The organism is Paraburkholderia sp. SIMBA_054, assembly GCF_046534875.1.
GTDB lineage: Bacteria > Pseudomonadota > Gammaproteobacteria > Burkholderiales > Burkholderiaceae > Paraburkholderia > Paraburkholderia hospita.
In genome coordinates this window covers 1-57113 of the sequence record NZ_JAWRXV010000009.1, presented here as the reverse complement: position 1 = coordinate 57113, position 57113 = coordinate 1, and the positions used below count along the sequence as shown (strand labels likewise).

The window sequence follows — 57113 nt, the reverse complement described above, 5'->3', positions numbered from 1 at the left end:
TCGTCATATGCTCTCCAATTTTGTTTTTGAATCGCGCTCGTTCTGTCAGAAATCTCTGGCGCGTTTAAGCATTTAACGACAGACAGAATCAAATCATTAGTAAACCGAAATAAAAGTGTCAACAAGTGTGTCAAGGCGTTCGCGTGTGCGTGCACGTGCCCGCATCGAGCATAAAAAAACGCGCGCGTCAGACAGCACGCGCGCGTTTTTCACGGAAGACACCGGCAGCCGGTGCGGATCGTCATCCGATCCGGCCGCCTGTGGCGTCGTCGATAGGCAGCTTAGAAGCGGTGACGCAGGCCGACAGCCACAGCCGTCTGGTTTTGCGTCGACGACGGCGTCAGCGTGTTGATCGCTGCGACGTTCGCGCCGAAGTTGCCGAGTTCGCCCGAAGCGTGCTGGTACACGCCTTCCAGGTACACGTCGGTGCGCTTGCTCAGCGAGTAGTCGCCTTGCAGCGAAACCGTGTGCCACTTCGGCGAGCCGTCGCCGTTCGAACCCGAAACCTTGCCGTCCGTGAACGTGTACGCAGCTGCCAGGCTCAGCGCCGGCGTCAGCGCGTAGCGGCCGTTGACTTCATAGTTGTCCAGGTGCAGGTTCGTGCCCGAGATACCGTTGATGAACGTGCCGCCGACATTCGCGCTCTGCAGGTTGTCCAGTTGCGAGTGCGTGTACACGAGGCCGACGGTCGCCGGGCCGTACGTGTAGTTCGCGCCGACGCCGTACGTGCGTTGCGTTTGCGCGGCCAGTTGCGCTGCGCCGCCCGCACCTGCCGAGATCGCGCCGTTCGTGTTGTTGCTGCCCGAGTTGTTCAGTTGCAGGTAAGCGGCTGCGACGTTCAGCGGACCGTTCTTGTACGAAGCGCCTGCGCTCCATGCCCGGTTGTCGGCGAAGCCGTTAGCTTCGTTCGAGAAGCCATACAGGCCGCCGAACTGCAGGCCTGCGTAGTTCGGGCTCGCGTACTTGACCGAGTTCTTGATCGAGAACGAGTTGTCGAGGTTGTCGTTGTCGAACGGGTGGCCGGCCAGGTTGTTGCCGAAGCCCGAGCCCGCTGCCGACAGCGGCGCGAGGTAGTCGACCATGGAGTCATACTGACGGCCGAGGGTCACCGTGCCGTACTGGTTGCTTTGCAGACCGACGTACGCCTGACGGTTGAACAGCGTGTTGTTTTCCTTGAGGCTGCCGTTGTTCAGGTTGAAGCCGCTTTCCAACGTGAAGATGGCGTGCAGGCCGTTACCGAGGTCTTCGCTGCCGCGCAGGCCGAAGTACGTGTCCGAAACCGAGCCGCTGCCTTGTTGCCAGTTGCTGTGGCCAGCCTGGTTGTTCGTGTAGATGAGGCCTGCGTCCAGCGTGCCGTACAGGGTAACGCTGCTTTGCGCGTGCGCCGTTGCTGCGAAGGCGCCGAGAATGCCCGCGACGATAAGGGTTTTTTTCATGCTTTATTACTCCGAGACTTTGCGTGGAGACCGTAATACGGAACACGCACTGCAATGCGTGCCGTCGATCCGGAGCGAAGTGTATTACCGATACTCCCGGGCTTACTTTCGTCTGGCGCAACAATGCTTTCCGAAAAACGGAATAGACGGATTAACGTCGCTAAGTATTTTGGTTTTAAAGGATTTTTTGAATTCGACGTGTGCCGGATGAGGTGCTGTCAATTGTCGCATTGTTGCAGTAGCGCGACGGTGACAGCCAGAAGTCAGCCGGGTTAACCCGTTGAAAACCGTTTCCGTGGGCTTTTGCAAGCCTTGATTAGTGCGATTTTTGGAAAGGTACTCTTCCATCCAGTGGTCTCGTCGGCACCGGATGCTACTTATACAATTCGGCTTACCCCTTGACCAAGGGTTGTCTTTTTCATCTGTTTTTATGCGGCCTTCGGGCCGCTTTTTTTTGCCTTTAGTCAAATAGAAATCGTTCGGTTGAATAATGGTCAATGGATTATTTCGTAAATCGATATCTAGTTAGATTGAACCTTTTCATATTCGCACGATAAGGCATCTTTTGTTGTCCATTGGTTATAGGCGTGCGTCTACCCGATTTTGCGGCGGCGCGCCTGGGTAAAATGGGGGTTTCGCGCCGCAGACTCGATGCGGCGCCCGACGAACCCGAACCCTCTCTGCAATGACCGATACGCCTCTCACCGAACCCGACGCCGGCAACGCGTCCGAAGCCCTGCATGAAGACCGTCTGTGGCGCGACAACGGCTGGACCGCACGCGTCAAAAAGAACGAAGACGACGACGGCTGGGCTGTCGAGATGATCAAGGACGGCGAGGCCGAGCCTGCGCTGGTCGGGCCGTGGACGATGGGCCGCGACAAGAAGAATCCGAAGCCGCTGGACACCAACGCATTCAACACGCTCGTGAAGACGGCTTCGGAAGTCTTGCGCCGGCATGAACAGCAACTGCACGCGCAGTTGCACAAGCGGATGGCGGTGGAGTCCGGCGACGCCACTATCGAAGTCACGCTCGATATCGTCCCCGACGAGGACGATCCCTATGCATTGCTCACCGCGTTCGATTCCTTCGGCGAGCAACTCGCGCAAGTGAAGGTCGGGCCGAACTTCAAGCTCAGCAGGGCGAGCGCAGCGTCGTGGGTCGAGAACGAGTTTCGTCGGCCGGGCTGACCCGGCTTATACCTATACAGTTAGCGGCTCAGGCGGACGCGGGTTTGTCCAGCTCTGCCTTGATGCGCCCGGCCAGCACGCGCAGCTCGTCGAGATCGGCGCGCTCGGCCGCGTGAATCTTCAACGGAATGCCGTCGTGACGCGGAATCACGTGAAAGTGCACATGCGGCACGGTCTGGCCGGACGCCGCGCCGTTCAGTTGCGCGATCATCATTCCCGGCGGGTTGAGCGCGGCTTTCACGGCAATCGCGACCTTGCGCGCGGTGCGAATCGCAGCGGCCGCCGCGTCTTCCGACAATTCGAACAGTTCGGCGGCGGGCTCTTTCGGCAGAACCAGTACGTGGCCTTCGGCCTGCGGCATGATGTCCATCATCGCAACGGTGTGCTCGTCCTCATAGATGCGGATAGACGGCAATTCGTCGCGCAGGATGCGGGCAAACGGGTTCTGCTGATCGTAGGGCATGTGAGGCTCCGGTGGTCAGGCGCATTGGCCTTGCGTCGAAGGCCGTGCATGAATGGTCCGGGGATTTTAGCCGACGCGCTTTCATGCGATGTGCCGGGCACGCGCGAGTGTCGGTGCATCGATCGGCAACGCGGGTCGAACTTCCTTTCGTGACAAGCACTTGCGTGTGGTGTGCTCAGCTTGTCCACATCCTTGTGAACAAAATCTGTGGACAAGCGGGATGCTGTTCGCCGGGCTCGCGCGTTTGCCTGATACATGCAACGCGTTTAAACCCAGTCGCATCAAGCACTTGCCGATCTCGTGCGCAGGATACTCACAGGCTTGTGAACAAAATCTGTGGACAACCTCGGGCCATGTCCGCGCGTCGAAGAAGCGTGGGCAGGCGACGCGGCGTAGATGCATCGAGTGCAATCTGAGTTGCGTCAATGACTTGCGTCGGTCTTGCTCAGGTTACTCACAGGCTTGTCACCAAAAACTGTGGACAAGAACACAGGCTTGCGCGCTTCGAAAGCTATCGATAAGCGAATGAATGCGCTCTCGCATGCACGACACACATTCCGAGCCACATCAATGACTTGGCGCGGTCGTGCGCAGGATACTCACAGGCTTACCCACGAAAAGTGTTGATAACTATCGTGCGCGCGTCGCCCTTAACGAATGCGCTCAACTGCGCTTGCAGAAAATCGCTGTCACATGCGGCGCGACACGATGAACGATGGCGGTGCTCCCCGCAGCGGTGACGGCCGTCTGAACCTTTTCGTCGCTGCCCCAGACGACTGCGCCATACGCCGACTTCGCGAGCGGCTCGCCGCTGCCGGCGCGAAAGATGGGATCGTCCTGTTCATAGCCGACCACAGCGAAGACGCTGAAGCCATACGCATCCAGACTCGCGCCGCGCACCGGGCGGAACGCATTGATCGAATTGCTTTCGACGCGCATCGGTTTCGGATCGATCAGTTGTTGCGCGGCGAGATCGGCGATGAACTTGTGCGCCGATTGGTCGCACGCAAGCGCGGAATCGAGCGATGCGGCGCGTGCGGCGAGCGGCAGCGCCGAAAGCAGCATGGCGATGAGGGCAGGGTGGACAAAAAGCTGTTTCATGTTTTTGAAGAACATCCGCTGGAGCGCGGACGGACAGAGAAGCGAAAAAAGCGCGGAGTACCGCGACGATCGACGACAAACGGGCCGCGAAAAGGGTTCGAAAGACCCGGTAACATTGGCGCGACCGGCGTGCACTCTACCTGCGTTCGGAAAAACGTGCTGTCAGGGCGAGCACGAGTAGGTCTTTGAAAAGCAACAGAATTGTGCGCGACTAAGGCAAGAAAACGCGATCCCGTATATATTTCCGGGTTATGACTTCGCAATCACACCCTCCCCGGGACGTTCCGCCGCCCAGAATGTGGGACGCCCGGCTTGCCCGGCGGCTCATCATGCCGCTCGTGGATACACCCGTTACGCCCAATCACCTGACGACCGTGCGCCTGTTGATCGGTCTCGCAGGCGGCCTGGCGTTGGCGCGCGGCGGATTCGCGTGGACCAACGTCGGCGCGTTTCTGATCGTGCTGTCCAACTTCGTCGATCACACCGACGGTGAGCTCGCACGCGTCAGCGGCAAGACGAGCCGCATCGGTCATTTTTACGACCTCGCATGCGACGCGCTCGTGACGGTGCTGCTGTTCGGCGGCATGGGCTACGGCATGACGTCGGCGCAGGTCGGCAATCTGATCGGGCTGGCCGTGCCGCCGTTCCTGCTTGGTACTATCGCGGGCATCGCGGTCGCGCTGATTTTCTTCCTGCGCATGCGCATCGAGGAAATGGCGGGCAAGATGGGCACGAAGCAGGCGTCCGTCGGCGGCTTCGAAACCGAGGATGTGCTTTATCTGCTGCCGCTCGTCACGCTGACGGGCGGCGTCGCACCGTTTCTCGTGGCTGCGTCGATCGGCGCGCCGTTATTTGCTGTGTACGTGGTGATCGATTACCGGCGCGTCTTGCGCCGCGCTCGCCCGGCGCAAAAAGACAGTCAAGCGTTGGTGAGTTGATGAGTGTGCCCGCAGAAGAAAACGTGATTGCAACGAACCCGATGGAACCCGCTGCCGGCCTTGCGCCGGCTTCTGCCGTTTCTGGGGCTGCTGCTTCGAGCGGTGTGCCCGATGCGGATCGCGCTGTCGCGAGCCGCGTCCGCACGTTCGACAATGCGCAACTGCGCAAGGACTTCGACGACCAGAGCGCGTTTCTGTACCTCGAAGATTTCCTCGCACCCGAAGTCACGGCGCAACTGATTGCTGCCGCGCGCGGGCTGCTGCCCGAAGTGAACCGCAACTATCTGCCGGGCCACAAGCAGGGTGGCAGCGTCAGCCGCCATACGATCGATCGCCTGGCGCCGTTCATCGCGCAGCTGTATCGCTCGAAAGAGCTGATCGGCTTCCTCGAGCAACTGACGGGCGACAAGCTGCTGCTGTCGCCGGCTGACGATCCGCACGCGTACGCGCTCTACTACTACACGAAGCCGGGCGATCATATCGGCTGGCACTACGACACGTCTTACTACGACGGTCGCCGCTATACGCTGCTGCTCGGTGTGATCGACGAATCGTCGTGCCGTCTCGACTACGAACTGCACACGCGCGACCCCAACAAGGCGGACCTGCCGGGCTCGGTGCAGATTCCGCCGGGCGGTCTCGTGTTCTTCGACGGCGACAAGCTGCGTCACCGCATCACCCCCGCGCTCGACAACGAAATGCGCGTCTCGCTGACGTTCGAGTACGTCACCGATCCGAACATGCGCCCGTGGCGCCGCGTCATTTCGAATCTGAAGGACGCGATCGCGTACTTCGGTTTCCGTCAGGTGTTCAGCCAGTTCTCGCGCCGTAACGCCAAAGGAGAAGGCGCGTGACGCGTGCCGCCGTGATCCTGCTGACGATCGGCGGCGGGCTGTTCGTCGCGTTGCTCGCATGGCAGGGCTTCGGCTCGGTCGTCTCGACGCTGATGGCAGCCGGCTGGGGTCTCGCCGTCGTCGCTGCGTTCCATTTGCTGCCGCTCGTGCTCGATGCGGGCGCGATCTCCGTGATGCTCGACAGGCGCCGCAAGGAAGTCACCGAACTCGATGCGGTGTTCGCGCGCTGGATCGGCGAATCGGTGAACAGCCTGTTGCCGGCTGGCCAGATCGGCGGACCTGTGATGATGGTGCGCCAGTTGTCGCAACGCGGGCTGCGCATGCGCGACGCCGCGGCCGCGATCACCGTCAGCACCACTTTGCAGGCGCTTGCGCAGATCGTTTTCGCGATGCTCGGCCTGCTGCTGTTCGGCGCGTCGGCTGCGCATGGCGCGATGCATGACTTGCAGACGGCGGCGCTGATCGCCACGGGCGTGCTGGCGGCGATGATCATCGGCTTCTATATTGCGCAGCGGCGCGGCCTGTTCGGCAAGGCGCTGCGCGTCATGTCGAAGGTATTCGGCAAGCGCGACTGGTCGGCGTTGACCACGCGCGCCGATGCCGTCGATGTCGCCGTGCGCGAACTATACGACCAGCGCGGCAAGGTTGCGGCGAGTTTCGCACTGAGCCTTGCGGGCTGGATCATCGGTACGGTGGAAGTGTGGCTGGCGCTGCGCTTCCTCGGTCATCCCGTTGGTTGGGTCGATGCGTTGCTGCTCGAAAGTCTCGGCCAGGCAATACGCGGCGCGGCTTTCGCGATTCCCGGCTCGCTTGGCATCCAGGAAGGCGGCTATCTGCTGCTCGCGCCGCTGGTCGGCCTGCCGCCCGAGGCGGCGCTGGCGTTGTCGCTGGTGAAGCGCGCGCGCGAGTTGCTGCTGGGTCTGCCGGGCCTGCTTTATCTGCATTTCAGCGAACGTAGCTGGCAGCGGCGGCGCGATTCGCGTCTGCCTGCTGTCGATTGATTTTTTTAGAAAGGACCGCGAATGCGCGCCATCATTCTTGCTGCAGGTCTTGGCCTGCGTCTCCAGCAACCTGTTGGAGAACAGTTTCCCAAATGCCTGCTGCGTTTCGACGGCGTGACCTTGCTCGAGCGTCATTTGCAGATGCTCGATGCGGCGGGCGTCACGGACGTCGTGCTGGCGCTTGGCTTTCAGCCGGAACTGGTCGAAGCCGAACTGGAGCGGATCGAATGGCCGCACAAGGTCGAGATCAGGCTGAACCCGCGTTTTGACCTTGGCAGTGTGTTGACGGTGCATACCGTTGCGGATGCGATGACGAGCGGCGGCGACGTGCTGCTGATGGATGCTGATGTGCTGTATGACGAGCGCATTCTGAGCGCTCTGGTTGCGGGCGAGCATGCTAATCGCTTGTTGATCGATCGTGATTTCGAGGCTGGCGATGAGCCCGTCAAGTTGTGTCTGAAGGATGGCGTGCCGGTTGAGTTGCGCAAGCAACTGGCTGTTGGGCTTGAGTACGACACGATTGGTGAGTCGGTTGGGTTCTTCCGTCTGCGTGAAGAGACGGCAAAGCGATTTGCCGAGATCGTTGCTGGGTATGTTGATAGCGGGCGCGCGAATATGCCTCATGAAGAGGCGGTTCGGGATTTGCTGCTTGAGCGGAGTCATGTGTTTGATACCGCCGATGTCACCGGCGCGCCGTGGATCGAGATCGATTTTCCGAATGATGTTAAGCGGGCGGCGGCCGAAATTCTTCCTATGCTGCAGCCGATGGTGGGGGCTGGGCGGTAAGGGTTTGGGTTTTTTGATGTCTGCGACGCTGGGTGGTTTGCTTGTGGTTTCGCTGGCATCCGCGGTTTGTTAGCGTGCTTCAAGCGTCGCCCCTGTGCGGGGCGGCACCTACTTTTCTTCGCCGCCGCAAAGAAAAGTAGGCAAAAGAAAGCGGCTAACACCGCCAATCTTTCTTCTTGCCTGAGGGCCCCCAAAGGGTCTTACGCTTCAAACGGCAGCGATTTTGTTAGCGTGCGTTGCCAACGCTTCGAACGAACGCCTCACCCACTTCAAACACCCCTAGTAGGGCCAGCGGCAGCGAATGGTTTGCGCCGCCCAGGTGGCAAACTGTGTGTAGGTTGTCGCGTCGTACACGTTAGCGCTCTTACAGGGTGGGACGCGTGCGCGATCGGTCCGGAGTGAGGCATGTGGAGCACCTAGGGCCTACACACAGTTTGCCACCTGGGCGGCGGAGGAATATCCGGCACGGCATGCTGTAACGCGGGGGTGTGAAGCGGGTGATGAGCATTGCAAGAGCGCTGGCAACTAACATGAGTCACGTGATTGCCGTGTGAAGGGAGGGACCGGTTGGGGTCCCTCAGGCAGGAAGAAGAATTGGCGGTGTTAGCCGCTTTCTTTTGCCTACTTTTCTTTGCGGCGGCAAAGAAAAGTAGGTGCCGCCCCGCACAGGGGCGACGCGTGAACGGCAAACACCGTAACGCGGATGCCCGCGAAACCACAAGCAAACCAACCCCGCCCGCGCAGCGTGAAAAACCCAACCCTCAACAGCGTCGCAGACAAAAACCAAACCAAACCAAAACCATGCCTCTGGCAATAGGCACCTTCATCGTTCCACTGATAGTCGCCTGCGCGATGTTCATGGAAAACGTCGACTCGACGGTCCTCGTCACATCCCTACCCGTACTGGCCCGGGACTTGGGCCACGACCCAATCACCCTAAAGCTTGCTATCACGGCCTACGTGATCGGCCTCGGCGTGTTCATCCCCGTCTGCGGCTGGGTAGCCGACCGCTACGGTCCACGCTCCGTATTCCGCACTGCAATCGGCATCTTCATGGCCGGCTCCCTGATGGCCGCCGCATCGACGACGCTGCCGCTCTTCGTCGCCGCGCGCTTCGTGCAAGGCATCGGCGGCGCAATGATGGTGCCCGTCGGGCGCATCATCATTTTCCGGTCCGTGCCGAAGTCGGACTTCATCCGCGCCGTCAACTATCTGACCGTGCCCGCGCTGCTCGGGCCCGTCGTCGGGCCGCCGCTCGGCGGCTTCATCACGACCTATCTGCATTGGCGTCTGATCTTCGTCGTCAACATTCCGATCGGCCTCTTCGGCATCTGGCTCACGAACAAACACATCGCCAACATGCGCGAAGCGCATCCCGGACCGCTCGACTGGACCGGTTTCGCCCTGTCGGCGGGCGGCGCGTCGCTGTTCATGCTCGGCCTGTCGCTGGTCGGCGGCGAACTGGTATCGGACCGTGTATCGGTGACGATGTGCGTGCTCGGCGCCGCGCTGCTGCTCGTCTACTGGCGCTACGCGAGTCGTGTCGAACGGCCCGTGCTCGATCTCAGGCTGCTGCGTATCCCGAGTTTTCACGCGAGCGTCGTCGCTGGCTCGCTGTTTCGGATAGGGCTTGGCGCCGTTCCGTTCCTGTTGCCGCTCGCGTTGCAGGAAGGACTCGGCATGACGCCGTTCGCGGCGGGCACGATCACCTGCGCATCGGCGTTCGGCTCGATCTTCATGAAGACGATCGCGTCGTCGGTGCTCGCACGCTTCGGCTTCCGGCGCGTGCTGATGTTCAACGCAGTGCTGGCTGGCTGCGCGATCGCGAGTTATGGACTGTTCGGTCCCGGAACGCCGCACGCTGTGATCTGGTTTGTCGTGCTGTTCGGCGGCGTGTTTCCGTCGTTGCAATTCACGTCGCTGAACTCGCTCGCGTATGCGGACATTCCGAGCCGCGACGTGGGTCGCGCGACGAGCGTCGCGAGCGTGGTTCAACAGATTTCGCTGGGTCTCGGTGTGACGATCGCGGGCATCGTGCTGCAGATCTCGCACAATGTGCAAGGGCATCCGACTATCGTGTGGACCGACTTCTGGCCCGCGTTTCTGGTGGTTGGTCTGTTCTCGCTCGCGTCGATTCCCGTGACGGCGAAGCTGCCGCACAACAGCGGCGAAGAACTCGCGCGTGGCGGAAGAGGGGAAGCGTGACGCGTGTCTTCACGAACGTCACGCCTTGACACCAGGAGCTTTAAGCCGCTCGAGAACTGTGCGCACGAACTGCTGTGTGCGTTCATGCTGCGGCGGTCCACGCTCGATGATCTTGCCTTGCGAGAAGAAGCACACGCAGTCTGCAAATTCACGCGCAAAAAACCATCTGATGCGTAACGGTTAGCATCGTCAGATTGTGCTCTTCGCTGCATAGATCACGATCGAGCACGGACGTCACTTCATCGAACGGCATCACCTTAGGACGCTTTGCTAATGCGCGCGCAAAGTGATTGCACTTATCCGCGTGACCCAACATCGAAAGCAACTCCCGCGATCGATCCGTCGCTTCGTTGCGCGACAGGCCGAGTACCTGCATCGGCGCTTCGATCGTATTGGCGAGTGCCGTCATGTGCGGGAGATGCTGAATGAATCACCGGCTGCTTAGCAGCGTCGCAGTCGTATTGCAATTGGAGTAATCGAACGAAGCAATTTGCTGCGCCTGCAGCATGTCGGGTTGCTTCGCAAATGTACTCGTCGCGTGTTATAAGCCCAAAGACAGGCTTTAGGTTCCGTCACTGGATGATTGTCTTTGGAGGCACGCATTGAAACTAATAGATAAAGCGAAATTCTCCGCAACAGCACTGGCCGTCGCAGGGCTCTTCACGACTACCGCGGGCTTTCTCGAGTCCGCACCTGCTTACGCGAAGGCGCCCCCGCCGCAGCAACCCGTACTGACCGCATCGGCCGTCGCCGTCGCCGACAAGTACAGCGCTGATGCTGCCGAGCAGATCTTCAAGGAAGGCGGCAATGCCGTCGACGCCGCTGTCGCCATCGCCTTCACGCTGGCCGTCACCTACCCTGAGGCAGGCAACATCGGCGGTGGCGGCTTCATGACGCTATACGTGAACGGCAAGCCGTATTTCATCGACTATCGCGAGCGTGCGCCGCTGGCTGCGACGCGCAACATGTTTCTCGACGATCAGGGCAATGTCATCAAGGGCAAGAGCCTTTTCGGCTATTACGCAGCGGGTGTGCCAGGAACAGTGGCAGGCATGTGGGAAGCACAGCACCGTTTCGGCAAACTGAAATGGAAGCAGGTTCTGGCGCCCGCCATCAAATATGCGCGTGACGGCTTCGAAGTCGACGAGCAGCTTGCAAAGCGCCGCGAAGATGCCGAGAAGGACTTCGAAGGCAAGACGAATTTCGACACCTATTTCGGCAATCTGAAACAGGGCGTCAATTTCAAGCAGCCGGATCTCGCCGCCGTGCTCACGCGCATCGCGAATCAGGGCGCGCGCGAGTTCTATAACGGCAAGACGGCCGATCTGATCGCCGCGTCGATGAAGGGGCACGGCCTCATCACGAAGCGCGATCTGCAGGACTACCGCGCTGTGTGGCGTCAGCCCATTCAGGCGAACTGGAACGGCTATCACGTGATCACCGCGCCGCCGCCGAGCTCGGGCGGCATTGGCCTCGTGCAATTGCTGAAGATGAAGGCGGACCTGAAGAGCGACTTCACCAATGTCGATCTCAACTCGCCGCAGTACATTCACCTGATATCGGAAATCGAAAAGCGCGTCTTTGCCGATCGCGCGCAGTACCTGGGCGACCCGGACTTCTATAAGGTACCCGTCGCACAACTGACGGACGACGCCTACATCGCGAAGCGCGCGGCCGAAGTGAATCCGAACACGCCGTCGGACACGAAGAGCGTGCAGCCGGGCCTCGGCACGTCGATGCCCGAGAAAGCGGAGACCACGCATTTCTCGGTGGTCGACAAGTGGGGCAATGCCGTGTCGAATACGTACACGATCAACGGCTATTTCGGTTCCGGTGTCGTTGCGGAAGGCACGGGCATCGTGCTGAACGACGAGATGGACGACTTCGCATCGAAGCCTGGCGTGCCGAACATGTTCGGCGTGGTGGGCAGCGACGCGAACTCGATCGAGCCGAAGAAGCGCCCGTTGTCGTCGATGTCGCCGACCATTCTGACGAAGGACGGCAAGGTGTCGCTGGTGATCGGCACGCCGGGCGGATCGCGCATCTTCACGTCGATTTTCCAGGTGGTCAACAACGTGTACGACTTCAATATGCCGCTGAAGGAAGCCGTTGGCGCGATGCGTTTCCATCATCAACTGTTGCCGCCGAACACGATCTTCTGGGAGCCGTATGCGCCTATCGAAGGCGAACTCGCGAAGCAGGTCGAAGCTAAGGGTTATACGCTGAAGGCGCAGGACTTCAATGGCGACATTCAGGCGATCAAGATCAACGGCGAGCGGCCGGAGGCCGTATCCGATCCACGCGGACGCGGCGTGTCGCGTGTGATACCGTAATCTCGCGGCATGCGCTGGCGTCGCAGCCAATCACGCGGCGCCTCGTCGATTCGCTTTGCAGCGGACATCGCCGGTGGGCGGTGTCCGCTGTTTTCACTTTCTGGAGCGGGGAGTCAGCGATGAATCAGCCGGAATCACAGAGCCATACGCAAGAGCCGCGATTCGAAGGGCTCAGTGCTGTCACGCTCGCCACGCACGACATGGAGCGCGCTGTTGCGTTTTATCTGGCGCTTGGCTTTCCACTTGCCTATGGGGGGCCATTCGAGGCGTTCACGTCGTTTGCGTTCGGCGGCACCTATCTGAACGTGATTCTCGACACGAGAGGACCGGTGCTATGGTGGGGGCGTGTGATCGTTCACGTGTCCGACGTGGACGCCGTTTATCACAAGGCGCTGGCAGCGGGATACCAGCCCGAGGCCGCACCCGCCGATGCTTCATGGGGCGAACGATATTTCCATATCACCGATCCTGATGGCCACGAGATCAGCATCGCCAAGAGGCTTTGAACAGGCTTTGAAGAGGCGTCGGAAAGGTACTTTGAAGAGCCGCACCCGTTGCACAAGAGTAATATGACTGACACCGAGAAAGCTGACAATCACACGAGCCCACGCGCCGCGTACACCCTTTTCCGCGCTACGGAAAAAACAGGAGCCACTGTGATGAAGGAATCCGAACAGGAACTTGACGCCGAGTCGCTCGCCGCACGGCAGCGCCGCTTCGAAGAGGACCTCGTCGATGCGTACGACGAGGAACTCGAAATGGAAGTCGACGACCGCATCCTCGACGGCGGCGAAGGCTTTACGCCCGAAGCGCGCGAATTGCGCAAGCAATATTTCCGCGAGCTGTTCCGTCTGCAAGGCGAGCTCGTCAAGCTGCAGGACTGGATCGTCAAGACAGGGCATCGCCTTGTCGTGATCTTCGAAGGCCGCGACGCGGCTGGCAAGGGCGGTGCGATCAAGCGCATCACGCAACGGCTGAATCCGCGCGTATGCCGGGTCGCGGCACTGCCCGCGCCGAACAACCGCGAACGCACGCAATGGTACTTCCAGCGTTATGTCAGCCACCTGCCTGCAGGCGGCGAAATGGTGCTGTTCGATCGCAGCTGGTACAACCGCGCGGGCGTCGAGCGCGTGATGGGCTTCTGCACCGACGACGAATACGACGAGTTCTTCCGCTCGGTGCCCGAGTTCGAGAAGATGCTCGTGCGCAGCGGCGTTCAGATTATCAAGTACTGGTTCTCGATCACCGACGAAGAGCAGGAAATCCGCTTCCAGGCGCGTATCCACGATCCGCTCAAGCAATGGAAGCTCAGCCCGATGGACCTCGAAAGCCGTCGCCGCTGGGAGCGTTATACGCAGGCGAAGGAAGTGATGTTGCAGCGCTCGCATATCGCCGAGGCGCCGTGGTGGGTCGTGCAGGCCGTCGACAAGAAGCGCGCGCGGCTGAACTGCATTCATCATCTGCTGAGCCAGGTGCCGTATCACGAGATCGAACATCCGTCCATCGTGTTGCCGGAACGCGTCTTTCACGAGGACTACAGCCGTCATCCTGTGCCGGACAAGATGATCGTACCCGACGTGTTTTGATCCCTGTTTGAAGGGCTGAAATGAAAGGCGCGGCATAAAAATGCCGCGCTTTTTCTTTTGCCGTTTTGCCGCCACCTGATCGAATCAGCGCGGCGGCGAGGTACGAGTCGTCAGAACAGGTGACGGAACAACCAGTACAGTCCCCCGGACAGCGCGATCGATGCGGGCAGCGTCAGCACCCACGCCAGCACCAGGCTGCGCACGGTGCCCCATTGCAGGCCTGAGCCATTGGCGGCCATCGTGCCTGCCACACCCGAGGACAGCACGTGCGTCGTCGACACGGGCAGGCCGTACATGTCGGCGGCGCCAATCGTGACCATCGCGACGAGTTCGGCCGATGCGCCCTGTCCATAGGTCAGATGCTGCTTGCCGATCTTCTCGCCGACTGTCACGACGATGCGCTTCCAGCCCACCATCGTGCCGAGACCCAGCGCGATTGCCACGGCGACTTTCACCCACGTCGGAATGAACTTGGTCGCGTGGTCCATCTGCTTCCTGAAGTTGTCGATGGCCTTGGCGTCGTCCGCTGCAAACGCGGGCTGCTTCGCCTTTTCCATCAGACGGATCGCTTCCGACGCGACGTACATGTTGTTGCGCACGTTATCGACCTTGTCTTGCGGCACGTTCGCCATCGTGCCCGACGAGCTGACCTGCTGACCAATCTGCTCCATCAGCTTTTGCAGCGCGGGCACTGTGGCGGGCGTGAGCTGCCGCGTGCGGACATAGTTCTCCACTTCGCTGCGCGGCGCGACGACGGGCGGCACGCCTTGCGTCGCATACTTGCCGAGCGCGGCCGAAGCCTGTTGCGAAACGGCGAGGAAGGTTTGCGTTTCGTTGGCCGTGACAGCCTTGTTCAGTGCATAGGCGGTCGGCACGGTGCCGATCAGGATCAGCATGATGAGGCCCATGCCTTTCTGGCCGTCGTTGGAACCATGCGCGAACGACACGCCCGTGCAGGTCAGAATCAGCAGCCCGCGAATCCAGAACGGCGGCGGTGCTTTGCCTTTCGGCTCCGCGTACAGCGCGGGCACGCGCACGAGCGCCTTGAGGACCAGCAGCAGAAGGCCCGCGAGCAGGAAGCCGATCAGCGGCGAGAACAGCAGCGACTTGCCGACGCCGGCGGCTTGCCCCCAATCGACGCCGCTCGTGCCGTCCGCGCCATGCAGCAGCTGGTTCATCAGGCCGACGCCGATGATCGAGCCGATCAGCGTATGCGAGCTCGACGACGGCAGGCCGAACCACCATGTACCCAGATTCCAGATGATCGCGGCGATTAGCAGCGCGAACACCATCGCAAAGCCTGCGCTGCTGCCCACTTGCAGAATCAGTTCGACGGGCAGCAACTGAAGAATGCCGAATGCGACTGCGCCGCTCGAGGTCAGCACGCCGAGGAAATTCCATGTGCCGGACCACACGACCGCGACGTTAGGCGAGAGCGAGTGCGTATAGATCACGGTCGCGACGGCGTTTGCCGTGTCGTGAAAGCCATTGACGAACTCGAAGCCGAGCGCGATCAGAAGGGCCACGCCGAGCAGCAGATAAGCGACGATCGAACCGGTGCGAACGGATTCGAGGTCGCCGACCAACTGAAACGCGCAATAGATCGCGCCAGCGACCAGCGCAATCACGAAGACGGCGAGTCCTAAGTTGCGGTTTTTGGCACTCGCGGTGCCTGTCTGCGGATATGAGAGTTCCGGCATGGCCTGGGCCTCGGGGGATGGTCGGGGGGGATCCCCGATCCTGCAAGCCCAGCATGTCGATACGATGACAAACGCGTGACGGATATGCCCCTTAACATTTGTGCGCCGCGTCACGCGGGCTTAGATGCCGCGAGTTGCCCGTTACATGGGATGCGTCAGAAGAAGGCCCCCGCGGCCCAGACGCTAAAATGAGTGCATGGCGCCAGAGCGCCGATCCGGAATCGAGACCTCCTTGAAAAGAAAAATGCCAGCGCTCAATGCGCTCAAAGCCTTCGAAGTCGCCGGGCGCACGGGCAGCTTCACGCGCGCGGCGGAATTGCTCAACGTCACCCAAAGCGCGGTGAGCCGCCAGGTGCGGCAACTCGAAGAGCAACTCGGCGAAACGCTATTGCAGCGCAGGCATCATCATCTGGATCTCACGGCATCGGGCCGCGTGCTGCTGCAGGCGTTGCAGCATTCGTTCGACAAGATCGAATGGACCGTGCGCTCGATTCAGGAAAAGACGCATCTGAATCGCTTGCGGGTCAATGCGCCGCCGACTTTCGCGAGCCGCTGGTTTCTGCCGCGCCTCGGGCGCTTGCACACCGAGCACCCCGAACTGGAATTGAGCCTGTCGACGCGGCTAGAGGACAATCTTGCCGAGTCGAGCGTGCTCGATTGCGCGATCCGCTTCGGCAATGGCGAATGGGAAGGATTCGATAATCTGCTGCTGATGAATGAGCGGCATATCGCCGTGTGCTCGCCCGCGTTGCTCGCGCGCCAGGCGGGTAATGAGGTCATCGATCTCAATCAATTCACTTTGCTGCATGTTTTAGCGGGCGACAACCAGCGTTATCTGACCTGGCAGCATTGGCTGAAGGCGGCGGGCATCGAAGGTGTGGATACGTCGGGCGGTTTCGAATTCGATCTGCTCGATCACGCGATACGCGCTGCCGTCGACGGCCTCGGCATCACGATCGCCGATCGTCATATGATTGCGCACGAGCTCGCCAATGGACAGCTCGTGCAGGTGCTGAACGTGCATGTCGATGGACACCAGTCATATTGGCTCGTGACGCGTCCCGAACAGGGCGACCTGCCGCATGTGACTGTGTTTCGCGACTGGCTGCAACAGGAAGTGTGGCTGACGCAGCGCAGCGTCGAAACATCGGCGGCTGCGCGGGTGCCTTTGATCAGCGGCCATTGATTCTCCTGTCGCTTGCGCCGCTTTTGACTCACTTAAGCTGATTCATTTGCTTCACATCATTCTCTTCAAGCAAGCCGAAGCGCTAGCGTCATTGACGTTCACTACTGTGCGACGCAAACGTTAAACGTCCATCGCGGCTTGTGCGCAAACACCGAAAAACCACAGAAGCGCTTCCACCGCGTAAATGGACTAATTGCCCACTGCGGATACTGGTATCATTTTTTTATACCAATCCACGATGTTGCGTCCGCATCGAAATGCGCAACGTCTGTATCAAAGCTTGGTGCAAACAGGGACCCTGCGGCACGCGGCGCACGAACGCGCGCGGCCTCATTCTCGCAGTCACTTGCTCGGGGATCGATAAAGTTGGCAACGAAAAGCAGGGCCGGGCAAGGGAAGAGCTTTGTCGAGCGCATTTACCGCTTGCGCATTGCCGGGCTGGGGCTTGGCTTCTTCTGCGTCGCTTCCGTTTTCGCGCTACAGCATCGCGGCTTCGTGCTCTGGTCGCTGCTGGTGTTTCATGGTTTCGTCTGGCCACATGTCGCGCGGCGCGCTGCGCTTGCCTGTGAAGTGCCGTTTCGCGGCGAACGCCTGAACCTGATGGCCGATTCGATGCTCGGCGGCTTCTGGGTCGTGGCGATGCAGTTCAACGTGCTGCCTAGCGTGCTGATTCTCGCGATGCTCAGCATGGACAACATCGCCGCGGGCGGCCTGCGGCTCTTTGCACGCGGCGTGGTCGCGCATGTGCTCGGCGTGCTGGCGGGGCTCGTCACGGTCGGCTTCGTGTTTTCGCCGATGTCGCAAATGCCCACCATTCTCGCGTGTCTGCCGTTCCTCATTATTTATCCGCTTGCGTTGGGCTTTACGAGCTACCGGCTGTCGCTCAAGCTCGCCCAGCGCACGCGCGAACTCGAGCACCTGAGCCGCACGGACGGGCTGACCCGCCTTTGGAACCGCCGGCACTGGGAAGGACTGCTCGCCGGGGAATTCGAGCGTTGCCGCGCGAACCGCTACGCGTCGTGCCTGCTGCTGATCGACCTCGATCACTTCAAGCGGATCAACGACACGCTGGGTCATCCTGCTGGCGACTCGGTGTTACAGGCGTTCGCCGATCTTTTGCGCAGCCATTTCCGCGCGGCCGACAGCATTGGCCGTTATGGCGGCGAGGAATTCGGCGTAGTCTTGCCGGGCGCGACATTGCGCGAGGCGCATACGGTCGCGAAGGTGCTGGTACAGCGCGTGAGGGAGAAGACGAAAGAAGCGTCGACGGAATGCCCGTGCACGATCAGCGTCGGCATTGCCCAGTTGACCGACGACTTGCCCGACTATCACACGTGGTTGCAGGAAGTCGACCGCAGCCTTTATCAGGCGAAGGCGACGGGGCGTGACCGGATCGTCGTCGGCGGTCTTGCGCCCGTTCACGAAGTGGCGCGCGGCTAAGCGTACCAGGCGCGCCGAAGCGCGAAGCGTCACGCTTTATAGCGCGCATACGATCCCAGCGAAAATGGAGCCGAACAGCGCCCATTTGACGACATAGTAAGTCGGCCGATGCCACGCCTTAAGGCGCTTGCCGACGCGGCGAATCGCGTACACATATTGAATGCGCGGTTCAGGAAACCGGTGCGGTCGCCTTCTTGATCGGATAGTTGACGTCCGAAGGTGAAGCGGGCATTGCCGCACCTTGTTACATACGCGACGCTTAAGATAAGCAGACGATAAATAGCCCGCGCATACCCTGATCCCCAGGTTTTACCTGAACAATCGGTCTTTAGTATCCATCTTAAAAAAGGGATCTTAGCGAGAACCGCGCCAGCTTTCTCTCAAGGGGTATGCAATTGAATGCAGTCCGCCGATACGCTAAAGCCTTAGTCTTAACGGCGCCGAAGCGCGGCTGTTCTTTAGCGTTTGGGTGCTTCGTAATGGGGCAAACAGACGCGTGAGAACGCGCGCTATTTAACTGGAGACGGCGCCTCTTGGTGCAATACCGCGCAAGGTAATGCCGCGTTCCTGCGGCAGAGCACGCGTTTTCTCGCGCCCGGGCTGCGCGGCGCTTATGTTCTGTTCAGTCAAAGGCTCGACGGAGTAGCCGCGCCGTTCCCACGCGTCCAGTCCGCCTCTTAGCGCGCGAATCCGTGTAAAGCCTTTGTCGCGCATCTGCTGCGACAGCGTTCTTGCCGTGACATCGTCGGCGCAGACGCAATAGACGACGACATCACGCGCGAGCAAAGCGGCGTCGACTGTGCCGGGCGCATGGACGTCGAGCGGCAGCGCGCCGGGAATGGGCTGCGGCGTCTGTCGTTTCATGTGCTCGGGGCGGGCGTCGAGCACGATGGGCGGCTTGTCGGGACGCATCATCGCGTCGACCTGTTCCTGCGAGATTGCCGCAAGCGAGAGCGGCCGCTGCAGACGCCAGCGCTGCACGAAGCGGAACACCAGATAACTCGCGGCGATGGCGGTCAGGACATCGATGATCGTCCAGCCGTGCGCCCGCACTTCGTGAATCAGCAGGCTCAGCTGCCGCTCGAAAATCGCGCCACCGAGCAGCCAGAACGTTGCCCACGCGAAGATACCGACGGCGTCCCACGCGAAGAAGATGACGATGCCGACGCGCGTCGTGCCCATCAGCGGCGGCGTGATGATGGCAAGTCCCGGTATGAACTTCGAGACCGAGACGATGGCCGGTCCAAAGCGCATGAAGAGGGCACGCGCCTTGCGCACTCGCGTTTCGACGGCGGCCGACAGCCGCGCGAGCGCATGGATCAGGCGGCGTCCCAGCATGCGGCCCGCAGTGAACCATATCCCGTCGCCAATCAGCGCGGCGGCGAGCGCGGCAGTCAGCACGTGCCAGAAGGACAGATGGCCATTGGCGATCGCCGTGCCCGCGAGCAGTAGTACGGGGACGGCAGGCACGGGAATGCCGAGGCGCGTGAGCAGCACGTTCAGGAAGACAATGGCTGCGCCCCATGTAGAAATTGCCGACGGATTCAAATCGACCAATTGCAATAGCTCCTTGCGCATTGCATTGCTTCGACGCGCGCTGGCTGCCGTTCATTGTTGCACGGCTGAAGGTGCCGCGTGCTTCGCAAGCGGCCGCAGAACCGATACAGCCGGTCTAAATGCCTTAACGCTCGGTGGATGCGATCAGCGTGACGGGAATGTCGGTGCATCCCATGCTGCTCGACAGTTCGAGTTCTCGCCATTCGCCGTGAACCGATTTTGGGGAAATGAGCGGATCGAGCTGCCTGTCGGTGCGCAGCACATTGAAGGGCCACGACGGGCGCAGCAGACGCTCATGCACGAGGGAGCCGAGCCAGATCGGCGTAGGCGCCGTGCCGTCGCGACGCGCAACGGCATAGCCCGTGCGCCAGAAGCGCAGCACGTCGCGTTCGTCGGTGCGCGCGCGCTGACGGCTGAAAACGAGCGTCGAAGGTTCGCCGTCGTTGAGCTTGGGCAGCACGGGCAGATCCATCACGGGCACATCGGGCGATACGAGCGAGAACAGGCTGCGCGCATTGAAACGCGTGCCTTCGAGCCAACCTCTGCTGCGCAATTGCGCGACGATCTGTTGCCGGTCGGCCGTCCATTGCACGGTAATCGGCTCGCGCCGGTCGCCCTTCATATCGGAGCGATAGCAGGGAAACTGCTTCCACAGCGAATCCGTCCATTGCGCCTGCGTGACGACCACGGGCGGCCGCTGGCGTACCTGCGGCTCCGCGTCCGGCTGATGTCCCAAGGCGATCTGCAGGCCGACGCTCGCGCACAGCACGACCAGCAGAACGGCGGGCATGTACTCGCGCGAAGGCGGCGCTTCCGGATGCCGCCATACGGCCGTCAGCGCGACGACAGCGACCCACATGGCCGCGAATGCTGCGCCGCCCACGGCATCGGAGAATGCGAAGCGCCCGGAAGACAGGCCCGCGAATGCGACGGTGATCACGATCAGGCTCGCGAGCGCAGTGACGGCGATACCCGTCACCAGGCCGACGCGGCGCGCCACGACGAACGCGAGAAAGCCATACACCGTGACGCTCGCGGCGACGTGATTGCTGGGAAAGGCATAGAGGTCGGATGGCGCGGCGGCGGGCGGCGCGTGCGGCACGATCGCCTGGATCGCGAAGATCAGCACCTGCGAGAAGATCACTGCGATGAGCCAATAGATAAGCATGCGCCAGCGTTTCTCGAAGGCGATCATGATGGTCGACGCAATGACCAGCGCGGCGAGCGTCGGAATGCTGCCGAGCGTCGAGGCGCGCGCAAGCGCTTCGCCGATCCACGGCGCCTGTGCGGATTGCAGGAAGCGATAGAACGACATGTCGACCTGAACGAGCGGATCGCCCGACACGACGTCCTGCATGACGCCAAAGAAAATCCCCGCGCACACCAGCACGAAAACCGAAATGCCGACCAGCAGGCCGATAGCTGCGCGCTCGGGATCGACGATCCGATAGACCATCTTTCCATACGGCGCTTCGTGATCGCGCGCCCACTTCACGAGACCGCTGCGCGACGCACCGGCCCATGCGCGTGCGTGCGAGACGACTACGCGCATCACCCAGAAGCACAGCCATACGATTGCCGCGACGATCGCCAGTGCCGCGACGAGACGGAAGGACACCGCGCCCGCCAACTGGATCGATGCGCCGAATACGACGCCGGGAAGAATATGCGCGGGCGCCCACAGCAACGCGGACAGCACGTTCATTGCGTAGAAACGTATGGGCGGCATTTCGAGCATGCCCGCGACGACCGGGACGATCGCGCGCAGCGGCGCGGCGAAGCGCGCAAACACGACGCTCTTCGCGCCATGCTTGTCGAAATACTTCTGGCCGCTTTCGAGCAGCCCCGGATGCGTGCTGAACGGCCAGAGCCTGCTGATTTTGTCTTTATAACGACGGCCGAACCAGTAGCTCATGCCGTCGCCCGCCACGGCGCCCACAATCGCGCTCGCAAAGAGCCAGCCTAGATTTAACGTGCCCGTGCCGACCAGCGCGCCTGCGATGAACATTGCCGTGCTGCCCGGCACGAAGGTGCCGATGATCGCAACGGCTTCGAGAAACGCAGCAAGAAAAACCACGACCAGCGTCCACGCAGTGTGGCCTCCAAGCAGGTGCAGCAGCTGGACGTACGCGTGCTCCATCAATATCTCCAAATGTCGAAGCGGCCATCAAAGAGCACGGCGACGCGCATGCGAGCCCAAAGGAAAGGGACGCTGAAAGTTTATCAGTGTCCTCCTGTTGGGCGCAGGCGTGCGGCCATGCAGCAATTGGCAGTCGAAGGAATTAACGTTTGAGAGCGGGCCATTATTCTCGCGACATGCAATGCAATGGCAAAAAGCCGCTTCAGCAATTGCGTGTGACGAGCCTTATGCGAGGCTTAAGAGAAATGGCGTATCGATGGGCAACGGTTTTCTTACTCAAGCTTTAAAACGATAGCGCTTCTAAGCAATTCCGTGGCATAGTCCGCGTATGTAATTCAAAGGGAGGCAATAATGGCTACATTGGAAATCATCCAGGCACGTATAAAGAAACTGCAGACGCAGGCTGAAACGCTCCTGGCTAAACGCGCGCAAGGTGCGTTGGACCAGATCCGGGAACTGATGATCAAGCACGGTCTCACAACGGAAGATATCGAGCGTCGCGCAAAAGCACGGCGCGAACGCGAGCGCAAAGTGCGTCTTGGCGTCAGCAGCGGCAAGGTCGGAATCGCATCGGCGGTGAAAGGCAAATTGCCGCCCAAGTATCGCGATCCTAAGACGGGTGCAACGTGGAGCGGTCACGCTCGACCGCCGGCATGGATCAAGGATGTGAAAGACCGTAGCAAGTTTCTGATCGATGCAGCCGCGGCTGCAGCAGAACCTGCGGTGACTGCAAAGGCAGCGACTAAGAAAACGGCGGCGAAGAAAGCCGTCGCGAAGAAAGCTGTAACGGCGAAGTCGGCGGGTCGCAAGGTTGCGAAAAAGGCATCGGCAGGCGCAAAAGCTGCTGTAAAGAAAGCTGCTGTAAAGAAAGTCGCTGCGAAGAAAGCCGCCGGCAAGAAGACAGCCGCTAAGAAGGTTGCTGCGAAGTCTGCCGCGCCGACTGCCGGCAAGCGCGTAATTGCGAATAAAGCTGCCGCAAAGAAAACCAGCGCAAGCAAGGCGCCGGCGAAAAAGGCAGCTGCAAAGAAGGCACCCGTGAAAAGCGTTGCGCCCGTGGCCGAAACGCCCATAACGGTGCAGACGCCTACGCCATCGACGGGCGAGGCTTGATCCGCTTCGAAGCGGCTTTTATGTAATTCCGGTTCGGCGGCATCCTGCCGGACCGTTCCCACGCGCGGCGCTCAGGTTGCCGCGCCATTCACTCGCAGCCGGTGCAATGCCGGCTCGCGCAAAGGCGGATTTGCTGCCTCGGCGCTCGCTTCGCGCTTCCTTAAAAGACGCATTTCCACATATCCGCTGCATCCTCTGGCGATTCGTGCGCGTGCCCGTCATATCGCCCTACAAACATGAGTTTTATGAATGTTTGGCGGTCGAAATACTCGCTTGCGCGTCATAAGGCCGCAGAGAAGAATCCGGGTCATGCGCCGGCTGCATGTTTCGCATCGCTCTGACTTGCCGCCGGTAATGTGCTTCGCGCACGCGTCACCAGGTAAAACACCATGCGACTCGACCGGAATTTCGTTGGCGGCCAGTTCGTCGAACCCGCAACGGACGAACTCATCTCCGTCTATAACCCCGCTACCGAGGCGCAGATCGCCCAGGTATCGGGCGCGTCCCGCGAAGAGGCCGTAGCAGCAGTCGCTGCCGCCGCCGCCGCGCAAAAGAGCTGGCGCAAGCTGCCTGCGGTGGAGCGCGCAACGTATCTGCACAAGCTCGCCGACGCATTGACCGACTGCGCGCCCGCCATCGGCGCGGCGCTCGCGCTGGAGTCCGGCAAGAGCGTCGCCGACGCGACCAACGAAGCCATCTACGCCGGCCAGATCACGCGCTATCACGCCGAGTGGGCGCGCCGTATCGAAGGCGAAGTGATTCCCAGCGACACGCCCGACGAGAACCTCGTAATGCATCGCGAGCCGATCGGCGTCGTCGCGTGCCTGATCCCGTTCAACTACCCCGTCTATACGTTCATGCGCAAAATCGCGCCGGCGTTGATCGCGGGTAATACGGTGGTGGTGCGGCCGAGCAATAACACGCCCACTTCCGCATTCGAAATCGCCAAGGCCGTGATTCGCGCCGAATTGCCGGCGGGCGTCGTCAACATTCTCGCGATGAGCCACGCGACGGCCGAAGCCGTCTGCACGCATCCCGCTGTCGGCATGATTACGCTGACGGGCAGCGTCGGCGCCGGTCGCAAGGTGCTCGACTATTGCAAAGAGAATATTGCGAAGCCGTCGCTCGAACTGGGCGGCAAGACGCCTGCCATCATCGAGCCGGATGCAGATCTGGAAAAGGCCGCGCGTGAACTCGTCGGCTCGAAGACGACGCACTGCGGCCAGCTGTGCACGGCAATCGAGCGCGTCTACGTCCACGAGAGCGTGCACGACCAGTTCGTCGCGTTGCTGAAAAAGCACATGAGCGCAGTGAAGAGCGGCGACCGCAGCACGGATGCTTCGTTGATGGGCCCGCTCGTCAACGAAGCCTCGCGCCAGTCGATTCACGCGATGGTTCAGTGCGCGGTGGCCGATGGCGCAACGCTCGAAACGGGCGGCGCGATTCCCGAAGGCAAGGGCTTCTTCTATCCGGCCACGTTGCTGACGAACTGCCGTCAGGACATGGAGATCATCCAGGAAGAAACGTTCGGCCCGATCATGCCCGTCGTGCGCTACAGCACGCTCGACGAAGCGCTGCAGATGGCCAACGACCACCAGTTCGGTCTGTCGTCGGTGCTCTACACCGAGAACTACCGCACGACGATGAAAGTCGCGAACAACATCGAAGCGGGCGAACTCTACGTGAACCGCACGCCTGCCGACCCGTATCAGGGCTTTCACGCAGGCTGGAAACGCTCGGGTCTCGGCGGCGACGACGGCAAGCACGGCATGCTCGAATTCACGCAGACGCGTCTGGTCGTCATGAAGTACTGATCCTGTCAGGGCGCATTCCGCGTGCGAAAAGCAACGTGGGATGTGCTCTCTTTTCTTAACCATAAAAAGCACACGCTGCATTCATAACAAAGTACTGGAGACACGATGGCCACGGCGCATGCTGTGCTCCTCGCGCGTCTCTTAGGAGCATTTCAGTGGCAAGCCAACCTCTTCAAACGGACGCTTCGGCGCGCCGTTCCGCCAGCGCAACCGACCAATCCGCTAACAAGGCACAGCGCTATATGCAGCTGTTGCTGCTCGTCATTGCAGCCGGCGCGATTTATCCGATTCTCTATCTGCGCCAGGTCTATCAGCCGACGATGCTGGAAGTTTTCCACATCAGCGAAAGTCAGCTCGGCTATCTGTATTCGATGCTCGGCACGATCTTTCTGCTGAGCTACCTGCCGAGCGGCTGGCTCGCGGACCGCATCGCGCCGCGCCTGCTGATCAGCTTCTCGCTCGTCGCGACTGGCCTGCTCGGCCTGGTGTATTCGACGGCGCCGTCGTTCAATCTGCTGCTGATGATCTTTGGCGGCTGGGGCCTGTCGACGGGGCTGACGTTCTGGGCGGCCGTCATCAAGCGCGTGTCGATGATCGCGGGCGCTGACGAACAGGGCCGCTTCTTCGGCTTTCTCGACGGCGGGCGCGGGTTGATCGAAGCCATGCTCGCGACGATCGCCATCACGCTGTTCGCATGGCTCACGCAGACGAAGGGCGAACCGGCCGCTGTCGGCTTCAAGGTCGTGGTGTATATGTACGCGTTCCTGTGCATTGGCCTCGGCGTAGTGCTCGCACTGGTGAAAGATCCGTCGTCGAAAGCGGAGCAATCGAGCCGCGCGCAAGCGGCCAAACGCAGCAACGTGATCGCCGATCTGATCACGCTCGCGAAGATTCCCGAACTGTGGCTCGTCGCGGCGATCGTGTTCTGCGGCTATCAGGTGTTCTGGGCGACCTACAGCTTCTCTGCGTATCTGCATGAAGGCGAGATTGGCTTGTCGGTGGTGATGGCGGGCACGATCACGACGCTCAAGCTGTGGATGCGTCCCATCGGCGGCATTGGCGGCGGCTTTCTCGGCGACCGCTTTTCGAAAGTGACCGTGCTGATCATCGCGCTCTTTCTCGCGTCGCTTTCGCTGGTCGGCCTGATCGCCGCGCCGCAGATCAGCAGCCATGTGTTGCTGGTGTTTCTCGTGCTCTTCATCGGCGTGCTGACGTATGCGATTCGCGGCTTGTACTGGTCGCTGCTCGATCGCTGCAATGTGCCCGTCGAAACCATGGGCCTCGCGATTGGCCTGATTTCGGTACTCGGCTATTCGCCCGATGTTTTCCTGCCGCTCATCAACGGATATCTGACCCAGAACTATCCGGGGGTGCATGGCTATCAAATGTACTTCGGCTACGTGGCCGCCGTGTCCGCCGTCGGCGGTTTCGCGGGCCTCGTGCTGCGCAATATGCTTAACAGGAAGGAAGCGTAAATGAAAGTCGTCTCGCTCGAAACGCATATCGTCGCCGTGCCGCCGCCGCATATCGGCGGCATGTACTGGATCTTCGTCAAGCTGAAGACGGATTGCGGCATTGAAGGCGTCGGCGAAATCTATTCGGCCACGTTTCATCCGAATGCGATGGCGCCCATCATCGACGACGTGTTCTCGCGCTATCTGCTCGACAAGGACCCGCACCACGTCGAACGTCTGTGGCGCGAAGCGTATTCGAGCGGCTTCACGCAGCGCCCCGATCTGACGATGATGGGCGTCGTGAGCGGCCTCGAAATGGCGTGCTGGGACATCATCGGCAAGGCGGCGAACAAGCCCGTGTACGAGCTGCTCGGCGGCCGCGTGCATGAGCGCCTGCGTTCGTACACGTATCTGTATCCGAAGAACCGCCGCGGCGAATACGATTACGACGATCCCGATCTCGCGGCCGAATGCGCGGCGGAAAACGTCAAGCGCGGCTTTACGGCAGTGAAGTTCGATCCTGCTGGCCCTTATACGGCTTACTCGGGTCATCATCTGTCGCTCGAAGTGATGGACCGCTGCGAAACCTTTTGCCGCAAGGTGCGTGAAGCCGTGGGCAGCAAGGCCGATTTGCTGTTCGGTACGCATGGGCAAATGGTGCCGGCGTCGGCGATCCGTCTTGCGAAGCGCCTCGAAAAATACGACCCGCTGTGGTTCGAAGAACCTGTGCCGCCGGGACAGCATGACGCAATGGCCGAAGTTGCACGGCACACGAGCATTCCGATTTCGGCCGGCGAACGCCTCACCACGAAGTACGAGTTCCACAAGCTGCTGGAAGCGGGCGGCGCGTCGATCCTGCAACTGAACGTAGCGCGCGTCGGCGGCCTGCTCGAAGCGAAGAAAGTCGCGACGCTCGCCGAGGTGTATTACGCGCAGATCGCGCCGCACCTCTACAACGGTCCGGTCGGCGCCGCCGCGAGCATTCAGCTTGCAACGTGCACGCCGAACTTCCTGATTCAGGAAAGCATCGGCACGTGGGGCGGTTTCCATGCCGAGGTGCTGAAGTCGCCGATTCGCTGGGAAGACGGCTACATCATTCCGTCGACGGAACCGGGCCTCGGCGTCGAGCTGAACATGGAAGTCGTCAATCAGCACACGCCGTATAAGGGCGAGCGCCTGCATCTGCAGATGGCGTCGAAGCCCGCCGACGTGAAGGATCTCGCGCCCGCCAAAGGCTGAGTGCGCGAACAGGCCTAACGTATTCCACGTATTGGACGCCTGCGGGCGAATAGAACATGAATTACGACTACATCATCGTCGGAGCGGGATCTGCGGGCTGCATTCTCGCCAACCGTCTGTCGGCATCGGGCCAGTACTCGGTGCTGCTGCTCGAGGCGGGGCGCGCCGACGATTCGTTCTGGTTCAAGATTCCAGTCGGTTTCACGAAGACGTACTACAACGAAACCTACAACTGGATGTACTACAGCGAGCCGGAGAAGGAACTCGACAACCGCTCGCTGTATTGCCCGCGCGGCAAGGTGCAAGGCGGCTCCGGTTCGATCAACGCAATGATTTACGTGCGTGGCCAGGCGCAGGATTACGACGACTGGGCGGAAGCGGGCAACAAGGGCTGGTCGTATCGCGACGTGCTGCCGTATTTCCGCAAGCTCGAATCGCATCCGCTCGGCAACACCGAGTATCACGGCGCGAATGGCCCGATCGGCATTTCGCCGATGAAGGATGATGCGCACCCCATTTGTCACGTGTTCATCAAGGGCTGCGAGCAGGCGGGCTACAAGCGCACTGACGACTTCAATGGTGCGCAATTCGAAGGCGCGGGCATTTACGACGTGAACACGCGCAATGGCCAGCGTTCGTCGAGTAGCTTCGAGTACCTGCACCCGGTGCTCAATCGCAAGAACCTGACGGTCGAGCGTGAAGTGCTCGTCACGCAGGTGCTGTTCGACGCGAACCGGCGCGCGACGGGCGTCGTCGTCAAGCAGAACGGCAGTGCGCGTCATTTCACCGCGAAGCGGGAAGTGATTCTTTCGGCGGGCGCCGTCGATACGCCCAAGCTGCTGCAACTGTCGGGTGTCGGCGATAGCGCGCTGCTTGCAGAACATCGCGTTCCCCTCGTGCATCATCTGCCCGCTGTCGGCCAGAACCTGCAGGATCATCTTTGCGTGAGCTTCTACTACCGCTCGAACGTGAAGACGCTGAACGACGAAATGCGCCCGTTGCTGGGCAAGCTCAAGCTCGGCTTGCAATACCTGCTGACGCGCAAAGGCCCGCTTGCGATGAGCGTGAATCAGGCTGGTGGCTTCTTCAGAAGCAGCGAGAAAGAGGCATTGCCGAATCTGCAGCTCTATTTCAATCCGCTGTCGTACCGCATTCCGAAGAGCAACAAGGCGAGCCTCGAACCGGAACCGTATTCGGGCTTTCTGCTGTGCTTCAATCCGTGCCGCCCGAGTAGCCGCGGCTCGATCCAGATCGCGTCCGATCGCGCGGAAGTTGCCGCGAAGATTCGCATCAACGCGCTGACGACGCAAAAGGATATCGACGAAGCGATTGAAGGCTGCGAGCTGGTGCGCAAGATCATGTCGACGGCGGCGCTCAAGGACATCACTGTCGAAGAGATTTCGCCTGGCCCGCAGGTGAGCGATCGCGACGCCTTCCTGCAGTACTTCCGCGAGCAGTCGGGTTCGATCTATCACCTGTGCGGTTCATGCGCGATGGGGCCGGACGACGGCAACTCGGTCGTGGACGAGCGTCTGCGCGTGCATGGCATGTCAGGCTTGCGGATCGTCGATGCGTCGATCTTCCCGAACATCACGTCAGGCAATATCAACGCGCCGACGATGATGGTCGCGGAGAAGGGCGCAGAGATGATTCTCGAAGACGCGCTGGCAGCGGCAGGTTCGCAAGCGAAGGAATCGGCGAAGGCGTTTGCTGCGGCGCATTGATCGCCGACAAGTTGTAAGTCTGCCAGGGCGGCTGCGTGCACGGAATACTTCTCCGGCAAGCGGCCGCTTTCTTTTGTTTCGCTCAGACGTTTTCGGGGAAAACCGCGCGGCCTTGCGTCATGTCGCGCAAGGCTTCGCGTGCGGCGTCGATGGCCGTGACGGGCATGCGGATCGTCAGTTGCACGTTCATGTCGTACGCACTCGCTTCGAGCGCATAGTTTTCCTGTTCGATCCAGCGTCGCACGCGGGCTTCGTCGGGATAGCCGATTTCGACCTGCAAGGACGCAAGCGCGATCCGCTCGACGCGCGGCGCGTCCTGCAGCGCGGTGGCGATCGCGTCGGTATAGGCGCGCACGAGGCCGCCCGCGCCGAGCTTCACGCCGCCGTAATAGCGCACGACAGCGGCTAGCACACCGTCGAGATCGTGATGACGCAGCACTTCGAGTATCGGGCGTCCCGCCGTGCCCGACGGCTCGCCGTCGTCGGACATGCCCGACTGCCCGCCCGCCAGCAGCGCCCAGCAGACATGCGTGGCCGTGGGATGTGCTTCGCGCAGGCGGCGCAGTTCTTCCATTGCGGCGTCGCGGTCGGCGACGGGAATCGCGTAGGCGATGAAGCGGCTTTTGCGGATGTCGAGTTCCGCCTGCAGCGCTGAGGGGAGAGTGAAGGTCGGCAAGGCGGCAGGCGTCGGTTGGTTCGGGTGCGGTCAGGGTCCCTATCTTAGCGGATGTGCCTGAGCGGTCAGGTTGCCGCTATTTTGACGCATCCGGAAAGAGTCTCTTGTTGACTTGTGTGATGACGCGCTCGCCGCGCGAGCCGATAATGCAACGCATGGCGGATCTAGCTCTGGCTGGGGCGATGCCGGACTCCTCATCCGGCGCGATCCGTCTCCCTTATCCCGGATTCAGCGCCCGGAAACTTGCTGAATCCCTTGCTGCGTAAGACTGCTACCCGACTGCACGCACAAACTGGCGTATCAGTGAGCTTCTGGTCGGCGCGGAATATGTGTACACAAAGGGAACCTCAAATGAGTGCTGCCTCTGGCAAACGCTAACGTTCCCCATGCCGGCAAGTCGATTACGGCATGCCCTTCCCGCGACCACTTGCCTGCCTCCCGGTCAAGCCAAACAATCGCGTAGGCGGAATCTTGACAATCGAACGTGTCGAGATGAACGGTGATTCTCATCGCTGCCTCCGTGAGTGAATAGCAGTGTCATTTCAAGTTGGCCAACCGTTACTGCGTCATCACCCATTGAATCAGCTTATGAGCGTCCTCCGCGGATATGGGCCCGCCGCGTTCCGGGGGCATCGGCATGGGGGTGTCACCCCAATGCGCGCGTCCCCCTTTTCTGAGTTTGATCTCGAGCATCGCTGTTGCGTTCGGTACGTTGCGGTATCGATCTGCAATCTGACGAAACGATGGTGCAAGAAAGGGGGCATCTGACGTATGACAGAACATGCAGTGCTGCTGGTCGACCAGTTCGGTCGGTTCATTGGGCTGAGCACGGGCCGAACTCATTCCTGCGAGGAACACGATCGACGCGAAGACGAGGATTTTGGTTAGGCGAGCATGGATCACGGCAACGTCTCCTTCGATTCAACTGCGATTGGTCTTGTATGGTCACCGATGTGAGGCCGTCAGCGTCAGTCGACGACGTCCGACAAAGGCCGCCTCGGCGAATGATTCACGTAGGGGCCGCGGCCGACGCGTAGCAGCAATTGAGGCATGGCTTCGACTTTCAGCATGGTTTTGAGCTGATCGCGCAGCGTGCCGACTTCGATCGGCTGATTCAGATACGACGCAGTGAATCCTTCGGAAGCCGCGACAAGCAACATTCGTTGGAGCGCCTGCCCTGCAGCCAGCCATGCCTCCCGGTCGTCGCGTATCGTCGCAATTCCCACGAGAAGGGGCGAACCTTCGACGAGTCGTTGATGTGTGGCAGGTGTACCGGCGCCGACATCAAACACACGGACCACCGATGTGACCAGCGGCGCCGCGAGATCGAGCAGCCCAGCAACTGCCGCCCCGTATGCCGGCATGCCGTCACCGAGCCGACGCGGATGAATCCAGCTTGCGAGTTCACGGCGAAAGCGTGGGTCGGCGAACTGGATGCGGTCGGCCTCCGCGATCAAATCTGCGATGGCCTGACGGGACGATCGCTCATCTACGCAAATTGCGATCGCACCTTCTATATCACACGCGTCGGAGACCTCTTTCTTGAAGGATTCGGCAATGAGCTCGCTGGCGAAGGGCGCGCGAGTCGTCACGCGCCTTGTCACGGCACTGAAAAGATCCGCCAAGGCTGGGTCGCGGTGACCGTCGGGCGTCACCTTCAGTCGAGCGACAATGTCAGGATCAAAGTCCGATGGGAAAAGAGTGATCGAATACGCTACTCCGAAATGGCTCAGCGCTACGCGTAGATTGAGTAGTGCGGCGCCACAGCTGATGAGCATCTCGCGATCGAATGGATCAACAACCGGCAATGCACGCGTGCGATCAGCACAGAGTTGCACGGTATCCCCGTCGACGATGAATCGCCAGGGTTGCGCGTTGTGATTCGACGGCGCAAGTACCGCATACTGCAACGCGAACCGGAGTTGTCGCTCCAGTGATGTCGAAGCGCTGAATAGCTGCTCGTCGAGCTCCCACGCTGATGGTGACACTGGCGTGCTCATAGGAACCTTCCTTTATTCCATATGGAACTGTTCATCCATCGTGGCACGCGACATTGCGGAGTGCTTGAGGCAAGTCAAGCTTGTCGCGGACAGTTGAGATCGAATCGGCACGTGGTATAGATGATTGAAGTGATCCATCCGGTGGAGCGTGGAGGGAGTATGCGAGCAATGCGTGCAGCCATTCGGCGCGTTTCCATCGAAGGGGCCAATCCGTTCAGCATGAGCGCGTGAGATGCGAGGGAGCGTTGACCTGAGTCAATCACAAAGAAATGAAGCGGGCCACACTTTCATCTGGCATCTGTCATCGCCTTTGCCAGGCGGCGACAAGTCCAGACGGAGGTTGACCATGTATGAACGAATCGTCGTCGCGCTCGATGACAGCGCGTGCGCGCAGCGTGCGCTCGGAGAGGCCGTGCGGCTGGCCAAAGAGTCGGGTGGGGTAGTGGAAGTACTGTCCGTTGTGGATCGAGGCAAGTGGCCGGTAGAAGGCGATTCGGGATACGGGCTCGACCCTGAGGTGCGCATCGCCGCGAGCGTTGCCAGCCACGTCTTCGAAGCCGCGCAGAAACTCCTGCAGGAAGCAGGCGTGCGCGGGACGGTGCGGGCAATCGACGCATATGGCGAAAACGTTCCCACAGTACTGGCGCGGGCCGCCGACGAGTGTGACGCAGACGTCATCGTCATTGGCACGCATGGAAGGCGTGGCACGCGGCGGTTTTTTCTCGGCAGTGTCGCTGAGTCGCTCGTGCGTTCAACACAGAAGCCGGTGCTGATCGTGCGGCACGATTCCAATCACCTTGCGTGATCTCTGTCGGGCCACGCTTGCGCACGAGTGCAAGGGCCGCCTGACTTCAGTCTGCTTCCTACGCAAACAGACCAGCGCGGCAGATGCCCCGGGCGTGGGCCTGTCACCGCCGCGCTCCCTGTCCATTTAGTGCGACATCAGCACGGGTACGGTCATCGATTCGAGCATCGTCCGGGTGACCCTGCCGAACACCCGTTCTCGCGCTCGGGAATGCCCATACGCACCCATGACGAGCAGATCGAAGTGCCCGTCCGACGCCCGATTGAGCAGGGTTGATCCCGTCCCGGCGCCGAAATGACCGGGGGCCGCCGAGAACGAGGCATTGACGCCATGCATATCAAGCCAGGCCGCGACGTCGATTCCGATGGGGGCATCCGCATGCGGCTCAGTTCGGCGCTCGATGTCGACCGACACGTAGCGCGCAGCCTTGAGTAGTGGAAGCGCGTCCGCTACGGCGCGCGCCGCTTCGCGGCTGCCGTCCCAGGCGATCAGGATATTTTCTCCCGGCGATTTCACGGTGCCGGCATGAGGAATGACCAAGGCGGGGCGGCCCGCATCGAGGACCAGGCTGCCGACGAAATTTGGGGCTACGTACGCAGCGGCGTCCTGTGGATCGTCCTGACCGAGTATTAGCAGATCTGCGTGGCGAGCATGGAGCGTGGCCACCTTCAATGCAGGTCCGCGCGGCGCCCGCCATTCGGCACTGCGGTGGCCCGCGCGCTCCGCGGCGGCGAGAAACGCGTCGTGCGCAGTTTGCTGGCGCTGGGCCTGCTGCGCGACGAGTTGTGCGAACGGGGCGCTATCGTCCCGCCGGAACGGCGGCCTGAACAGATCACTGGAGACAACATACAATCCGATCAGGTGAGCATCCCAGCGCCGCGCGAGATCGAGCGACAGTGCAATCCGGGCGTGGCTGCGAAGGCTATCGTCGATATGGACGAGCAGGGTCTTGTAGCTCATGTCAGTGCCTTTTCATCGGAAGCGGAGGCTGTGGATCCGGCGGGCATGTCAGCCGCCTGCGCTGGAATCATCAGGACCGGGCAGGACGCGCTTCGTAACACGCGTTCGGCGACACTTCCCAGCACGAGACGCCGGAACCCACGTCGACCGTGCGTGCCCATGACGATCAGATCGGCATGCCATTCGGTGGCCATCGCGTTGATGCGATGTGCGACGTCCTCGCCGGGCGGCGAAACTTCGACCACACGCGGCGTGCCCGTTACTCTCCGCTTCTCGAGGCGGGTCTTTGCATCGGACGTAATCCGCTTGCCTTCTTCCCCGAAGGCGTCCCGGATGATGGATGGATCGAATCCGGGTGCGTCGTAGGCGATCACGGGCACGTCGATCACATACAGCGGCAAGAGCTGTGCGCCGTGTTCGGCAGCGAGCTTCAATGCTGTGTCGAGCGCGCGCGAAGCCGTGTCGCTACCGTCGAGCGCAATGAGTATCCGGTTATACATCGTGTCTCTCCCCAGGCTAATGCGAAAACAGAACGGGGACCGTCATCGACCGGAGGATCGTACGCGTGGCGCCGCCCATCACCAGTTCGCGCAGACGGGTATGCGCGTAAGCGCCCATCACGATCATGTCGCAGCCAAGAGCGGACGTCTGAGACAACAGCACGTCGCCGACAGGCGTGTTGCGTTCAATGGTGACTTCACGAACCTCCACCTTCACGTCATGACGTGCCAGCGTCAGCGCTATGTCGGCGCCAGGCATGCGTACGCTATCCGGCGCATCCTGTTCCGCGTTGACCGTTAGTACCGTGACCTTCGCCGCGTGCGAGAGGAAAGGCAGCGCATCGTGAATCGCGCGCGTCGCTTCGCGGCTTCCGTCCCATGCGATCAGCACGTGCTTGCCGCATTCTGTGAACGAGCCACTTGATGGCAACACCAGCACAGGACGCCCCGCCGCCATCACCAGATTCTCGACGAACTGTTCTGCGATGAATGAATCGGGATCCTTCAGATCGATCTGGCCCGCGACGATCAGGTCAGCCAGGCGTGCATACGGCGGTATGACATCGTTCGCGTAGCCGGTGATCGCGATCCACTGTCCGTCCACTTTGGCACGTGCGAGCGCTGCGTGAAAGACACGCTTAAGGTCGGCGCACCGCTCCTGTCGTTGCTGCTCGTGCTCGATGTAGTAACTGGCCGTGCCGCCCATGACGAAAAGCTCATGCTTGTCCGGGGTGTATGTGGACAGGACGCCCGTCAGTTTCGCGTGGAAGCGCTGCGCGAGCTGCAACGCCAGTTCGAGACGCGACTGCGCATGCGTGCCCGTATCCAGGTGAACGAGGATGCTTTGGTAGCTCATCGCCATGGCTCCAGATGGTGGAACGGAGGAGCGGGCGCATACCCGCAGTGCAATGGAGTCTATGAGGTGAGCCGCCGCGACGGTTGATTCAGATCAACGCTCCGGATGTCGGACGGCGGCTTGATGCAGGTCAATCCATACGGGTGACGCGCGATTAGATTGTGTAGGGAAGCATTTGCGAATCACCGCCTACGGAGCATTGATCATGAAGCGTGAACCCGATGCCGTTGCGCCGTTTGAACTTTGCCGTACTGAACTGGCAGCACCTTTACACGTGACCCGGGTCGCCGAAGACTGGTGTCGAGATCTCAACGCATTGGAAAGCCGGGTGATTGCGCGCGATCGCGACGCCCTGTGCCGTGTCGAAGCAGCGCTCTCACAGTCGGGCGACTGGTACGGACTGGTCAACACGATCCAGTCAGCGACACGGAACTACGCGAACGAAAGTCTCTCGATATGGGGAGATGCCTGTATGCAGACGGCGCGGCGTCAAGCGGAACTCATGGAGGCTTTCACGTCTGCTTCCAGCGCATGGCGTGCGCTCTGCTTTGCCCCGCTGCAAAAACTGCCAGGTATCGACGCGCCGATGGGAAGCTTTAGCGCGTGGCTGCGCGCATGTCAGGACGCAATCGTGCACGGCGTCGAGTCGGCGCACGATGAGTGTGTCGCTCATTCGCCTGCCGGTCAGGCCACTGGTACGGGAGGTTGACATGAAAGCTGAACGTGTGGCTTTTGTTACGGGCGGCATGGGCGGCCTTGGGGCGGCGATCAGCAGGACACTCCATGACGCGGGCATCACGGTGGCGATGTCGCACTCGATACGCAACGATCACATTTCGACGTGGTTGGTGAAGGAGCGCGATTTGGGGCGCATTTTTCACGCGTACGAAGCCGATGTCACTGATTTCGACTCGTGCGAGCGGTGCGCGAAACGTGTGCTCGATGAACTGAAGAAGGTCGATATCCTGATCAACAACGCAGGCATCACTCGCGACGCGACGTTTGCCAATATGAGCAAAGCCGATTGGGACGCTGTGTTGCGCACCGATCTGGATGGTCTATTCAACATGACCAAGCCATTTCTGCTAGGCATGGTTGAGCGCGGGTACGGCCGTATCGTCAATATCGGTTCGGTGAATGGATCCCGCGGTGCGTTCGGACAGGCCAACTATTCGGCGGCAAAGTCCGGCGTGCATGGTTTCACGAAAGCCGTGGCGCTGGAAGTTGCGAAACACGGCGTGACGGTGAACACAGTGTCGCCGGGTTACCTCGCAACGGCAATGGTTCAGGCCCTGCCGCACGACATCATGGAAACGAAGATCTTGCCGCAGATCCCCGTCGGGCGGCTCGGACGCCCCGAAGAGGTGGCCGCGCTGATTGCATTTCTCTGCTCCGATGAAGCGGCCTTCATGACGGGCGCCAATCTGGCCATCAACGGCGGAATGCACATGGAGTGAATCCGGCGTCGCCGTTATCGCCGGATCACCGCCAACTCAGATGGAGAGTGACGTGTCCGAATCTCGCAGCACGATACTTGTGGTGTATTACTCACGCAGTGGCACGACGCGTCGAATCGCGGAGATGCTGCGGCAGAACTCGGCGCCGATATCGAAGCCGTCCGTGAGCAGGGCGCAAACGTGTCGCGTGCAGGTGCGCGCGGCTATCTGCGTTCACTGATCGACGCGTTGTGTCGGCGCCAGGTGAGGATCATGCCCGCGCTGCACGATCCGTCGCGTTACGAACTGGTCGTCATGGGCTCGCCCGTATGGGCGGGTCATGCTTCGGCGCCCGCGTTGGCATGGCTCACGGAGCATGGCGGACAGATCCGGCACCTTGCGCTGTTCTGCTGTCTGGGCGGCCGCGGTGCAAAGCCGGCATTGGAGCAGATGGCGGGCTCGGCGCACAAAACCGCTGTTGCAACGTGCTGGATCACCGCGCACGACGTGCGCCAGAGAGTCGATGGCGAACGGCGTCAGGGTTTCGCCCGAAAAATCAGGCACAAGCTGGCGACTCGACTGGAGGCGGAGTGGGGCGTGTGAAGGACGGCAAGGACGGCACGCATCGAGCCGTAACGGAACCGTAACGGACAGGCGTCGTTGAGTCATTGACTGCGCCGCCTGTCCTCGCGCGCTGGCGCGCTAGTCGAGCGTCACCACGACGCGCCCGTCGACGGTTCCCTCACGCAACCCCGCAAACACCGTATTAATGTTCTCGATCCGGTCGCGATGGATATGGGCGCGCACGCTGCCTTGCGCAGCGAAATCGAGCGACTCCTGCAGATCACGTCGCGTGCCGACGATCGATCCACGCACCGTGATGCCATTGAGCACAGTCGAGAAGATCGGCAATGGGAAGTCGCCGGGAGGCAGGCCATTCAACGCAACCGTTCCACCACGTCGCAACATGCCGAGTGCCTGGGCAAAAGCGCTGCGCGACACGGCCGTGACCAGCACGCCGTGTGCTCCCCCGATTTCCTTCTGGATCGCGGCCGCGGGGTCCGTCGTGTTCGCATTGATGGTGAGTTTCGCGCCCAGTTTGCGCGCGAGCGCCAGCTTCTCGTCGGAGATGTCTACGGCGACGACATGCAGGCCCATCGCGATTGCGTACTGCACGGCGACGTGACCAAGGCCGCCGATGCCTGATATTGCCAGCCACTGCCCCGGGCGCGTGTCTGTCACGCGGATGCCTTTATAGACGGTGACGCCGGCGCAAAGAATCGGCGCGATTTCGTCGAAAGCGACGTTGTCTGGCAGGTGTCCAACGTAGTTCGGATCGGCGAGCACGTATTCGGCATATCCGCCGTTGACCGAGTAGCCGGTGTTTTGCTGGTCATGACAAAGCGTTTCCCAGCCGCTCAGGCAATGCTCGCAGTGGCCGCAGGCGGTGTATAGCCACGGCACACCCACGCGGTCGCCTTCCTTCACGTTCCTGACGCCGTTGCCGACGGCGGTGACATATCCAACGCCTTCATGACCCGGAATGAAGGGCAAGGAAGGCTTGACGGGCCAATCTCCGTCCGCGGCATGCAGATCGGTATGGCACACGCCCGACGCCTTGATGTTGACCAGAATCTGGCCCGGCCCGACTTCGGGGACGGGGACTTCCTCAATGCTCAGTGGCGCACCGAACTGATGAACGACGGCTGCCTTCATGTGACGCGTCATAAGATGCTCCTTCGAGAAATCACTGCTGCAACATGGGCGGGGGCTCGACAGTAGCGTGTGGAGCCGGGGTGCTGCGCCAGGCGCGAGCCGTACGCCTTGCCCGCGCTATACACGCAGCGAACCGCGTAGTGCGCCGAAGTCCGTGCGGGGCTGACGGTGCACGGGCGAACCGTCGCGGACCGAGAACGTCGGTTTGTCTGCATCGGCATGAACGGCTTGCGCAAGGTTGAATGGAAAGCGGCGCAAGGACGCGTTGTAGCGTCGCGCCGTGCTGTCATAGCGATCGCGCGCTACCGCGATACGTCCTGCCGACGCCGCGAGACGCGTCTGCAGCAGAGCAAAGCGGGGCGTCGCGCTCAACCGGTGCACGGATTCGCACACGACCATCAGTTGCGACATCGCCTCCGTCAATTGACGTTGAGCGACATCGAAGCGTTCGAACGATGCAGGCGCATCGACAAACTCCGGTGTTGCATGCAGCGCGGTGACAGTCGAGCGGGCGTTGGCGACGTCCGCGAGCGCTGATGAACCCGGCGGCAGGTAAGGGCGCGCGAGCGCTGTCGCTTCGTCGGCCAGTGAAAGGCGTTCGTTATACACATCGAGGACCACCGAGAACGCCGCCTGCGCGTCGTCATCGCGTACATGCGGGCGTTCGATGCCGCAGCCCGCGAGCGCGCAGAACGCGAAGAGGAGAGGAATGAGCAGAATGGACTTCGTCATCGTGCATCGCTCGTGTGAGACCAGTCCTGTCGAGCGTAGATCGGCTGGCGCACCGTCCATTGATCCCCGTCAATCCGGCCTCGAATAGGACGGGTCACTGACGGCGTCCGAGGGATTCCGACACTCTTTGATCAGGATCAGTTTTGACACGCAGCAGGCCGTTATCTTGAAGGGGTTCATGAATTCGGGGCGGAGCCGATAACGTGTCGATCCAGTATAGTCAAACTGACGGACAGTCCGGGCAGGCTGTCGCGAGCGGCTGGGTGATCGTGGTACGCGGTGCCGTCATCGATGCCGATTTCACGGGGCAAATGCTGCCCGCCGTCGACACGGCCATGTTGGTATCGATTGAAGCCGGACGTCCGGTTCTCGTCGAAGTACAGGCGCACGTCAGCGATACCGTCGTGCGGGCACTTGCGTTGCATGCGACGGCGGGTATTGCGCGCGGCATGTCTGTGCATTCTACGGGCCGTCCCATGACGGTTCCCGTCGGCACGTGCGTGCCTGGCCGGCTTCTTGATGGCTACAAGCGACCATGTGGCGGCGAGACTCGAGACGCTCGTGCGGGAGTCGCGCATCGTGCGTCAGGATGAGATTACTTCCGAGATCGTCGAACTCGCTACGACAGCAGCACGGGCGCCATTGCAGTCGAGCACGCAGGGGGCGTCATGGCACGGATGAACATCGCGTTGTGCCTCGCCCTCGTCGGTCTGGCATTGCTCGCCGCGTGTGCAACGGCGTCCAGGGAAGCGGCGTTCCGTGCTGAAGAAGTCGAGCTCTTTCGGGCCCGACAGGAAACGAGTATCGCGTGCACCACAGCGCCCGCTTGCGACGATGCATGGGCACGCACGCGAGCATTCATCCAGGCGCATTCGGCCACGCGGATCGTGCAGGCAGACGATGCCGTCATCCAGACTGCGTTTCCCCATGCGTTCGGTTTTGTCTACCTGGCTGCATCGAAAGATGCAGACGGCAATGGCGGCGCTGCCATCCGGCTCAAGGCGATGTGCCGCGGCATGTACGACAGCGACGGCAATGCGGGACCGCTGTATTCGACGTGCGCGAAATCGATCATTTCGGTGGAGGCGCGCTTCAGGGCTTGGTTGCAGCGCCCGGGTAATTGATCCCGGCCCGGCGGAAACAGATGTTTTGCGAACGCGCGTGCCACTCGGAGGCTTCGCCCGCGATGGGCACGCGGCTTTTCGCGTGCTGAGCGCACGAGAGATCGTGATCTGAGTCAAGCGTTGCGCCGAGTCATGGGATAGCCTGATAAGCAGCGGTCGGAATGATCCTGCCACGTCAATCGTCGGACGGCGACTGAAGTCAGAAAGAGAAATCTCCATCTCTCCTTGCGCAATGGTTAACAGTCTCGGATTTTTCACGATCGGCGGCACGGATTCGCATGATGGTATGCGTGCAGTTCGCGCCTGGCGTGTCATTCGCTGGTTCCTGTGCGGATGGAGCCTGCTCGCCATCCCCACCTTTTATGGCGAACTCACAGCGACTTCTCAAGGTACGCTAACGATCGCGCGGAGCGTGTATCTGAGTATGTTCGTGGTCTTCGCGCTCTGCTTGCTGTGGATGCTCCATGCGAGCAAAAAGCCGAAGACCTGGCTTGCGCACAATCGCCTCGATGTGACGATCATGATCGGCGCGGCATTCAGCGCGGGATGGGGCGCGCCGCCTTGGCAAACCGTCGAATGGGTGTTGCGATTGCTCTTCGTGAGCCTCGTCGCGATCCGCATCGTCCTGTCGCTAAAGGGCTTTTTCGCGCCCAACCGGCTCATCGGGCTGTTGATCGCAGGTGCTGGTGTGCTGGCGATGGCCGGCGCGGGATTCCTCTGGCTCGAACCGAGGGTGCACAGCTATGCAGACGGTTTGTGGCTCGCGTTTGAAAGCAGCGCGACGGTCGGTTATGGAGACATCGCGCCGACCACGCCCGCTTCGCGCGTGTTTGCCGTGTTCGTTGTGTTGCTGGGTTACGGCATGCTGTCACTGGTCTTTGCGAGCATTGCGGCTGCGTTCATCGGCAAGGAGGAAAAAGCGCTGCGCCACGAAATGCACCGCGACATCAAACATCTGAACGATGAGATAGGCCAGCTACGCGCGGAGCTTCGGGCGTTGGGCGAAAGCATGATCCCGTCATCCGATGCGGTCGCTGAAGCACGTCGTCCGGCGCCGCGCGATCAACACTGATCGCGCGGCGCCACAACGATCGTCATTTCGGACGGGCGGCTCACTCGCCGCGAAACTGTGAAACGGAGTTCGCCTGCCTGCCGGTCCGTTTTGCGCGCGGTCGCGCATCATTCGCCGCGTTGTTGTCCCTAGGCGGATTCGACACCGGGGCCGCCTTCGTCTGCGCGCCGGTCGTGACAACCGAAGCTGATGGATGCGGGATCGTCGTGCTGCCGTTTGCATTGAAGCATGCACCTGTGACCATGTCGTACAGGCGTTTGCAATACAGCATTGCCTGAGACGTGTAGGCGGGCCACATCAAGGTACCCGCCGCGGCATAGTCAAGCGGGCTTTTGGCGGACGCTGCGCGCATACACATCTCATTCCAGAGCGCCATCCCGTTCGTGAGCGCTTCGGTCTGTGCAGGAGCGAGCGCCTCCCACGCCGCTCCAGACGGCAAGTGGGATGCCGGCACATTTCCCCACCATGATGGCGATGTCGTGCTCTGCATATCGGCGCGAGCGATGTCCATGCCTGTCTCCTTGATTCCCCTGAATCGTCGGTCCCCGACGCGTATTGCCATGCGTACAGCGCCATGGCAACAACGATGCCAACAACCTCACCATCGACTTTAGACCCCGCTTCAACCTGTCCTTTGAGACACATCAAGGCTTTCGTTCCGCGCGCCCGCTTCCGGGCGGCGCACCCCGGGGGCGTACACGTCGAAGACCGTTGATTCAGGTCAACCCGGCAACCTTGCGAGGATCGAACATAGAAGCATGCCTGGCACACACGCCAGCAACGGTACGAGGCACGGCGATGAACAGCAAAATAGCAAGCGATACGGCATCGGCGGCGTTCGAACGGGTGCTGGTTGTCTCCGAAGGAGGCGCGGGCCTCATTCCTTTGACGCGGTTTGCGTTGCGATTTGCCCGTCCCAGCGCCCTGGTGCGTCTTGTCGATGTGATCTGCAATCCCGCCGCGCTCGTTCCAACACTCCTCCTGTCGTACCCGGACTGGAGCGAAGCCCATCGCGCGATGCTGCATGCGGCACAGATACGTCTCGCCCACGCCGCGAATGAAGTGGCAGCATTGGTCACGAGGCCGGAAACGGACCTGATCGACCTCGTCGAGCTGCATCGGCATGCGACCGATGCGTTGAGCGATGCCGCGCAGACGTGGCACGCAGACCTGATCGCCGTCGCCTCGCATCCACGCAGTCATCGCTGGGCGTGCAGGCTCGATCCCGAGGAACTCGTCGCGGCAACCCATTGCCCTGTACTGCATGTACCAACTGCATGGCTCGGCGGCCAGGACGCAGCCGTGGCGCGTGTACTCGTGGCTATCGACGGGTCCGCAGCTTCCATCATGGCGCTGCGTTTCGCGTCGCGCATTGTGCCCAGGGGCGCTACGTTCAACGTGATCTACGTGACGGACGGCCGTTCCGGACTGAGGGATCTGCTGCCGCACAGTTTCTTCCGTCATGACGGGGAGCGCGCGCTGGCCGACGCCGAATCGGTGATGAAGAGCATGTCGATCCCGACAGAAACCGCGATGGTCGAAACAGACCGCGAGTATGACGACGTAGCCAGCGTCATCCTGCGCGAGGCGAGACAGTGGCAGGCCGACCTCGTGGTGATGTCATCCAGCAGTCGACCAATGCTCAAGCATCCACTGCCGGGACATGTCGTGGCGCACACGCTGCGCAATGCCGAGTGTCCCGTGCTCGTCTGTCCGCCGTCGATTGAGCGCCTTACGCGCATCGACCCGGAGAGCGATAGCCAGCAGCAGGCTGCATCGGAAGGCACCATTTCGCCGCCGCCCGTGTTTCTTTGAATTGTCGTTCCTGTCTTCCTTGAGGAGGAGTTCACCATGTACAAGCGGATTATGGTTGCGCTGGACGGCAGCAAGTCGTCTGCGCGCGTGCTGGAAGAGGCCGTGAAGATGGCGAGCCTGACGCGTGGAACCGTTCACGCCGTCTATGTCGTCGACAAGACGCCGCTGTTCAGCTATGGCGGATACTACGACCCGATTGCGCTCGTCGATGCCTTGCGCAAGGATGGCCACGAGGCCCTCAAGAACGCGGAGGCAGCGTGCAAGGAGGCCGGCGTTGCATGCGAGGCGGAATTGATCGAAACCGAACGGCTGTCCGAGGACGTGGCCGAGACGCTTCGACGCTACGCCGGACGTACGGAAACAGAGTTGGCAGTGCTCGGCACGCATGGCCGCCGTGGCGTGCGCCGGGTCGTACTCGGCAGCGTGGCCGAGCGCTTCGTTCGCTTTGCCGACTGTCCCGTGTTGCTCGTACGTGGCGCCGAGTCTGAGCACGAGGCCGGAACGGAGGCCTGACACGCGCGGCTGGCGTGTTGCGCCAGCCATGCCGGGTCGTGCTCGCGTTGACGGGCGTATTCGTGTCTTTGGGTGCATTCGTCTGGACGATTCGCGACGCTGCTCGATCTCACGCTACCCGTCCGATGGGATGATAGTCATGAACATTTCATTTCCCTCATGCTCGCCGGAGTACTGCGCACCTGATCTCGCGCTGGGCTTCACCTCGCTCGTCGACGATCGTCCGGTGCGGTGCTCCATCACAGCAGAAGCGCTTGAAGATCATTTCGGCGCGCGGTCCCCGCGAGAGGAGGACCTGGTGGATGCGTTCGCTGCGCACCGCGTGGAAATCGAGCTTGCCGCGCAACGCCTGCTGAATGAGGTCGGCGGCAAACCCGTGGTGCTACATAGCGGCTATTTCCGCTTTTGCACCTGAGCAGCCTGCACCTGCGCGGTCTGCTCGATCTCGGGCTGCATGAAATCGATCACGGGTTGCCAGAAACCGGTGCAGGAAAATGTCGCGAGCGGCACGGCTGTGTCGAACGGGAACGTAAGCAGCCTTTCTTCGCAGGTCAGCAGGTCAGCTGATGCAACCTGCAGCCGGAGAGTCGAAAGGTCGGCATCGGAAGCATCGCGGGGGACGTGGCTGCGCGCTGCAATGCGTGCTGCGAGGACAGACGGCGCGGCGCGAAAGTCAAGAATGCGAGCGGGTACACCAAACCGGCTCGCCATGGCGAAAAACGCGCTGCGGTGAGCATGCCCGAGAAAGGTTGCATCGACGATTACGCTGTTGCCCGTCAGCAGAATGCGGCGAAGATGCGGGCGATTGATCTGAATCAGTCCGCTCACCCGATTGCGGGTCGAAGCTTTGTTCTTGTGGACCACGCCACGATTCATTTTCAGGAGTTGCGCGATGAAATCAGACCGGCAGTTGAAGAAAGACGTCGAGGAGGAACTCGAATGGGATCCAGCCGTTACTGCGACGGACATCGGAGTTGAGGTGACGGATCGCGTCGTCACGCTCTCCGGACATCCGCCGAGCTACGCGGAAAAACTCGCGGCGGAAAAGGCGGCGCATCGCGTGGCCGGCGTGCGGGCCGTCGTCGTGGAGATGCAGGTGCGGCTGCCCCAAAAGGACGAGCGCACCGATGAAGACATTGGCAGTGCGGTTCACGATATCGTGCACTGGACCGTCGGCCTGCCCGACGATTCGGTCAAGGTTCAGGTCGAGAAAGGTTGGGTGACGTTGACGGGCGTGGTGGACTGGGCGTACCAGAGTCACGTGGTCGCGCGCGCAATCAGTCACATGCGTGGCGTGCGTGGTGTCGCCAACCGGATCGAGGTCCGCGGCAACGTTGCGTCGGAGGACATCGCCACAAAAATCGCGCAGGCCATGCAGCGGCACGCGGAGCGGGAAGTCCGACACATCAGCATCGACGTCAAGGATGGAACGGTGACATTGACGGGCAAGGTCGGTTCTTATGCGGAACGCTCCGTAGCCAGAGGGGCCGCCTGGAGTGCGCCAGGTGTGCGCGCCGTGGTCGACGATATCGTTGTCGAATGACCTGACGCCTGTCGCAGCCGCGACTTCCGCGCGGAGGGCGGCTGCACATAGAAAATGGAGCATGGGATGACTTTGTCGGGAAACGTGCAGGAAGGTGCATGGTCTGTTAACGTGCAGACGGAGCCCGCTGAAGACGGCGGATACCGCTCAAAAATCCAGGTCAGGCATTCGTCGCCGGAAGGTGACTTCGAACATGCCTTTCGCCAGGGAAAAAAATTCAACACCGAACGCGATGCCGTGCTCGACGGCCTGCGCGAAGGGATGACGTGGATCGGGCTCAAGATGGCGCGGACCATCAAGATGTGAAGGCTGGGCGGTATATGCGCAGTTTTGAGCGGATCGCGCGGACGGGGTATTTGTGGTGCTGACGAAACCCAGCGTCGGGCACCTATGTATTCGAGCGATAGCGGCAAGGGCGGCGGCCCGAGCTTGCCACTGTCTCTCTTTCTACAGCCCATCGAGTTCAACCGATTGCTGATAGATGGGCACCTCGCAAGCCCACCCGAATGTCTCTGAGATGCGTCGCCGCATCGCATCTGCGGCCGCCGGCTCGCCATGTGTTACGAAGGTGCGCGTGGGCGGGTCCCGCAGACTCGATAGCCATTGCAGCATTTCACGGTAGTCCGCATGCGCCGACAGCGAAGTGATCGATACGACATTGGCGCGCACGCGAACGTATTCGCCATGCAGCTTGATCGAGCTTTCGTGTGCGGCGAGCGCTGCGCCACGCGTGCCCGCCGCCTGGAATCCGACGAGCGCAATGGTATTGCGCGGATCGGATGCATAGAGGCGCAGGTGATGCAGCACCCGGCCGCCCGTCGCCATTCCGCTACCCGCGATGATCACCATCGGACCGTTGTGAGATGCAATCGCCTTTGACTGTTCGACGGTTCGGGTCATGATCGCCACCTTGTCCATCGCATTCGCATCGGACAGGGTCAGTCGATGTTCGTCGAGGTGCTTCCGGTAGACATCCGTGACGCTTGTCGCCATCGGGCTGTCGAGGTACACGGGCACATTTGCCATGCGACCCTCCTCTTTCAGCTTCGAAATGTAATAGAGGATTTCCTGGGTGCGTCCGACCGCGAAGCATGGCATCACGACTACACCGCCGTTCGCAAAGGTCTTGCTGAACAGCTGCGCAAGCTCGTCTTCGGGCTCAGTGTCTGGGTGCAGGCGGTCGCCGTACGTCGATTCGACGACGAGATAGTCCGCGTGCGCCAGCGGTGTGGGAGCGCGCATGATCGGATCTTCTGGGCGTCCCACGTCCCCTGAGAACGCAAGCACCTTGTGATTGCGGCACACGACAACGCTTCCCGCGCCGAGGATGTGGCCCACGGGCAGAAACCGGAACGAGATGCCATGCCGCAACTCGACGGGGGTGTCGAAAGGGCGCGGCACGAAGAGATGCAGCGCACGTTCCGCGTCTTCCAGCGTATACAGCGGCAGCGCCGGGCGATGTTTCGAGAACCCATGCCGGTTCGCGAAATCCGCTTCTTCTTCCTGCAGCCTCGCGCTGTCGCGCAGCATGATTTCGCACAGCGCAGCGGTCCCTGGCGTGCAATACACGTGACCACGAAAGCCGTTGCGCACGAGCAATGGCAGATAGCCGCTGTGATCGATATGTGCGTGGGTCAGTATCACGGCGTCGATCGAGTCCGCCGGGACAGGCAGCGGCACCCAGTTGCGCATCCGCAGATTCTTGACGCCCTGAAAAAGCCCGCAATCGACGAGAATCCGCACGCCGGGTTCTTCCAGCAGATACTTCGAGCCGGTCACGGTTTCGCTCGCACCGAGAAAGGTCAGGTTCATCGCTCCTCCACGGACAGATACATGTTCACAAGCTCAATTGCATCCGATATGGCTGTGATGCCATTGATCCAGGTCATCAACGGGTCGCGCAAGTGGCTCAATTGAAAACGCTGGCGCGTGCGAGTGCCGGCTTGACTTGCGTCAATCGCGGGCCCGTCGCGGGTGTTAGCTTGGTGTAACCGATAGATGTGCTGGAGACGGCAATGGTCAGGTTGCTCGCGCTCGGATGTGGATTCATTGCGCTGGTCGGCGTGGTTGCGCTTGCCGTGATGTACTACATCATCTGGAAAAACGCCGACTGATCGGCCACTGCGCGCACTTTTCAGGCAGTCGCTGCCGGAGGCAGTCAGCACGAATGATGTGCGCCTGCTGGCGAGAGGCACCGTGCCGCGTGATCTGCGGTATGCGAATCCATACGGGTGGGCCGTCGCGGGTTTTGCGCTGGTCGCGCTTTGCGTGCTGCTGATGGTGCCCGCGATAGCGCGTGTCTTTGGTCTGCACGCGGTTCTGGCATGGCCGGACTGATCGCAGCCGAAGGGATATGGGTGAGGCGACTGACGTGAAGTATCTGTTGTTCCTGTTCGCCGCGGTGTTCGTGTTGAACCTGATTCCCGCGTTTGCGCCGCCGACCTGGCTCGCGATGTCCTGGATCGGGTTCCAGCGTCCCGAAGCCAATCCCTTCCTGATCGCGCTCGTCGCGGCCTGCGCGGCGACTTGTGCGCGTCTGGTGCTCGCGCGCAGCGCGGGACGGTTGGTGCGCAGCAGATGGCTGCGCGAGCCGGACCGCGAGAATATCGACATACTGAAGTCACGTCTAAGCCGGCACAGGGCCGCGACGGCGGGCGCCATTCTGCTGTACGCGTTCAGTCCACTACCGTCGAATTACCTCTTCATCGCGTATGGGCTGATGCGCGCGAATCTCTGGCTAATAGGCGTGCCTTTCTTCGTCGGGCGTGTGGCGAGTTATGCGGCATGGGCCAGTCTCGCGCAGTGGGTGCACGGTTTTATTGATCCAGAGTCTGAGTTCGAGGGCACGTTTTTCAGCCTTTATTTCATAGCCTCACAACTCGCTACGATCGGACTGGTTGTGCTCTTCGTCCGCCTGGACTGGAGCTTGCTGCTTCACAAGCGCAGATTGCGGCTGCGGCCTTCCCGTTGGCGAAGGGAAGGCGTAGAGGAGCGCGCGAGCAAAGACCGGCCGTCAGCGCGAAAGAAGGCGCCGTAGAAACGGCGCCAGCCGTCATGTTCCGGCTAAGCCGACGTTGCTTCGCCGCTACGCGCAAGCAGAACCGGCGTATCCACGAGCCGCGCGGTGCGGGCGGCCACGCTGCCGAGAAGCCACCGCGCGATACCGCGTCTGCCATGCGTGCCGAGAACGAGCAGGTCGCCATTCCACTCCGCTGTGTCCCGTACGATCGCGTGCGGAACATCGTCGTGGGTGGTAAGCGTCTTGATCAAGGCAGTCTCCGCGGTGCGGCCCTGATCGGCGCAGATGCGGGCCGCGCGCTCGAGGGCAGTGCAACCCTGCTCCAGATACGCACTTTCCAACGTCTCGGCGGCACGGCCATCGAACAGGTGGACTGCCCGGTCCACGACGTAGACCGTGCGCAGCAGGGTATCTGGGGTAGCTATCTGGAGACCCGTCTGCAAACCGGCGAGTGAGCAGGCGCTGCCATCCAGTGCAAAGACCATACGCGCGGGTGGCCGGTCCGTAGGAACACGGCAATCCTCTGGCACGAGCAGCAAAGAGCAGGTCGCGCGCCGCGCCACCGGCTCCGATACGGTGCCTTCGATCCAGCGCAACAGTCCATGATGATGCCGCATGCCCATCACGAGCAGGTCCGCATTCCATTGCGATGCGGTAGCGAGCAATGCATCGGCCGTATCGCCGCTATGCACGGAGAGATCGACCAGTCCAAACTCCAACTCTATCCCGGCGAACATCGCTTCGATTTTCGCAAGGGCGGCGCGAGCATCGCCGACGATCTCATCTCTCGCCGCGGCAAGAAAGCCTTGAGTCGTCGCGCCGAGCGGAAACAGCGTGTGCGGGTTCTGGGCAACCGTCACCAGCCTGATTTGTGCACGGCCGGCGAACAATGCTTTTGCATATTCGGCTGCGCGCAGTGTCGCCTCCGAATCATCCACGGCCAGCATGACGCGCTGAAACGCGCTCTGGGGGGCCGAACCAGCATTCGATGTTTGCGCCATGGTGCTTCTCCGTTCAGGCTGCACTTGATGTATAGATTCTCCATTTGGCAAAACGTGCCCGATTGATCCTGGTCAAGTTCTCGTGCACCACACCGCGCCCGTACTTTCGTCAGACGAGTTCGCCGCCACGCGGTGAGATTGATATCGATCTATTCCACCCGACTTGCGCACGCTACGCTGAAAGCTTGGAGTATTCGGCCTGACGCAGCTCACGCTCGGCGTCGACCGCGATTCGGCCGAACTTTTGGCTAGAGAAGTCAGCTGGTATGGAGGGCGGGGCAAGGGGTTTTGCCCAGATCAACTCAGTCCGAAACGTCTGATGAACAACGTTTTCATCAAATGTGTGAGCATCGTATAACCGAGAAGAATCAACATCAGAGCCGGCCAATACGCCCACGGCAAGGGGGTAAACCCGAGTACGCGGCCAATCGATGTGAACGGCAGTACGACGCCTGCCGCGGCAACGAGCAGGGTCGTTGCGAGCAGCGCTGGACTGGCGCTGCTTTCGATAAACGGCACCTTGGCAGTGCGGATGATGTGAATGATGAGTGTCTGCGTAATCACCGATTCGACAAACCAGCCGGTCTGAAACAGAGCCGGGTTGTCCCACGCGTCGAAGATGCGCAGCATCATGAAATAGGTGGCGTAGTCGAACAGCGAACTCACCGGACCCATCAATAGCATGAACTTCATGATATTTCCGAGATCCCAACGTCGCGGCGCGCTCAGATACTCCGGGTCGACGTTGTCGGTTGGTATGGCCGTCTGCGAGAAGTCGTAGAGCAGATTGTTCGTGAGTACCTGAATGGGTGCCATCGGAAGGAATGGCAACAAGATGCTGGCGCCGAGTACGCTGAACATATTGCCGAAGTTCGAACTCGCACCCATCTTGATGTATTTGGTGATATTGCCGAATACCTTCCGTCCTTCCAGAACCCCTTCACCGAGTACTGCAAGGCTCTTCTCGAGCAGGATGATGTCTGCCGACTCCTTTGCGATGTCGACGGCGCTGTCGACCGACACGCCCACATCGGACGCCTTGAGCGCGGGACCGTCGTTGATGCCATCACCGAGGAAGCCCACAACGTGCCCCTTGCTGTGGAGTGCGTCGACGATCGCTGCCTTCTGCGAAGGCGATACCTTTGCAAAAACAGACACCTGTTCTGCCAGTTCGGCCAGTTCAGCGGGGGCGAGCGATTCGATCTCTCTGCCGAGCACGATCCTGTCGACAGTGATGCCGACCTCATGACAGATCTTGCGAGTTACACGGTCGTTGTCCCCGGTGAGTATCTTGACCTGCACGCCGCTGGCCTTCAATGCCGCGAGCGCCGCCGCGGCGGTCTCCTTCGGTGGATCGAGAAACGCAATGAAGCCAAGCAGCGTCAACCCGGACTCATCGGCGACGGAATAAGTGGTCTGATCGGGCGGCATTTCCTTATATGCGACTGCCACCACGCGAAAGCCATCGGCGTTGAGCGCGTCGGTAATGTCCTTCGTAGCGGCGTAGTGGCTTTCATCGAGCACGCCCGTTTCGCCATCTATTGCGAAGCGTGTGCAAACAGAGAACATCTCTTCGACCGCGCCCTTCGCGATCACGATATGAGCGCCATCGTCCCGCGCGAGGACGACGGACATTCGCCTGCGCTCGAAATCGAAGGGCATCTCGTCGATCTTGATGTAGTTCTCGTGTGCCTTTAGCTGCTCATGAAGTTCGACGTGCTTCAACACGGCCACATCGAGCAGATTTTTTAGACCCGATTGATGTGCGCTATTCAGATAGGCATATTCGAGCACACGATCCGATTCATTGCCATGAATGTCGAGATGCCGTTTGAGGATGATCTTGTCCTGAGTGAGCGTTCCCGTCTTGTCGGTGCATAACACATCCAGCGCGCCGAAATTCTGAATCGCGTTCAGGCGCTTCACGATTACCTTCTTGCGAGACATGTCCATTGCGCCTTTGGCGAGATTGACTGTCACGATCATCGGTAGCATTTCGGGCGTGAGTCCCACGGCGACTGCGACGGCGAAAAGCAGCGCGTCAAACCAGTTTCCTTTCGTCACACCATTTATGACGAGAACGAGGGGAGCCATGACCAGAATGAAGCGGATCATCAGCCACGTGAACCGCGTGACACCTTTGTCGAAACTGGTTTGCACGCGCTGCTCCGCCACTACGTCGGCAATATGGCCGAATATTGTTGTCTTGCCGGTCGATATGACGACTCCACAACCCACGCCACTGATGATCGCAGTGCCCATGAAACAGACATTCGACAACTCAAACTCGGAATCCACAGGTGTCGGGCAAGGCTGTGCAGACTTTTCAAACGGCATCGACTCTCCTGTCAACGCCGACTGGTTCACGAACAGGTCGCGTGCGGAGATCAGTCGCAGATCAGCGGGTACCATGTCCCCCGCTGACAGCAAAACGACGTCACCGGGAACAATCTGCTCGATGGGTATTTCGGTTTGAGTCGATCCGTGTTCTTTCGTTTGCCGCATCACCGTTGCAGTCGTGCGCACCATCTTGCGGAGCGCGTCTGCGGCCTTATTCGACCGATGTTCCTGGATGAAACTGAGTGACGTGCTGAGAACAACCATAACGCCAATCATGATCGCAGCACGCGGATCGCCGAGCGCGTAAGACGCGATCGCGAGCGCGAGAAGCAGCAGGTTCAGCGGATTGATGGTCCTTGCCGTGAGTTCGCCGATGAGTGTGTGGTGTGCTTCATGAAGCACACGATTGGGACCTGAGAGGCGAAAACGACGGTTGGCTTCCTCGTCTTCGAGACCGGCCTTCAGGCTGTGCAGTCGATCCAACGCTTCCTCTGGGGAAAGACGCGCGAGTTCGACGAGCGCACCCGTGCCTGCATGCGCCTGGTGAGCCACGCTTCGCGACGTACATCGCAAGCGTGCCAACAACGATAGGGCTTCTCGGGTGCTGTGTTTGCTGGCTGTTTGCATCTGGGCACGTTGTCCCTGAATGAGCATCGACCGTTTCAATCGGAAAAGATCACGTTCACCGTTTTTCGAGCTCGTGACCGGTACGGTCAAAGCTTGAGGTCGACATATCAGGATCCGGTTGACTTACGTCAATCGTGGCGCTGTATTGCCATCTCACTATCAACGTCACATCGGCGCGAGACACCCGGCGCAGCGTAGTCAGACAGCGTCGATGCCCGCAGAGAAGCGCGATTCTTCGTGTAAACCCGGGCGCAAGAAATCGTTTGCCGTAAGAACCGGGTAAGCGGGGTCTCTTAATGTACTACTGAGCGCATTAGAAGAACGACGCATCGAACCCCATGCGCGAATGCATTGCACCACATCCCTATCAGGACACGAGGTGCGTATAGATGCCCCTCGTCACGACCACGGCCGGAAGAGGGCGCTTGTCAGTCGGCGAAAGCTGCCCATGCAGGAGACGAAGATGGATCTGAAACTCGCAGAGAAGATCAAATCGAGCGCGGCATACCGTGAACTGGTGCGAAAACGCTCAAGACTTGGGTGGATGCTGACCGCCCTCGTGTTGGTCGTCTATTACGGCTATGTTCTGTTGATCGCCTTCGACAAACAGTTTCTTGCTGCAAAGATGGGCGCGGGCGTGATGACGTGGGGAATGCCGATCGGACTGTTCGTCATCGTGTTCACGGTGGTCGTCACGGGGTTCTACGTGCGTCGCGCCAACAGCACATACGACCAACTTACCGAGCAGATCAAGCGGGAGGCCGCATGAACGCACGACGTCTTCTCGCACTCACGGCTCTTTCTGTCATCTCATCGCGTTGTTTCGCCGCTGGCGCAGACATGGGGCAGACGGTCAAACAGGCGACCAACTGGACCGCAATCACGATGTTCGTCGTATTCGTGGTCGCGACACTCTTCATCACCAAATGGGCGGCAAAAAGGACGCGCTCCGCTGCCGAGTTTTACACAGCGGGTGGTGGCATCACCGGCTTTCAGAACGGACTTGCGATCGCCGGCGACTTCATGTCGGCTGCTTCGTTCCTGGGCATATCGGCGGCCGTCTATGCAAACGGCTATGACGGTCTGATCTATTCGATCGGCTTTCTGGTGGGCTGGCCGATCATCACTTTCCTGATGGCCGAAAGGCTGCGCAATCTCGGCAGGTTCACGTTCGCCGACGTGGCGGCATATCGCTTCAAGCAGGCCCCGGTCCGCGCGTTTGCCGCTTCGGGCACGCTCGTTGTCGTGGCGTTTTATCTGATCGCGCAGATGGTGGGTGCAGGCCAGTTGATCAAATTGCTGTTTGGTCTCGAGTACTGGGTCGCCGTGGTGATCGTGGGCGCGCTCATGATGGTTTACGTTCTCTTCGGTGGCATGACGGCAACCACCTGGGTGCAAATCATCAAGGCATGCTTGCTCCTTGCGGGTGCTTCCTTCATGGCGTTCATGGTGCTGTGGCAGTTTCATTTCAGCCCCGAAGCGCTGTTCGCGAAGGCCGTCGAGGTGCACGAGAAGAAGGCGTCCATCATGGGCCCCGGCAATTTCATCAAGGATCCGATATCGGCGATTTCGTTCGGAATCGCGCTGATGTTCGGCACAGCGGGGCTGCCGCATATCCTGATGCGCTTCTTTACCGTGCCGAATGCGAAAGAAGCGCGCAAGTCCGTGTTCTGGGCGACGACATGGATCGGCTACTTCTATATTCTGACCTTCATCATTGGCTTCGGCGCGATCGTGCTGGTGAGCACGAATCCCGTCTTCAAGGACGCTGCGGGCAAACTGCTGGGCGGGACAAACATGGCTGCTGTGCATCTCGCGAGTGCTGTGGGCGGCAACGTGTTTCTTGGTTTTATTTCGGCTGTTGCGTTTGCGACGATCCTTGCCGTCGTCGCGGGTCTCACCCTCGCCGGCGCATCCGCTGTGTCGCACGATCTGTATGCGACCGTCTTCAAGCACGGTAAGGCATCGAGTGTGAACGAGCTGTTTGTTTCGCGTGTCACGACGGTCGTGCTGGGTATTGTCGCTGTCGTGCTTGGGATCGTCTTCGAGAAGCAGAACATCGCTTTCATGGTTTCACTGGCTTTCGCCGTTGCGGCGTCGGCCAACTTCCCTGTGCTGTTCATGTCCGTCCTTTGGCGCGGCTGTACGACGCGAGGCGCGACGATAGGCGGCTTTCTCGGGCTGATTTCGGCCGTGTTGCTGACGGTCCTCTCGAAAGCAGTATGGGTGGACGTGTTCCATTTTGCGAGCGCGCCTTTTCCTTACGCGTCGCCAGCACTCTTTTCGATGGCGATGGGCTTCGGCGGCATCTGGCTCTTCTCGGTGACGGACAAGTCCGCTCGCGGGCGCATTGATCAGGCCGGATTCGAGGCGCAGTCGATACGCTCGGAGACCGGCATAGGAGCGGTGGAGGGCGCGAGTCACTAAACCGTAACTTGCGAGCGTTTTTGAGGTGAGGTGGATGCGTGGTTATCAGATGTGAAACGACTCTCGCGAAACTCTGATCAAGTGAGCTGTCCTCCGCGTCGTCGAAAGCTACACTATTCGCGACCTTCGCAGGCGGCAGCGCCACGCATCCCCTTGGAGTGCACGGGTCGCCGGCGTTGCCGTATCCGGTGGGGCGGATAGTGAGTGCGTTTGCCTAGCCGGAATGGCACCGGAGAATCTACGGAATTTTGCTCGAAAGCTAGATGCGGAAACTGTGCCTCCGCAGTTGGTGGCGAGATCTGAAACCATTGAATCGGATCGAGGACGCTTGCGTACCCGAAGATGGTTCAAGGCTCTTCTGCGCCCTTGAACTCGACATGGTGCCGATGCCCATCGGTTCGATACCGTTCGAATGCGGCGGATATATACCAGCCCGAGTGTCGTTCTGATCACCGGGGCGGCGAAACTACTGCGTCGTTATTCTGCGGGCCGCCTTGCACGTACGGGCAGCCGGATCACGTCGACGTGACCTGGCAAGTCCCCTGCCAATTCGTTTTCCGTGTAGCTGACATACAGTACGGTCAGGCGGTTCGGGTCCAGAATCCGGAATATGTGCAGGAAGCGGAAAATCGGGTCCACCGTTGCGTCGAAGACCTGGGCTTGGCGAGGAACCTTGTTCGGCGTGTCCAGCGTGCGCACTTGATGGCAGGAGACTTCAACATCAGGCGTAGGCGTTGGCGGAGCGCTACCGCCCAGACCGTTCTCGTCGTGCGATCTCGAAACGTAACAGGTAACGCCTTTCAGGAGCGGATCGTCATACGCGGATACTCTGATCTGCCCGCCGTAACGATGCGAGTGAGTTGCGATTTTCGCCAATTCCTCTCCTTGAACAGGGAGCGTTACGTACGACACCAGTATTGTCAAAATCCAGGGAATCGAAAAGTGGCGTCTCATGACGTGTCTCCTACGCCTGCATGGAATGCCAGACGCGAATCTCTTGATTGATTGTTGAGTTGTTTGAACCAGATTACGAGCACACGTCTAGCCGTCATTGACCGAAGTCAACGGGAGGTCGATTGCACCACGTCATAACTTCGCCGAAACGGATCCAGTTGGGTTTTGCGATGAGGCAGATTTCCAAGCCGCCCCCGGCGGACAATCTCGGCGACATTCTTCGCGTCCCCGGATTGTGCATATGCATGCCATTGGCCACGCTAGCCGTCCCGTGGTTGCGGATCCCGTCCTCGTAAGAATCCTGTATCCAGAGAAAAGCTCGGCCCACGCCCGTTGCGTTGACGGATGTCAAACACACTATTGAGCCGCATCGTCGGCCGTCAACGGGCCCGCTAACTCCGTCGCCCACGTTTGCCCTACGTTCGTTTGTTCCACTGCGGTCTTTCGATCGCCATCCAGCTACTTGATTCAGGTCAACCCTGGCAGTCCGGACGGCCGTACATTCATCGGTAATAGCATGTGAGTGGACTGCATCAACGCGTTCTGCTGTTCGCGTCTTCATGCTGCAAACGCGTTGCAAAAGTGAGGTAAGAAGTTCTGGAGGTGCCTGCTGCGTTCTGTCGTGACCGGCTTTGTTCCGAATTGACTTCAGCTAACTTCGTTTCACCCAAACTTCAACCGTAGAGGAAATGATGAATGCAACATCCCCGTCAGAAGTCCCCGTCGCGGCGACGGCCGACGATATCCGGAAGATCATCGGGCCTTTCGAGGACGATGTCGTGGTGAAGATCATGAAAAATGAGCCCACGGTTGACGATGTCAGGCACGCCTATTCCTGGCTCCGATCAGACGAGTACCTCCAGCGACACCTAAAGCATAATCTGGGCGCGGGGGCCGCCAACGTCTTTGAAATCCTTGCTGACGAATATCCGGAACTGGGCGATTCTGTGTTGTGACTGGCTGCCGTGCCGCCGAGCGCTATTTCGCGAAAGTTTTGGCGACGAGGTGATTTCCTTGCGTCGAGTGCTCGAAGTAGCGTCGCTGCAGAGTGCACGGGTCGAAACGGAAGGATTGGATGGGGTGGAGCCAGTGGAACGGGGCGCGCAGAGTTCGGCCCGAACAGTTCAGATTCATTGGCTAGCCGTTACCTCGACGAACATGGCGACCTGATGGTTGAAGACCACGTGCAAGTTCACATGAACATGCTGTTTGGGGCCATCCCGACGGGAACAGCAATGCATTACTCGATCTATAGATTTAAACGCGTATCGGACTGACCGGCGCAATTTGCGACTACCAATGCGACGGATAGTCGGATGGAGATAGGGGGAATTTCTTGCGTTCGTTTGTCTGGTGAATCATTCGACCCCGATTCGTTTAATTTCGTCAGAGGTTCGTCGCGTGAATGAGAAGTCACGATGGAAAAAAATATTTTTCCGATTCCTCTTGACGTCGCGTGTCGGGTGGCTCAGAATTCGCCTCCCTCGTTGCTGAGGACGCGAAAAAGCAAGGCGCTTCCCGCGGATGTTCTTTAACAATCAACAGCCGATAAGTGTGGGTGCTCGATGGCGGCGCGCGGTGGTTTTCGAACTGCCGAATAGCGAAAGTAATCGAGTCTCACACGGAAGTAATTGAGGAAGGTTCGACGGATTGAGAAATTCGACCGAATCATTCGTCAGTGATTTTGAGTGAGCGACCGGTTGGTAAAACAACCGAAAAACAGTAACAGGTTTGAACTGAA

At 60.5% G+C, this 57113-nt stretch carries 56 protein-coding genes and 2 pseudogenes (1 of these 58 running past the window's edge); 33 read left to right on the top strand and 25 right to left on the bottom strand.

What is annotated here, in order from left to right:
• Both SB822_RS13170 and SB822_RS13165 read right to left on the bottom strand, forming a co-directional pair.
• Window positions 1-7 carry the 5' end (the start) of a hypothetical protein gene (locus SB822_RS13170; RefSeq protein WP_009771213.1) on the bottom strand. 413 nt of this gene lie to the left of the window's left edge, so only the first 7 of its 420 coding nucleotides appear in the window; its start codon is at window positions 5-7; its stop codon lies beyond the left edge, outside the window.
• A 274-nt stretch (window positions 8-281) separates the two neighbouring features.
• Complete coding sequence (locus SB822_RS13165) at window positions 282-1436, bottom strand: porin (RefSeq protein WP_009771214.1); 1155 nt, start codon at window positions 1434-1436, stop codon at window positions 282-284.
• A 685-nt stretch (window positions 1437-2121) separates the two neighbouring features.
• Here SB822_RS13165 and SB822_RS13160 point away from each other — a divergent pair.
• On the top strand, window positions 2122-2625 hold the full coding sequence (locus SB822_RS13160; RefSeq protein WP_410854874.1) for a hypothetical protein: 504 nt from the start codon (window positions 2122-2124) through the stop codon (window positions 2623-2625).
• Between the two features lie 28 nt (window positions 2626-2653).
• Here the strand turns inward: SB822_RS13160 and SB822_RS13155 are convergent, their stop codons facing one another.
• Window positions 2654-3088, bottom strand: a complete 435-nt coding sequence (locus SB822_RS13155) for an HIT family protein (protein ID WP_024162913.1) — start codon at window positions 3086-3088, stop codon at window positions 2654-2656.
• Window positions 3089-3751: 663 nt separating this feature from the next.
• Window positions 3752-4189, bottom strand: coding sequence for a hypothetical protein (locus tag SB822_RS13150; protein WP_039902886.1), 438 nt, complete (start codon window positions 4187-4189; stop codon window positions 3752-3754).
• A 251-nt stretch (window positions 4190-4440) separates the two neighbouring features.
• On the opposite strand from SB822_RS13150, the gene SB822_RS13145 reads away from it, so the two are divergent.
• The 5 genes from SB822_RS13145 (at window position 4441) to SB822_RS13125 (ending at window position 9973) form a co-directional block, all read left to right on the top strand.
• Window positions 4441-5127 (top strand): CDP-alcohol phosphatidyltransferase family protein, encoded by a 687-nt coding sequence (locus SB822_RS13145; RefSeq protein ID WP_039902879.1) that lies wholly within the window; start codon window positions 4441-4443, stop codon window positions 5125-5127.
• Entirely contained in the window at window positions 5127-5981 is an 855-nt protein-coding gene (locus SB822_RS13140) for a 2OG-Fe(II) oxygenase (RefSeq protein ID WP_009771218.1), read from the top strand. Before SB822_RS13145 ends, SB822_RS13140 begins: the two co-directional genes overlap by 1 nt.
• Entirely contained in the window at window positions 5978-6982 is a 1005-nt protein-coding gene (locus SB822_RS13135) for a flippase-like domain-containing protein (protein WP_410854873.1), read from the top strand. The genes SB822_RS13140 and SB822_RS13135 overlap by 4 nt, the downstream gene beginning before the upstream one ends.
• Before the next feature lie 21 nt (window positions 6983-7003).
• Complete coding sequence (locus tag SB822_RS13130; RefSeq protein WP_007746268.1) at window positions 7004-7768, top strand: NTP transferase domain-containing protein; 765 nt, start codon at window positions 7004-7006, stop codon at window positions 7766-7768.
• Window positions 7769-8368: 600 nt separating this feature from the next.
• Window positions 8369-9973 carry an MFS transporter gene (locus SB822_RS13125; protein WP_410854872.1) on the top strand — a complete coding sequence of 535 codons (1605 nt, stop codon included), beginning with the start codon at window positions 8369-8371 and terminating at the stop codon, window positions 9971-9973.
• Between the two features lie 18 nt (window positions 9974-9991).
• Here SB822_RS13125 and SB822_RS13120 read toward each other — a convergent pair.
• A pseudogene (locus SB822_RS13120) lies at window positions 9992-10388 on the bottom strand (ectoine/hydroxyectoine ABC transporter ATP-binding protein EhuA); the annotation flags it as partial.
• 187 nt (window positions 10389-10575) lie between these two features.
• On the opposite strand from SB822_RS13120, the gene ggt reads away from it, so the two are divergent.
• The 3 genes from ggt (at window position 10576) to ppk2 (ending at window position 13892) form a co-directional block, all read left to right on the top strand.
• The gene (gene ggt / locus SB822_RS13115; protein ID WP_007587106.1) at window positions 10576-12306 is read left to right on the top strand and encodes a gamma-glutamyltransferase; all 1731 of its coding nucleotides are present in this window, start codon (window positions 10576-10578) and stop codon (window positions 12304-12306) included.
• Between the two features lie 119 nt (window positions 12307-12425).
• Window positions 12426-12812 carry a VOC family protein gene (locus SB822_RS13110; RefSeq protein ID WP_007587105.1) on the top strand — a complete coding sequence of 129 codons (387 nt, stop codon included), beginning with the start codon at window positions 12426-12428 and terminating at the stop codon, window positions 12810-12812.
• Between the two features lie 153 nt (window positions 12813-12965).
• Window positions 12966-13892 (top strand): polyphosphate kinase 2, encoded by a 927-nt coding sequence (gene ppk2 / locus SB822_RS13105; RefSeq protein ID WP_007587104.1) that lies wholly within the window; start codon window positions 12966-12968, stop codon window positions 13890-13892.
• Window positions 13893-14002: 110 nt separating this feature from the next.
• Here ppk2 and SB822_RS13100 read toward each other — a convergent pair whose 3' ends face one another.
• The gene (locus SB822_RS13100; protein ID WP_007587103.1) at window positions 14003-15592 is read right to left on the bottom strand and encodes an inorganic phosphate transporter; all 1590 of its coding nucleotides are present in this window, start codon (window positions 15590-15592) and stop codon (window positions 14003-14005) included.
• Window positions 15593-15836: 244 nt separating this feature from the next.
• Here SB822_RS13100 and SB822_RS13095 point away from each other — a divergent pair, with 244 nt between their 5' ends.
• Together SB822_RS13095 and SB822_RS13090 are read left to right on the top strand one after the other, a co-directional pair.
• Complete coding sequence (locus tag SB822_RS13095) at window positions 15837-16778, top strand: LysR substrate-binding domain-containing protein (protein WP_007587102.1); 942 nt, start codon at window positions 15837-15839, stop codon at window positions 16776-16778.
• A 366-nt stretch (window positions 16779-17144) separates the two neighbouring features.
• Window positions 17145-18218, top strand: a complete 1074-nt coding sequence (locus SB822_RS13090; RefSeq protein WP_410854871.1) for a diguanylate cyclase — start codon at window positions 17145-17147, stop codon at window positions 18216-18218.
• Window positions 18219-18254: 36 nt separating this feature from the next.
• Here SB822_RS13090 and SB822_RS13085 read toward each other — a convergent pair.
• The 3 genes and pseudogenes from SB822_RS13085 to SB822_RS13075 all read right to left on the bottom strand — a co-directional run.
• A pseudogene (locus SB822_RS13085) lies at window positions 18255-18418 on the bottom strand (lipid A hydroxylase LpxO); the annotation flags it as partial.
• 313 nt (window positions 18419-18731) lie between these two features.
• The gene (locus SB822_RS13080; RefSeq protein ID WP_007738631.1) at window positions 18732-19775 is read right to left on the bottom strand and encodes a VTT domain-containing protein; all 1044 of its coding nucleotides are present in this window, start codon (window positions 19773-19775) and stop codon (window positions 18732-18734) included.
• 124 nt (window positions 19776-19899) lie between these two features.
• Window positions 19900-21915, bottom strand: a complete 2016-nt coding sequence (locus tag SB822_RS13075; RefSeq protein WP_410854870.1) for a VTT domain-containing protein — start codon at window positions 21913-21915, stop codon at window positions 19900-19902.
• Window positions 21916-22266: 351 nt separating this feature from the next.
• Between SB822_RS13075 and SB822_RS13070 the strand changes: the two genes are divergently transcribed.
• The 5 genes from SB822_RS13070 (at window position 22267) to SB822_RS13050 (ending at window position 29256) form a co-directional block, all read left to right on the top strand.
• Window positions 22267-23025 carry an H-NS histone family protein gene (locus SB822_RS13070; protein WP_410854869.1) on the top strand — a complete coding sequence of 253 codons (759 nt, stop codon included), beginning with the start codon at window positions 22267-22269 and terminating at the stop codon, window positions 23023-23025.
• Between the two features lie 389 nt (window positions 23026-23414).
• A complete protein-coding gene (gene aldA, locus SB822_RS13065) occupies window positions 23415-24839 on the top strand; it encodes an aldehyde dehydrogenase (protein ID WP_410854868.1) in 1425 nt (474 codons plus the stop codon).
• Window positions 24840-24994: 155 nt separating this feature from the next.
• The gene (locus SB822_RS13060; protein WP_007587089.1) at window positions 24995-26314 is read left to right on the top strand and encodes an MFS transporter; all 1320 of its coding nucleotides are present in this window, start codon (window positions 24995-24997) and stop codon (window positions 26312-26314) included.
• Window positions 26315-27532 carry a mandelate racemase/muconate lactonizing enzyme family protein gene (locus SB822_RS13055; protein WP_007587087.1) on the top strand — a complete coding sequence of 406 codons (1218 nt, stop codon included), beginning with the start codon at window positions 26315-26317 and terminating at the stop codon, window positions 27530-27532.
• Between the two features lie 56 nt (window positions 27533-27588).
• Window positions 27589-29256, top strand: a complete 1668-nt coding sequence (locus SB822_RS13050; protein ID WP_410854867.1) for a GMC family oxidoreductase — start codon at window positions 27589-27591, stop codon at window positions 29254-29256.
• Between the two features lie 82 nt (window positions 29257-29338).
• Here the strand turns inward: SB822_RS13050 and SB822_RS13045 are convergent, their stop codons facing one another.
• The 4 genes from SB822_RS13045 to SB822_RS13030 all read right to left on the bottom strand — a co-directional run bounded on the left by SB822_RS13045 (window position 29339) and on the right by SB822_RS13030 (window position 31932).
• Window positions 29339-29932 (bottom strand): IMPACT family protein, encoded by a 594-nt coding sequence (locus SB822_RS13045; RefSeq protein ID WP_007738624.1) that lies wholly within the window; start codon window positions 29930-29932, stop codon window positions 29339-29341.
• A 300-nt stretch (window positions 29933-30232) separates the two neighbouring features.
• Complete coding sequence (locus SB822_RS13040; RefSeq protein ID WP_007738622.1) at window positions 30233-30442, bottom strand: DUF3564 family protein; 210 nt, start codon at window positions 30440-30442, stop codon at window positions 30233-30235.
• Between the two features lie 48 nt (window positions 30443-30490).
• The gene (locus SB822_RS13035) at window positions 30491-30775 is read right to left on the bottom strand and encodes a c-type cytochrome (RefSeq protein ID WP_407671843.1); all 285 of its coding nucleotides are present in this window, start codon (window positions 30773-30775) and stop codon (window positions 30491-30493) included.
• Window positions 30776-30900: 125 nt separating this feature from the next.
• Entirely contained in the window at window positions 30901-31932 is a 1032-nt protein-coding gene (locus tag SB822_RS13030) for an Acg family FMN-binding oxidoreductase (RefSeq protein WP_007587083.1), read from the bottom strand.
• A 346-nt stretch (window positions 31933-32278) separates the two neighbouring features.
• On the opposite strand from SB822_RS13030, the gene SB822_RS13025 reads away from it, so the two are divergent.
• Entirely contained in the window at window positions 32279-32737 is a 459-nt protein-coding gene (locus SB822_RS13025; protein ID WP_007738619.1) for a universal stress protein, read from the top strand.
• A 126-nt stretch (window positions 32738-32863) separates the two neighbouring features.
• Here SB822_RS13025 and SB822_RS13020 read toward each other — a convergent pair whose 3' ends face one another.
• The 3 genes from SB822_RS13020 to SB822_RS13010 are packed head-to-tail and all read right to left on the bottom strand — an operon-like array spanning window position 32864 to window position 35053.
• Window positions 32864-33697, bottom strand: coding sequence for a universal stress protein (locus SB822_RS13020; protein WP_410854866.1), 834 nt, complete (start codon window positions 33695-33697; stop codon window positions 32864-32866).
• Entirely contained in the window at window positions 33694-34197 is a 504-nt protein-coding gene (locus tag SB822_RS13015; protein ID WP_079500392.1) for a universal stress protein, read from the bottom strand. The genes SB822_RS13020 and SB822_RS13015 overlap by 4 nt, the downstream gene beginning before the upstream one ends.
• Window positions 34198-34213: 16 nt before the next feature.
• Window positions 34214-35053, bottom strand: a complete 840-nt coding sequence (locus SB822_RS13010) for a universal stress protein (RefSeq protein WP_039901239.1) — start codon at window positions 35051-35053, stop codon at window positions 34214-34216.
• 175 nt (window positions 35054-35228) lie between these two features.
• On the opposite strand from SB822_RS13010, the gene SB822_RS13005 reads away from it, so the two are divergent.
• The 3 genes from SB822_RS13005 to SB822_RS12995 all read left to right on the top strand — a co-directional run bounded on the left by SB822_RS13005 (window position 35229) and on the right by SB822_RS12995 (window position 37092).
• On the top strand, window positions 35229-35762 hold the full coding sequence (locus SB822_RS13005) for a hypothetical protein (protein ID WP_242681990.1): 534 nt from the start codon (window positions 35229-35231) through the stop codon (window positions 35760-35762).
• 1 nt (window position 35763) lies between these two features.
• Window positions 35764-36510, top strand: coding sequence for a beta-ketoacyl-ACP reductase (locus SB822_RS13000; RefSeq protein ID WP_410854865.1), 747 nt, complete (start codon window positions 35764-35766; stop codon window positions 36508-36510).
• A 180-nt stretch (window positions 36511-36690) separates the two neighbouring features.
• A complete protein-coding gene (locus SB822_RS12995; RefSeq protein ID WP_410854864.1) occupies window positions 36691-37092 on the top strand; it encodes a flavodoxin family protein in 402 nt (133 codons plus the stop codon).
• Between the two features lie 99 nt (window positions 37093-37191).
• Here the strand turns inward: SB822_RS12995 and adhP are convergent, their stop codons facing one another.
• Window positions 37192-38217, bottom strand: a complete 1026-nt coding sequence (gene adhP / locus SB822_RS12990; RefSeq protein WP_007587074.1) for an alcohol dehydrogenase AdhP — start codon at window positions 38215-38217, stop codon at window positions 37192-37194.
• Window positions 38218-38322: 105 nt separating this feature from the next.
• Entirely contained in the window at window positions 38323-38937 is a 615-nt protein-coding gene (locus SB822_RS12985; protein WP_410854863.1) for a LemA family protein, read from the bottom strand.
• A gap of 203 nt (window positions 38938-39140) precedes the next feature.
• On the opposite strand from SB822_RS12985, the gene SB822_RS12980 reads away from it, so the two are divergent.
• From SB822_RS12980 to SB822_RS12970, 3 genes are all read left to right on the top strand, one after another.
• Window positions 39141-39530, top strand: a complete 390-nt coding sequence (locus SB822_RS12980; RefSeq protein ID WP_410854862.1) for a hypothetical protein — start codon at window positions 39141-39143, stop codon at window positions 39528-39530.
• 75 nt (window positions 39531-39605) lie between these two features.
• Window positions 39606-40061 (top strand): hypothetical protein, encoded by a 456-nt coding sequence (locus tag SB822_RS12975; protein ID WP_007587068.1) that lies wholly within the window; start codon window positions 39606-39608, stop codon window positions 40059-40061.
• A 232-nt stretch (window positions 40062-40293) separates the two neighbouring features.
• On the top strand, window positions 40294-41133 hold the full coding sequence (locus SB822_RS12970; protein WP_201762712.1) for a potassium channel family protein: 840 nt from the start codon (window positions 40294-40296) through the stop codon (window positions 41131-41133).
• Between the two features lie 40 nt (window positions 41134-41173).
• Here the strand turns inward: SB822_RS12970 and SB822_RS12965 are convergent, their stop codons facing one another.
• Entirely contained in the window at window positions 41174-41644 is a 471-nt protein-coding gene (locus SB822_RS12965) for a hypothetical protein (protein WP_410854861.1), read from the bottom strand.
• A 287-nt stretch (window positions 41645-41931) separates the two neighbouring features.
• Between SB822_RS12965 and SB822_RS12960 the strand changes: the two genes are divergently transcribed.
• From SB822_RS12960 to SB822_RS12950, 3 genes are all read left to right on the top strand, one after another.
• A complete protein-coding gene (locus SB822_RS12960; protein WP_410854860.1) occupies window positions 41932-42948 on the top strand; it encodes a universal stress protein in 1017 nt (338 codons plus the stop codon).
• Window positions 42949-42984: 36 nt separating this feature from the next.
• The gene (locus SB822_RS12955) at window positions 42985-43461 is read left to right on the top strand and encodes a universal stress protein (RefSeq protein ID WP_079500384.1); all 477 of its coding nucleotides are present in this window, start codon (window positions 42985-42987) and stop codon (window positions 43459-43461) included.
• A gap of 139 nt (window positions 43462-43600) precedes the next feature.
• Window positions 43601-43876 (top strand): DUF1488 domain-containing protein, encoded by a 276-nt coding sequence (locus SB822_RS12950; RefSeq protein WP_410854859.1) that lies wholly within the window; start codon window positions 43601-43603, stop codon window positions 43874-43876.
• Here the strand turns inward: SB822_RS12950 and SB822_RS12945 are convergent.
• Entirely contained in the window at window positions 43855-44325 is a 471-nt protein-coding gene (locus SB822_RS12945) for an ATP-binding protein (RefSeq protein WP_410854858.1), read from the bottom strand. The two genes, SB822_RS12950 and SB822_RS12945, sit on opposite strands and share 22 nt — an antisense overlap.
• Window positions 44326-44353: 28 nt before the next feature.
• On the opposite strand from SB822_RS12945, the gene SB822_RS12940 reads away from it, so the two are divergent.
• Both SB822_RS12940 and SB822_RS12935 read left to right on the top strand, forming a co-directional pair.
• A complete protein-coding gene (locus tag SB822_RS12940; RefSeq protein ID WP_007587061.1) occupies window positions 44354-45004 on the top strand; it encodes a BON domain-containing protein in 651 nt (216 codons plus the stop codon).
• A 66-nt stretch (window positions 45005-45070) separates the two neighbouring features.
• Window positions 45071-45310 carry a hypothetical protein gene (locus SB822_RS12935; RefSeq protein WP_007587060.1) on the top strand — a complete coding sequence of 80 codons (240 nt, stop codon included), beginning with the start codon at window positions 45071-45073 and terminating at the stop codon, window positions 45308-45310.
• A gap of 141 nt (window positions 45311-45451) precedes the next feature.
• Here SB822_RS12935 and SB822_RS12930 read toward each other — a convergent pair whose 3' ends face one another.
• The gene (locus SB822_RS12930; RefSeq protein ID WP_410854857.1) at window positions 45452-46816 is read right to left on the bottom strand and encodes an MBL fold metallo-hydrolase RNA specificity domain-containing protein; all 1365 of its coding nucleotides are present in this window, start codon (window positions 46814-46816) and stop codon (window positions 45452-45454) included.
• Window positions 46817-47200: 384 nt separating this feature from the next.
• On the opposite strand from SB822_RS12930, the gene SB822_RS12925 reads away from it, so the two are divergent.
• Window positions 47201-47341, top strand: a complete 141-nt coding sequence (locus tag SB822_RS12925) for a hypothetical protein (protein WP_410854856.1) — start codon at window positions 47201-47203, stop codon at window positions 47339-47341.
• Between the two features lie 16 nt (window positions 47342-47357).
• The gene (locus tag SB822_RS12920; RefSeq protein ID WP_410854855.1) at window positions 47358-48041 is read left to right on the top strand and encodes a hypothetical protein; all 684 of its coding nucleotides are present in this window, start codon (window positions 47358-47360) and stop codon (window positions 48039-48041) included.
• 26 nt (window positions 48042-48067) lie between these two features.
• Here the strand turns inward: SB822_RS12920 and SB822_RS12915 are convergent, their stop codons facing one another.
• Together SB822_RS12915 and mgtA are read right to left on the bottom strand one after the other, a co-directional pair.
• Window positions 48068-49024: a universal stress protein gene (locus SB822_RS12915; RefSeq protein WP_007587056.1), complete on the bottom strand. Its 957-nt coding sequence runs from the start codon at window positions 49022-49024 to the stop codon at window positions 48068-48070.
• Between the two features lie 297 nt (window positions 49025-49321).
• The gene (gene mgtA, locus SB822_RS12910; protein ID WP_410854854.1) at window positions 49322-51991 is read right to left on the bottom strand and encodes a magnesium-translocating P-type ATPase; all 2670 of its coding nucleotides are present in this window, start codon (window positions 51989-51991) and stop codon (window positions 49322-49324) included.
• Between the two features lie 463 nt (window positions 51992-52454).
• On the opposite strand from mgtA, the gene SB822_RS12905 reads away from it, so the two are divergent.
• Window positions 52455-52760, top strand: a complete 306-nt coding sequence (locus SB822_RS12905; RefSeq protein WP_007733892.1) for a DUF485 domain-containing protein — start codon at window positions 52455-52457, stop codon at window positions 52758-52760.
• Window positions 52757-54418: a cation acetate symporter gene (locus SB822_RS12900; RefSeq protein WP_410854853.1), complete on the top strand. Its 1662-nt coding sequence runs from the start codon at window positions 52757-52759 to the stop codon at window positions 54416-54418. Before SB822_RS12905 ends, SB822_RS12900 begins: the two co-directional genes overlap by 4 nt.
• A 477-nt stretch (window positions 54419-54895) precedes the next feature.
• Here the strand turns inward: SB822_RS12900 and SB822_RS12895 are convergent, their stop codons facing one another.
• Window positions 54896-55372: a CreA family protein gene (locus SB822_RS12895; RefSeq protein ID WP_007587052.1), complete on the bottom strand. Its 477-nt coding sequence runs from the start codon at window positions 55370-55372 to the stop codon at window positions 54896-54898.
• A gap of 689 nt (window positions 55373-56061) precedes the next feature.
• On the opposite strand from SB822_RS12895, the gene SB822_RS12890 reads away from it, so the two are divergent.
• Window positions 56062-56328, top strand: a complete 267-nt coding sequence (locus SB822_RS12890; protein ID WP_410854852.1) for a hypothetical protein — start codon at window positions 56062-56064, stop codon at window positions 56326-56328.
• 582 nt (window positions 56329-56910) lie between these two features.
• Here the strand turns inward: SB822_RS12890 and SB822_RS12885 are convergent.
• A partial coding sequence (locus SB822_RS12885) for a hypothetical protein (protein ID WP_410854851.1) occupies window positions 56911-57113 on the bottom strand: 203 nt, incomplete at its 5' end.

Coding starts and splice junctions, on each gene's coding strand:
- SB822_RS13010 (WP_039901239.1), bottom strand. CDS start 35,053: ATGAGCTACCAAAGCATCCTCGTTCACCTGGATACGGGCACGCATGCG.
- SB822_RS13020 (WP_410854866.1), bottom strand. CDS start 33,697: ATGAGCTACAAGACCCTGCTCGTCCATATCGACGATAGCCTTCGCAGC.
- SB822_RS13150 (WP_039902886.1), bottom strand. CDS start 4,189: ATGAAACAGCTTTTTGTCCACCCTGCCCTCATCGCCATGCTGCTTTCG.
- SB822_RS12970 (WP_201762712.1), top strand. CDS start 40,294: ATGGTTAACAGTCTCGGATTTTTCACGATCGGCGGCACGGATTCGCAT.
- SB822_RS13095 (WP_007587102.1), top strand. CDS start 15,837: ATGCCAGCGCTCAATGCGCTCAAAGCCTTCGAAGTCGCCGGGCGCACG.
- SB822_RS13030 (WP_007587083.1), bottom strand. CDS start 31,932: ATGAGCACGCCAGTGTCACCATCAGCGTGGGAGCTCGACGAGCAGCTA.
- SB822_RS12895 (WP_007587052.1), bottom strand. CDS start 55,372: ATGAGACGCCACTTTTCGATTCCCTGGATTTTGACAATACTGGTGTCG.
- SB822_RS13000 (WP_410854865.1), top strand. CDS start 35,764: ATGAAAGCTGAACGTGTGGCTTTTGTTACGGGCGGCATGGGCGGCCTT.
- SB822_RS13155 (WP_024162913.1), bottom strand. CDS start 3,088: ATGCCCTACGATCAGCAGAACCCGTTTGCCCGCATCCTGCGCGACGAA.
- SB822_RS12890 (WP_410854852.1), top strand. CDS start 56,062: ATGATGAATGCAACATCCCCGTCAGAAGTCCCCGTCGCGGCGACGGCC.
- SB822_RS12965 (WP_410854861.1), bottom strand. CDS start 41,644: ATGGACATCGCTCGCGCCGATATGCAGAGCACGACATCGCCATCATGG.
- aldA (WP_410854868.1), top strand. CDS start 23,415: ATGCGACTCGACCGGAATTTCGTTGGCGGCCAGTTCGTCGAACCCGCA.
- ppk2 (WP_007587104.1), top strand. CDS start 12,966: ATGAAGGAATCCGAACAGGAACTTGACGCCGAGTCGCTCGCCGCACGG.
- SB822_RS13110 (WP_007587105.1), top strand. CDS start 12,426: ATGAATCAGCCGGAATCACAGAGCCATACGCAAGAGCCGCGATTCGAA.
- SB822_RS12955 (WP_079500384.1), top strand. CDS start 42,985: ATGTACAAGCGGATTATGGTTGCGCTGGACGGCAGCAAGTCGTCTGCG.
- SB822_RS12900 (WP_410854853.1), top strand. CDS start 52,757: ATGAACGCACGACGTCTTCTCGCACTCACGGCTCTTTCTGTCATCTCA.
- SB822_RS13145 (WP_039902879.1), top strand. CDS start 4,441: ATGACTTCGCAATCACACCCTCCCCGGGACGTTCCGCCGCCCAGAATG.
- SB822_RS13025 (WP_007738619.1), top strand. CDS start 32,279: ATGTATGAACGAATCGTCGTCGCGCTCGATGACAGCGCGTGCGCGCAG.
- SB822_RS13015 (WP_079500392.1), bottom strand. CDS start 34,197: ATGTATAACCGGATACTCATTGCGCTCGACGGTAGCGACACGGCTTCG.
- SB822_RS12950 (WP_410854859.1), top strand. CDS start 43,601: ATGAACATTTCATTTCCCTCATGCTCGCCGGAGTACTGCGCACCTGAT.
- SB822_RS13055 (WP_007587087.1), top strand. CDS start 26,315: ATGAAAGTCGTCTCGCTCGAAACGCATATCGTCGCCGTGCCGCCGCCG.
- SB822_RS12930 (WP_410854857.1), bottom strand. CDS start 46,816: ATGAACCTGACCTTTCTCGGTGCGAGCGAAACCGTGACCGGCTCGAAG.
- SB822_RS12985 (WP_410854863.1), bottom strand. CDS start 38,937: ATGACGAAGTCCATTCTGCTCATTCCTCTCCTCTTCGCGTTCTGCGCG.
- SB822_RS13075 (WP_410854870.1), bottom strand. CDS start 21,915: ATGGAGCACGCGTACGTCCAGCTGCTGCACCTGCTTGGAGGCCACACT.
- SB822_RS13130 (WP_007746268.1), top strand. CDS start 7,004: ATGCGCGCCATCATTCTTGCTGCAGGTCTTGGCCTGCGTCTCCAGCAA.
- SB822_RS13040 (WP_007738622.1), bottom strand. CDS start 30,442: ATGAGAATCACCGTTCATCTCGACACGTTCGATTGTCAAGATTCCGCC.
- adhP (WP_007587074.1), bottom strand. CDS start 38,217: ATGACGCGTCACATGAAGGCAGCCGTCGTTCATCAGTTCGGTGCGCCA.
- SB822_RS13100 (WP_007587103.1), bottom strand. CDS start 15,592: ATGCCGGAACTCTCATATCCGCAGACAGGCACCGCGAGTGCCAAAAAC.
- SB822_RS13165 (WP_009771214.1), bottom strand. CDS start 1,436: ATGAAAAAAACCCTTATCGTCGCGGGCATTCTCGGCGCCTTCGCAGCA.
- SB822_RS12915 (WP_007587056.1), bottom strand. CDS start 49,024: ATGGCGCAAACATCGAATGCTGGTTCGGCCCCCCAGAGCGCGTTTCAG.
- SB822_RS12975 (WP_007587068.1), top strand. CDS start 39,606: ATGGCACGGATGAACATCGCGTTGTGCCTCGCCCTCGTCGGTCTGGCA.
- mgtA (WP_410854854.1), bottom strand. CDS start 51,991: ATGCAAACAGCCAGCAAACACAGCACCCGAGAAGCCCTATCGTTGTTG.
- SB822_RS13050 (WP_410854867.1), top strand. CDS start 27,589: ATGAATTACGACTACATCATCGTCGGAGCGGGATCTGCGGGCTGCATT.
- SB822_RS12920 (WP_410854855.1), top strand. CDS start 47,358: ATGGGTGAGGCGACTGACGTGAAGTATCTGTTGTTCCTGTTCGCCGCG.
- SB822_RS12940 (WP_007587061.1), top strand. CDS start 44,354: ATGAAATCAGACCGGCAGTTGAAGAAAGACGTCGAGGAGGAACTCGAA.
- SB822_RS12960 (WP_410854860.1), top strand. CDS start 41,932: ATGAACAGCAAAATAGCAAGCGATACGGCATCGGCGGCGTTCGAACGG.
- SB822_RS13140 (WP_009771218.1), top strand. CDS start 5,127: ATGAGTGTGCCCGCAGAAGAAAACGTGATTGCAACGAACCCGATGGAA.
- SB822_RS12935 (WP_007587060.1), top strand. CDS start 45,071: ATGACTTTGTCGGGAAACGTGCAGGAAGGTGCATGGTCTGTTAACGTG.
- SB822_RS13035 (WP_407671843.1), bottom strand. CDS start 30,775: ATGAGTTCGGCCCGTGCTCAGCCCAATGAACCGACCGAACTGGTCGAC.
- SB822_RS13160 (WP_410854874.1), top strand. CDS start 2,122: ATGACCGATACGCCTCTCACCGAACCCGACGCCGGCAACGCGTCCGAA.
- SB822_RS12905 (WP_007733892.1), top strand. CDS start 52,455: ATGGATCTGAAACTCGCAGAGAAGATCAAATCGAGCGCGGCATACCGT.
- SB822_RS13070 (WP_410854869.1), top strand. CDS start 22,267: ATGGCTACATTGGAAATCATCCAGGCACGTATAAAGAAACTGCAGACG.